This is a genomic window from Pseudomonas sp. NFPP25 (assembly GCF_900116505.1).
In the GTDB taxonomy this organism is placed as follows: Bacteria; Pseudomonadota; Gammaproteobacteria; order Pseudomonadales; family Pseudomonadaceae; genus Aquipseudomonas; species Aquipseudomonas protegens.
Genome location: NZ_FPBG01000009.1, coordinates 43,775 through 100,789 on the forward strand (window position 1 = coordinate 43,775; position 57,015 = coordinate 100,789).

Genomic DNA, 57,015 nt, shown 5'->3' on the forward strand with positions numbered 1-57,015 from the left:
GGGCGTGGATTGTCTGGAAGGGCGCCTGCTGCCTGGGTAGGAGCTGGCTTGCCAGCGAAGAGGCCGCTGGATGTGGCTCAGGGCTTCGGGCCCTTTCGCCGGCAGCCGGCTCCTACGGGGGGAGGTCAGTGCCGGATGAGCTTGTTGCGCAGGGCCTGGGCGGCCTGGGGTTCCAGCTCCAGCCACAGGTGCTGGGTGCCGCCGATGTCGGCGGCCGCCGGCAGGCCGTCGCGGAACACCAGGCGGTTGCCGCTCAGGGCCGGGACCTTGGGCCCGGGCAGCAGGGTCCCGGCAAGGTTCAGCGGGTCGACGCCGCACACCGCGATCAGGCTGCCGTCATGGGGCCGGCGGCGCACTTCGCGCAGTAGCGGGATGGCTTCCGGCAGGGCGAACTGCTCGCCGGCCAGGCCGCTGACGAAGCGCCCGCCGCGAATTTCTCCGCGGGCTTCCAGGCGATGGAAGGTACGCAGCAAATCGCGCCAGTTGGGCAGCCAGTCGGCCTCGCGCTCCAGCAGGCGCCAGAACACCACGCCATAGCGGCGTAGCAGGGTCATGGCCACGTGCTCCAGGGTGGCGGCGCTATCCTCGCTGGCGGCGCGGCGCAACAAGGCCCAGCGCCCCGCGTCGTCCATTCCTCCGACGAAGGCGCCGCGACCCCGTCGGCTGCTGCGGTTCTGGCGCTTGCTGGCCGGGGTGATCAGGGCCCGCAGGCCGGCGAAGCTGTCGGCGTTCACCCATCCGGCGCCTACCAGTTCCTGCAGCACGGTTTCCAGTTCGCTGCGCAGCAGGTGGGCTTCTTGCAGCAGTTCATCGAAAAACAGTGCGCCCAGCTGGCTCAGTACGGCGTGAACCTTCTGCGCCTTGGGTGACAGGTCACTGCTGTCGATGGGGCAGGTCAGGGCGTTCCAGAGCGCCACGCGGGCCCGGGGCAGCAACACGATGGGAGTGCTGCGCAGGGCGCTGGCGGCGATCTTGCCGCTGCTGTTGATCCGGCTCCAGACCACCTTGCCGCTGCGGCACAGGTCATCCAGCCAACTGGCGGAGTAATCCTTCAGGCGCGCCGGCAGCAGGTCGCTGTCCCAGGCCGAGGCCGCTGCGGGGTAGCCTTCGAACTGCGCGACCACCTCGGCCAGCATGGCGCTGCCCTGGCCCTGGGTACCCGGCGACAGGTGCTGCCAGTCGAACAGAAAGCGCATGAAATCCTGCAAGGCCACCGGTTCGATTTCCCGGCGCAGGCGCTTCACCGTGTAGCGGTGGATCCGCGCCAGCAGGTGACGTTCGCACCATTGTTCTTCATCGCCGCCAGGGCTGAAGCGCCCCCGCAGCACATAACCTTCGCTCTCCAGCTGGATCAGCGCCTGGTGGATGCTGGAAGCGGGCAGGCCCAGGGGCGCGGCGATCTGCGCCAGGGTCAGGGGAGCGAAGCCGCTGAGGCGGGCGCGAATCAGCTCCACCAGGGCCGGCTGTGCCTCCCAGGCCTGGTCGAAACCGGGCACCGGTTGCAGCGCGGGTTGCAAGGCGGCCTGAGGGTACAGCGCCCGCAGACAGCAGATGCGCTCCAGGGCCAGCCACAAGCCGCCGCCCGGGCCGGCCTGCAAGCGGCAGGCGCGGCCCTGGCTGGAAAGGGCTTGCAGCCACTCGGGCCAGTGGAGGTTGGCCTGGGCCTCGGCTTCGCTGATACAGGCCAGGCTCATCAGCGCTTCGTGCATTTCATCGGCACTGGCCGGGGCTGGCCAGGCTTCGGCGGCCACCGCGGCAATCGCTTCGGCATCCAGGGCGCCCAGGTCGTCGGTGGCTTGCGGGTCGCTCCAGCGCCGGGCCAGCACCGCCTGGGTACGGCGTTCCTCCAGGGGCGCGTCATCGAGAAAGGTGTAGGGCTTGGCGCTGAGGATTTCCGCCGCCAGGGGCGAGGGCGCCGGCAGTTCGCGGCTGAGCAGGCGCACCTGGCCCTGTTCCATGCGCCGCAGCAGGTTCAACCAGCCTTCGCTGTCCATGGCTTCGTGCAGGCAGTCGTCGAGGGTCTGCTCCACCAGCGGATGGTCGGGAATCTCGCGCTCGCCGGCCAGGTTTTCCAGGCAGGCGATCTGGTCGGGAAACACGCTGGCGATCAGGTCTTCGCTTTTCATGCGCTGGATCTGCGGCGGCACTTTGCGCCCGCCGCTGTAGCGCGGCAGGGCTAGCGCCACTCCGGCGTTCCAGCGCCAGCGCACGCCGAACAGCGGTGCGTCCAGCAGCGCCTGGACCAGGATGTGTTCGGCGCTGTTGCTGTGCAGGTAACGCCAGACCTCGTCCAGGGCGAAGCTGTGGCTGGTGGACAGGGAAAGGACGATCGCGTCCTCGCTGGCGGCAGCCTGCAATTCGAAATTGAAGGTGCGGCAGAAGCGCTTGCGCAGGGCCAGGCCCCAGGCGCGGTTGATGCGGCTGCCGAAGGGACTGTGGATCACCAGTTGGGTGCCGCCGGACTCGTCGAAGAAGCGCTCCATGATCAGCGTGTCCTGGGACGGCAGCGCGCCCAGAGCCAGGCGCGCCGGTGCCAGGTAATCCACCAGTTGCTCGGCGCTGGCCAGGTTCAGGCCCAGTTCGTGGTGCAACCAGTGGATGGCCGCTTGCAACTGGCCGGGCGTGGCGCCGAGCAACTCGTCGAGTTGGGCCAGCAGGCGCGCCACGGCACTGGAGAGTTCGGCGCTGCGCCCGGGGGCTTCGCCGAGCCAGAAGGGAATGTTCGGCGGCTGGCCCTGGGCATCCTCGACCCGCACCTTGCCGGTTTCCACCCGCAGGATACGGTAGGAGGTGTTGCCCAGCTGGAACACGTCGCCGGCAATGCTTTCCACGGCGAAGTCTTCGTTGACGCTGCCAATGTTCAGCCCCTGGGGCTCCAGTAGCACGCTGTAGTCGGCGTTGTCGGGGATGGTCCCGCCGCTGGTCAGCGCGGTCAGTTGGGCGCCTCGGCGCCCGCGCAGGGTGCGGGCCAGGGCGTCGCGGTGCAGGTAGGCGCTGCGCAGGCCCTGGCGCCCGTTGAAGCCCTCGGCGAGCATCTGCAACAGCGCCTGGTAGTGGGCCTGATCCAGGTCGGCGTAGGGCGCGGCCTGGCGCAGCATGTCCAGCAGCGCGGCTTCCGACCACTCCTGGCAGCTGACTTCAGCGACGATCTGCTGGGCCAGCACATCCAGGGGGGCATGGGGAATCAGTAGAGTGTCCAGTTCGCCCCGGCGCACGCAGTCGAGCAGGGCGGCGCATTCGATCAGGTCGTCGCGGGTCAGGGCGAACAACCGGCCCTTGGGCGTGCCGCCCACCTGGTGACCGGAGCGGCCGACCCGCTGCAGAAAGGCCGAGATCGAGCGCGGCGAGCCGATCTGGCACACCAGGTCGACATCACCGATATCGATCCCCAGCTCCAGGGAAGCGGTAGCGATCAGCACTTGCAGGTCGCCGGCCTTGAGCCGCTGCTCGGCTTCCAGGCGCTGCTCCTTGGCCAGGCTGCCGTGGTGCGCGGCCACCGCCTGCTTGCCCAGGCGCTCGCTGAGGTGGCGGGCCAGGCGCTCGGCCAGGCGCCGGGTGTTGACGAATATCAGCGTGGTGCGGTGTTCCCTGGCCAGGTTGGCGAGGCGCTCGTACACCAGCTCCCAGACGTCATTGGCCATGACCGCCGACAGCGGCACCGGCGGCACTTCGATGTCCAGGTCCCGGGGCCGGGCGTGGCCGATATCGACGATTTCGCAAGGGCGGCCGTGGCCCACCAGAAAGCGCGACACGGCTTCGATGGGCTTCTGCGTGGCGGATAGGCCGATGCGCAGCAAGGGTTCGGCGCACAAGGCCTGCAAGCGTTCCAGGCTCAGGGCCAGGTGGCTGCCGCGCTTGCTGCCGGCCAGGGCGTGGATTTCGTCGACGATCACGCTGCGGGTGCTGGTCAGCATCCTGCGGCCGGAATCCGAGCCCAGCAGCACGTAGAGGGATTCCGGGGTGGTGACGAGGATCTGCGGCGCGCTCTTGCGCATGGCGTTGCGGTCTTTCTGCGGGGTATCGCCGGTGCGCACCGCGGTGCTGATGGACAGTTCCGGCAGGCCCATGCGGCGCAGTTGCTCGGTGATGCCCGCCAGTGGCTGCTGCAGGTTGATCTGAATGTCATTGCTCAAGGCCTTGAGTGGCGACACATACACCACCAGGGTGGCGTCCGGCAGCTGGCCACCGCCGGCCAGCCCCTGGCGCACCAGGTCATCGATCACCGCGAGAAAGGCGGTCAGGGTCTTGCCGGAGCCGGTGGGCGCGGCGATCAGGGTCGAGCGGCGCTGGGCGATCAGCGGCCAGGCGCGGGCCTGGGCCGGGGTCACAGCGGCAAAGGTATGCTTGAACCAGGCGCTGACAGCGGGGTGGAAGCCGTCCAGCACCGGATTCACGGATTGGGCAAGGTTCATGGATGGATTTATGCGGCCGCATCCGGCAACTTGCAAGCACCGTTGATTCCATGGGGCCTCGACACTTTCTGAGTGACGCTTGCGCCACAAACCCGCAAAATGCAACGATTCCGGCAATTATCGACGGCCAGCCCCACGAGACTGGCCGACTCCAACCATCGTTCTGAACAGACTGGGCCTGCTGACTCTATGCGAATGCGCCTTATGTTACTGGGCGGCGGAAATGCCCTTGGGCAGGCGCTGATTCGCCTGGGTGCGGAGGAAGACATCGGTTTCCTCGCCCCCCGTCCGCCGCAAGACGGCTGGGATGCCGCGAGCCTTACGCAACTGCTCGACGACACCCGCCCGGATGCCTTGATCAACCTGGCTTACTACTTCGACTGGTTTCAGGCGGAGAGCGTGAGCGAGGCGCGCTTGAGCGGCCAGGAACGGGCGGTCGAGCGTCTGGCAGAGCTGTGCCAGCATCACAACATCATCCTCTTGCAGCCTTCGAGCTATCGGGTGTTCGACGGCTCCCGGGCGACTGCCTACAGCGAAAAGGACGAGCCGGTGCCCCTGGGCCTGCGCGGCCAGGCTCTGTGGCGGATCGAGCAAAGCGTTCGCGCTACCTGCCCGCAGCACGTGCTGCTGCGTTTCGGCTGGCTGCTGGATGACAGCCCGGACGGCATTCTCGGGCGTTTCCTGGCCCGGGCCGAATCCCCGGACGAACTGTTGATGGCCGACGACCGGCGGGGTAATCCGACCCCGGTGGACGATGCCGCGCGGGTGATCATCTCGGTGCTCAAGCAGCTCGATTGCGCCGCGCCGCTTTGGGGCACTTACCACTACGCCGGCCAGGAAGCCACCACGCCCCTGGCCCTGGGGCAGGCGGTACTGACCGAAGCCCGGCAATTGCACCCGCTGGCCATCGAGGCGCCGACCGCCCAGGCCCATGCCGCCAGCGCCGATGCCGCCGAGGAACCGCAGCACGCAGTACTGGCCTGCAAGAAAATCCTTCATACCTTCGGGATCAAGCCGCGCGCCTGGCGTGCCGCGCTCCCGGCTTTACTGGATAGGTTTTATCGTCATGGCTGAGGGCCTCGTATTGATCACCGGCGGTGCCGGTTTCATTGGCTCGCACCTGGCCGATGCCCTGCTCGCCAAGGGCTACGCGGTGCGGGTGCTGGACGACTTGTCCACCGGCAAACCGAGCAACCTGCCGCTGGCTGATCCGCGAGTCGAGCTGATCGAAGGCAATGTGGCCGATGCGTCGCTGGTCAGCCAGGCCATGCAAGGCTGCTGCGCTGTGGCGCACCTGGCAGCGGTGGCTTCGGTGCAGGCCTCGGTGGACGACCCGGTGCAGACCCACCAGAGCAATTTCATCGGCACCCTGAATGTCTGTGAGGCCATGCGTGAGCACGGCGTCAAGCGAGTGCTGTTCGCTTCCAGCGCCGCGGTGTATGGCAACAACGGGGAAGGCCAGTCCATTGACGAGGACACGGCCAAGGCGCCGCTGACCCCTTATGCCTCGGACAAGCTGGCCAGCGAGTACTACCTGGATTTCTACCGGCGCCAGCACGGGCTGGAACCGGCGATCTTTCGCTTCTTCAACATCTTCGGCCCGCGCCAGGATCCGTCTTCGCCCTATTCCGGAGTGATCAGCATCTTCAGCGAACGCGCCCAGCAAGGCTTGCCGATCACCGTGTTCGGCGATGGCGAGCAGACCCGGGATTTCGTCTACGTCGGCGATCTGGTTCAGGTGCTGGTGCAGGCCATCGAGGCGCCGCAGTTGGAAGTGGGAGCGGTCAACGTTGGCTTGAACCAGGCCACGACCCTCAAGCAGATGCTTGCGGCCCTGGCCGAGGTGGTGGGTGCCTTGCCTCCCATCAGCTACGGCCCGGCCCGTGCCGGTGATATTCGTCACTCCCGTGCCGGCAATCAGCGACTGCTGCAGCGTTTTACCTTCCCCGAACCCACGCCGATGAGTGTTGGCCTGGCTCGCCTGATGGGCCGCTGAATGAAATTGCGGACATGAAAAAGGCGCCTGCAAGGCGCCTTTTTCATGTCTGGCGGGCTTAGAACTTGTAGCCCAGGCCAACCATGTAGACCATCGGGTCGACGTCGACATTGACCTTGGCACGGGTGCCTGGAGCCACGCCGTTGTTGTCCACATAGGCGCGGGTGTCGATATCGATGTAACGCACTTGGGCGTTGATCATGATGTTGTCGGTCAGCATGTAGTCGGCGCCGACCTGCCAGGCCAGGCCCCAGGAGTTCTTGGCGCGGAAGTTGTCGAAACCGGCGGTCTGGGCGCGGCTGCCGACGTGCTCGTCGTAGATCCAGGTGTAGTTGATACCGGCACCGACATAGGGCTGGAACGCCGATTTGTTATCCAACGGGTAGTACACCACGCTCAGGGTTGGCGGCAGGTGCTTGAGGGTACCGAGCTTGCCGTTGGCCGGAGCCAGGGCAGTGTTCTTGATCTTCACATCGTGTTCGAACGGGGTGGCGGCCAGCAGTTCGATACCGATGTTGTTGGTCAGCATGTAGGCGAAGTTCAAGCCCAGCTGAGTGTCGCTGCTCATGGTCGCCTTGCCGCCGAGGTTGGTGCCGGCCAGAGGACCGCGATCGACTTTGACGTCGGAGCTGTTGGCTTTTGGATTGACGGTAATCGCACCGGCACGAACGATGATGTCACCGGCTTCGTGGGCGTTGGCAATCGGGGCGGCGAGTGCGAGCGCGATCAGGGAGGCGCTAAGCAGAGACTTGTGCATGGGAGCTCCAAAGGACGATTCAGATTGGCTATGTCCAATGGTAAGGATCGTCAAGTTGACCGCCTTGACTCAGCTCAATGAAATGGCAAACCCCGGTTGGCGGGGTGAACTATTCTTTTGCCCCGCACTCTTTTGACGTTCCCCGGGCATCGCCCGCCCGCACTCTTTTACTCTGGCAACTCGTAGACGTAGATCTTCTGCGCCGCCATCTGGTAGCCGGCATCCGCCAGCTCGCTGGTGGAGGGCTTGACCTGCATATCGCCTTCGATCCAGTACGGCTGGTACAGCTCATCGAGTTTCACCCCGACTTCGCTGGTGACGTGGACGATCTGGTTCGATGGCGGTGGCGGTACGTGGATGCAGGCGCCGAAGTAGGGCACCAGCAGGAAGTCTGTGGTGCGTCCTTCCTCGCTCACTTCCAGGGGCACGATGTAGCCGGGCAGACGCACCGATTGGCCGTCGAGGCTCTTCACCACCGGGGCATTGGGCAGGTCTTGCTTGGCAGCGGGGGCCGATTCGGCGGACAGCGCATCGCTCATCTGCGACAGGTCGTGCAGCGGCTTCATGTTCGGCACTTCCGGCGGCGCGTCCGGCGGGATCATTTCCGACCAGGTCAGGTCCTTCGGAGCCCCCGCCGCCCACAGCGGCGAGCTGAACAGCAGCGACAGGGCAAGCAGAGAGCGCAGCAAGCGTTGGGTCTTCATAAACCAGGGCTCATAAACGAATCGACAGGCCATCGGCCAGGGATTGCCGGTAGGCGCGCCAGGCCGGCACGCAGCCCATCAGCAGCGCGGCGATCAGAATACCGCCCAGCAGCGTCCACTCATACTGGCTGGGCCAGGACAGTGGCAGGTACAGGCCGTAATTCGACTGCACGTAGCCCTGGGCCAGGGCGATGCCCAGGTACAGCAGGCCAAGCCCGGCCAGCACCCCGAACAGCGCCAGGGCGAAGGCTTCGAAGATCAGCAGGGTCGCAATGTGCCAGGGGCGCGCGCCCACCGAGCGCAGGATGGCCATCTCCCGTCGGCGTTCATTGAGGCTGGTGAGGATCGCCGTGAGCATGCCGATCAGGCCGGTCAGGACCACGAACAGCGACACCACGAACAAGGCTTTCTCGGCGGTGCCCATCAGGCTCCAGAGTTCCTGCAGGGCCACGCCGGGCAGGATCGCCAGCATCGGCTCGCCGCGGAATTCGTTGATCTCCCGTTGCAGGGCGAAGGTCGAGATCTTGCTGTTGAGGCCCAGCATGAAGGCGGTGATGGCCTGGGGCGTCAGGTCCATGTTGCGCGCCTGGTCGGCGCTGATGCGCCCCTCGCCACGGGCCGGCACGCCGTTGTGCCAGTCGATGTGGATCGCCTCCATGCCGCCCAGGCTGATGTGCAGGGTGCGGTCCACCGGAGTGCCGGTGCGCTTGAGGATGCCGACCACGGTGAAGGGCTTGTCGTCGTGCTTGACCAGGCTGATGGCCGCCACGCCATGGGCCAGTACCAGCTTGTCCCCCAGCTTGTAGTGCAAGGCATCGGCGACTTCGGCCCCCAGCACCACTTCGAAGGGGTCGCTGGCGAAGGCCCGGCCCACCGCCAGTTGCAGGTTCTGCTGGTGGCCGTACTGGTAGTGCTGGAAGTAGGCGTCGGTGGTGCCCATCACCCGGTAGCCGCGGTGGGAGTCGCCCAGGGAAATCGGGATCGCCCACTTTACCTTGGGGTTGCTGGCGAAGTGCTCGAAGCTGTCCCAGCGGATGTTGTTGGTGGCGTTGCCGATGCGGAATACCGAGTACAGCAGCAGGTTCACCGAACCGGAACGGGCGCCGACGATCAGGTCGGTGCCGCTGATGGTGCTGGCGAAACTGGCCCGGGCTTCGGTGCGCACCCGCTCCACCGCCAGCAGCAGGCAGACCGAGAGGGCAATGGCGAAGGCGGTGAGGATCGCGGTGAAGCGACGGTTAGCCAGGCTGGCCATGGCTAGACGGAACAGATACATCTCAGACCTCTGCGGGCTTGGCGGCGCGATTGAGTTCGGCCAGCGACAGGTTGCGATCGAACAGCGCTGCCAGGCTCTGGTCGTGGCTGACGAACAGCAGGCTGGCCCCGGCTTCGCGGCATTCGGCGAACAGCAATTGGAGGAAGGCTTCCCGGGCGTCGTGGTCCAGCGCCGAAGTCGGTTCGTCGGCAATCACCAGTTCCGGCTGGCCGATCAGCGCCCGGGCCGCAGCGACCCGCTGCTGCTGGCCGATGGATAGCGAATCGGCGCGGCGGCCGAGCAGCTCCGCGTCCTTCAGCCCCAGGTGGGCCAGCAGGGTGGCTGCGGCCTGGTCGACGCTGCCATGGCGCTGTGCGGCGCGGCCGGCCCGTAGCTTGGAGAAGTGGCAGGGCAGCTCGACGTTCTCGCGTACCGAGAGAAACGGCAGCAGGTTGAACTGCTGGAAGATGTAGCCGGTGTGATCGACGCGAAAGCGGTCGCGGGCGCCGGCCGAAAGCTCGGTCAGCTCCTGGCCCAGCAGGCGAATGCTGCCCTGGTTGGGTTTCTGCACGCCGCCCAGCAGGCCCAGCAGGGTGGTCTTGCCGCTGCCGCTGGGGCCCTTGAGGAACAGGGTTTCGCCGACTTCCAGGCGAAAGTCCGGGATGTCCAGTAACGGTGGATGACCGGGCCAGTTGAAGCCCAGGTTGGACAGTTCGATAAGTGCTTGGGTCATGTCGGGTCGATCATCGGATGAGTGTTGTAGCCGCCGAAGGCAGCGGCTACAGGGTTGGCGCTCAGAACTTCAGGGTTGCCGCCGTGGCGCTGACTTCGACGCCCTGCTGGCCATTCGGCGAAATGAGTTGTACCTGAACTTTCTGGGTGGCGGGGAAGGTCTTGAAGACCTGCCCCAGATCGAGGGTCTTCAGGGCATCCGGCTTGGCGCAGGTGAACTGGTAGTGGGCGTGGATCTCGCTGTGCTCATGGTGATGCTCGTGGCCAGCGGTGTCCTTGGCATCTTCGTCGTGGTCGTCGTCATCGTGATCATCGGCATCGGGCTGGTCGCCGAACAGCGGGCTCTCCAGCTCCTGCTTGGCCACCACGCACGCCGCTGCCTTGGGCAGGCTGAACAGCACCAGCGGCTGTTCCAGCTGGGTGCGGGCGGCAGCCACCTTGGCCTTGTCGGCGTCGGTGCTCGGAGCGTGTTCGAAGCCCACCAGGTTCATTGCCGGGCTCTCCAGCTCCAGTTCCAGGGTCTGGCCGTCGAGCACTGCGTTCAAACGGCCGACTCCATGTTCGTGGGCGCCGAGGCTGCCATGTTCATGCTCGTGATCATGGGCTTGCGCGGCCTGGGCGGCGGCCAGCGGCAACAGGGCGAACGGCAGGGCGAGTAGCAGACGGCGCATAGCAAGTCTCCGGAGCGAAGATGAAATAAATGTTATGTGATCTTATAACAATCGGCCGCTGAGTTTGACCGGCCGCTTGGCGTTGCGCAAGACGCGTGGGAGCATGCTCGTCAGAAAAATTCAGGAGCACGGCAATGTTGCGGATTCGTGGAAGCATCGGCGACTGGCCGGTGGATTTGACCCTGGAACTGGACGAAGGCGACTGGGCGCAACTGGGTGCTCAGTTGCAGGCGGCCAAGCCCGAGAGCGTCGCGGTGGCGGCGAAGCCGGCCAGCCAGGACGATGCCCTGTGGCAGACCACCAAGGAGTTGCTGCGCAAGGCCGGGCAGCTCAGCGGGCCGGAGTTGCTGGAGCAACTGGAAGGGCTGGCCGGTAGCGCGGCGGCAGGCAAGCGCTTGTTGGTGCGCTTGCGCCACTGCGCCGAGGTCAAGGTGGTGAGCGGCGCCGATACGCCGATCTACAGCTGGGTGCAATGACCCTGCAGGAGCCCGCTTGCTGGCGAACGCGTTCGGCCTGTCAGAACGCTTTCGCTGGCAAGCCAGCTCCTGCACCAGCCGGCTCAGTACAGGGCGGCGAACAGCTTGCGGCGGTAGGCGGTCACCAGCGGGTGGTCGTTGCCCAGCAGGTCGAAGACTTGCAGCAGGGTCTTGTGGGCGATGCCTTCGTTGTAGCTGCGGTTGCGCATGAACAGCTTGAGCAGGGCTTCCAGCGCCGCTTCATATTGCTGGCGCGCCAGTTGTTGGATCGCCAGTTGGTACAGCGCTTCATCGTCCTGCGGGTCCTTGGCCAGGCGCGCCTTGAGCTCGGCGGCGTCCGGCAGGTCCGCGGCCTGCTTGAGGAAGGTGATCTGCGCCTTGGCTCCGGCCAGGGCCGCCTTGTGCTCATCGCTCTTGACCGCGTCGAGCACGGTCTGGGCTTCACCCAGCTCGCCACGCTCGGCCAGGCAGCGGGCGTAGAGGATCAGCGCCTTGGCGTTGCTGTTGTCTTCGCCCAGCAGCACCTTGAGCAGGGCCTCGGCATCGCCGATACGACCTTCGGCAAACAGGGCTTCGGCCTGTTCCAGCGGATCGGCGGCCGGCGGTGGCGGCATCTGCACATGGGGTTCGAGCATGGCCCGCACCGCGGATTCCGGTTGCGCACCGGCAAAGCCGTCTACGGGCTGGCCGTCCTTGAACAGCACCACGGTGGGCAGGCTGCGGATGCCGAAGCGGGCGACGATGTCCTGCTCGATGTCGCAGTTGACCTTGGCCAGCAGCAGTTCGCCCTGATAGCTCTCGGCAATTTGCTGCAGCATCGGCATCAGCGCCTTGCAGGGCGCACACCACTCGGCCCAGAAGTCCACCAGGACCGGCTTGTGAAAGGAGTTCTCGATCACCGACTGGTCGAAATCAGCGGTGCGGGCGTCGAAGATGTAGGGCGTTTCCTGACTCATGGGGTATCTCGAATAAGCGGGAATGGAACCACTATAAAGGCTGGCCGGGAGGCTGAAAATCGCTATCGCCGCTGTGCGTGATAGAGGCTCACGTTGCGAAATTCCCAGGGTTCGGCCAGGTCGGGCAGGGTGAGGGCATTGAGCATTTCCAGGCGCTGATAGAGCGGGTGCTGGAAGTCCCGTACGCGGGAATCCGCCACCAGGGCCTGGCGGCCACGGCTGAGGAACTGGTCCAGCAGCGGCAGGTTGGCCCGGTCGTAGAGCACGTCCGCCACCAGGATCAGGTCGAAGCGGTCGGCCTCGGCGAAGAAATCCATGGAATAGCTCAGCTCGACGCCATTGAGTCGGGCATTCGCCCGGCAGGCGGCAATGGCCAGCGGGTCAAGGTCACAGGCCACCACTTCCCGGGCCCCGGCCTTGGCCGCGGCAATCGCCGCCACGCCGGAACCGGCACCGAAATCCAGCACCCGCTTGCCCGCGACCCAATGCGGCTGCTGGGCCAGGTAGCGCGCCAGGGCCAGGCCGCTGGCCCAGCAGAAGCTCCAGTAGGGCGGCTCGTGGAGGATGCGCCGGGTTTCTTCCGGGGTGAAGGCGCGGTCCATGTTGTCGGCGTCGATCAGCCAGAGTTTCAGCGTGGTATCGGGCAGCTCGCAGGCTACCAGTCGCGCGTCCCCCAGCAGTTCGCTGAGGGCAGCTTGCAGGTCGAGCGGGACATTCATGGGGCTTTGATAAATTGCAGTTGGCCCAGGGCCTGGCTGGTGGGTTGGTCGATGCGTTGGGCCGGCAGGTGCAGGATCAATTGGCCGGACTGGCTGGCGCGGCCGCGCAGTTCGACCCGGGCGCCGGCCGGAAAGGCTTCGGTGGCAAAGCGCAGGCGGAACGGCAGGGCCTGGCTGGTGCCGCTCAGGTTGCTGCTGGCCAGCAGGCGTTGCGGACGGCCGCGCTCATCGATCACCAGCAGGGCCAGCTCGACATCGGCGCCGGCCGGTACGCCCTCGAGGGTGCCACTCAACTCGCGCTGGTAGGCCGGCAAGGGGCCTGGATCGGCCGGTTCCTGATTTTTTTTCACCGCCTGCTGCTGTGAAGTGGAGGGGGCCGCGGTTTTTGGCGCATCGCTGCTGCAAGCGACCAACAGGCTGACAAGACTGAGCAGAACGAGCGGTCTGAGCGGCATCTGAAGCTCCAACAAGGCGAATTTCCGTGTGCGAAACATAATAGTCGGTCTGTATACCGTAAAGGCTATGGCTTGTCTTGCCAGTGGGATGCGCTACCATGGCCCTCCCTTTTTTTGTTGCCTGCCACCATGCACTGTCCCTTCTGCGGTGCCAACGACACCAAGGTCATCGACTCGCGTCTGGTCGCCGAGGGCGAACAGGTGCGCCGCCGGCGTGAATGCCTGGCCTGTGGTGAACGTTTCACCACCTTCGAAACCGCCGAACTGGTGATGCCGCGCCTGATCAAGACTGACGGCAGCCGTCAGCCCTTCGACGAAGAAAAACTGCGCGCCGGTATGCAGCGCGCCCTGGAAAAACGCCCGGTGAGTGTCGAGCGTCTGGAGGCGGCGCTGGTGCACATCAAGCACAAGCTGCGGGCCACCGGCGAGCGCGAGGTCAAGTCGCTGGTCGTGGGTGAGCTGGTGATGACCGAGCTGCAGAAGCTCGATGAAGTCGCCTACATCCGCTTCGCCTCGGTCTATCGCCGTTTCCAGGACCTCAACGAATTCCGCGAAGAGATCGACCGTCTCGCCCGTGAGCCGGCCAAGCAATGAGCCAGCCTGCCGAGCAAGCGGTCCTCGACGCCCACTACATGGCCCGTGCTCTGGAACTGGCGCGCAAGGGCCGCTACTCCACCCATCCCAACCCGCGTGTCGGCTGCGTCATCGTGCGCGACGGCCAGGTGGTGGGCGAGGGCTGGCACGTGCGGGCCGGCGAGCCCCATGCCGAGGTGCATGCCCTGCGCGCGGCCGGTGAACTGGCCCGTGGCGCCACCGCCTATGTGACCCTCGAACCCTGCAGCCATCACGGGCGTACGCCGCCCTGCGCCGACGCCCTGGTGAATGCCGGTGTGGCACGGGTGGTCGCGGCCATGCAGGACCCCAACCCGGAAGTGGCCGGCCGTGGCTTGCAGCGCCTGGCCCAGGCCGGCATCGACACCCATGGCGGTGTGCTGGAAGGCGAGGCGCGGGCGATCAATAAAGGCTTTCTGAAACGCATGGAGCACGGCTTGCCTTATGTGCGGGTCAAGCTGGCCATGAGCCTGGATGGCCGCACCGCCATGGCCAGTGGCGAGAGCCAGTGGATCACTGGCCCTGCGGCGCGCTCTGCAGTGCAGCGCCTGCGGGCCGAGTCCAGCGTGGTACTGACCGGCGCCGACACGGTGCTGGCGGACGACGCGCGGCTGACCGTGCGCGCCGCCGAACTGGGCCTGGATGCCGAGCAGACCGCCCTGGCCATGAGCCGGCCGCCGCTGCGGGTGCTGATCGACGGCCGCCTGCGGGTGCCTCTGGATGCGCCATTCTTCAAGGCAGGCCCAGCGTTGGTTGCCACTTGTGCGGCGGTGGAAGAGCAATACGCCAACGGCCCGGAATGCCTGATTGTTCCCGGCCCCGATGGCCAGGTGGATCTGCGTCGCCTGCTGTTGGAGCTGGCGGCCCGTGGGGTCAACGAAGTGCTGGTGGAAGCCGGCCCACGCCTGGCCGGGGCCTTTGCCCAGCAGGGCCTGGTGGACGAGTACCAGATATTCGTCGCCGGCAAGTTCCTCGGCTCCTCTGCGCGGCCGTTGCTGGACTGGCCGCTGGCGCAGATGAGCCAGGCGCCATTGCTGAAGATCATAGAAATGCGTGCGGTGGGCGATGACTGGCGAGTCACTGCCATCCCGGCCCCGCCAGCGAGCGTATAATTCCCGACTTTCGCCTACCCGGCGGCCCTGTTCTCGAGGAGGACTCCATGTTCACCGGCATCATCGAATCCATCGGCAGCATTCGCGCATTGACCCCAAAAGGCGGAGATGTGCGGGTCTATGTAGAAACCGGCAAGCTTGATCTGGCCGACGTCAAATTGGGCGACAGCATCGCGGTGAACGGCGTCTGCCTGACCGCTGTTGAACTGCCTGGCGATGGTTTCTGGGCCGATGTCAGCCGTGAAACCCTGGACTGCACCGCTTTTCATCAGTTGAAGGCCGGCAGCCGGGTGAACCTGGAGAAAGCCCTGACCCCGACCACCCGCCTGGGCGGTCACCTGGTCAGTGGCCATGTCGACGGCGTCGGTGAAGTGGTGGCGCGGGAAGAAAATGCCCGGGCCATCCAGTTCCGCATCCGCGCACCGAAAGAGCTGGCCAAGTACATCGCCCATAAAGGCTCGATCACCGTCGACGGCACCAGCCTGACGGTCAACGCGGTCAATGGCGCCGAGTTCGAGCTGACCATCGTTCCCCACACCCTGGCGGAAACCATCATGGCCGACTACCGGCCGGGTCGGCAGGTCAACCTTGAGGTGGACCTGCTGGCGCGCTACCTGGAGCGCCTGCTGCTGGGCGACAAGGCGGCCGAGGCCACGGGCGGCACCATTACCGAAAGTTTTCTGGCCGCTAACGGCTATCTCAAATCCTGACTCAAGGGGGTGCCGAGTGGCGCTCAACAGCATCGAAGAACTGGTTGAAGACATCCGCCAAGGCAAGATGGTCATCCTCATGGATGACGAAGACCGCGAGAACGAAGGCGACCTGATCATGGCCGCCGAGTGCTGCAAGGCCGAACACATCAACTTCATGGCCAAGCACGCCCGCGGCCTGATCTGCATGCCCATGAGCCGCGAGCGCTGCGAGCTGCTCAAGCTGCCGCTGATGGCGCCGCGCAACGGTTCGGGGTTTGGCACCAAGTTCACCGTCTCCATCGAGGCCACCGAAGGCGTGACCACCGGCATCTCCGCCGCTGACCGCGCCCGTACCGTGCAGGCTGCCGCTGCCAAGGACGCCAAGGCCGAGGACATCGTCAGCCCGGGCCACATCTTCCCGCTGATGGCCCAGCCCGGCGGCACCCTGGCCCGCGCTGGCCACACCGAGGCCGCCTGCGACCTGGCGCGCATGGCCGGTTTCGAGCCCAGCGGGGTGATCTGCGAAGTGATGAACGACGACGGCACCATGTCCCGTCGCACCGAACTGGAAGCCTTCGCCGCCGAGCACAACATCAAGATCGGCACCATTGCCGACCTGATCCACTACCGGATGATCCACGAACGTACCGTTCAGCGGATTGCCGAGCAGCCGCTGGATAGCGAACTGGGCCAGTTCAACCTGGTGACCTATCGTGATTCCGTGGAAGGCGACGTGCACATGGCCCTGACCCTGGGCGAGATCTGCGCTGAAGAGCCGACCCTGGTACGGGTGCACAACATGGATCCGCTGCGCGACCTGCTGATGGTCAAGCAACCGGGCCGCTGGAGCCTGCGGGCGGCCATGGCCACGGTGGCCGAGGCCGGCAGTGGCGTGGTGCTGTTGCTCGGGCACCCGCTGGATGGCGACGTGCTGCTGGCGCATATCCGTGAAACCGCGGAGCACCAGCCGGCGAAGAAGCCCACCACCTACAGCATCGTCGGTGCCGGTTCGCAGATCCTGCGCGACCTGGGCGTACGCAAAATGCGCCTGATGAGTGCGCCGATGAAGTTTAATGCGATATCCGGTTTCGACCTGGAAGTTGTAGAATACGTGCCCTCCGAATAAAAGCCGCCTGTTTCCGGCAGCCTATTCGCGGTTCAAATATCACTGAAGAGCGTGTACTAGACACGCTCTGGCTCTTTAAGAGATTTGTCGAATGACCCTGAAGACCATCGAAGGTACCTTCATCGCCCCTAAAGGCCGCTATGCCCTGGTGGTCGGCCGTTTCAACAGCTTCGTCGTCGAAAGCCTGGTCAGCGGCGCGGTTGACGCCCTGGTTCGCCACGGCGTGAGCGAAAGCGACATCACCATCATCCGTGCTCCTGGCGCCTTCGAAATTCCGTTGGTTGCACAGAAAGTGGCACAAAAGGGTGAGTTCGCGGCAATCGTCGCCCTGGGCGCGGTCATTCGTGGCGGTACTCCGCACTTCGAATACGTGGCTGGCGAGTGCACCAAGGGCCTGGCCCAGGTGTCCATGGAGTTCGGCGTGCCAGTGGCCTTCGGCGTGCTGACCGTTGACTCGATCGAACAAGCCATCGAGCGTTCCGGCACCAAGGCCGGCAACAAAGGTGCTGAAGCTGCCCTGTCCGCCCTGGAAATGGTCAGCCTGCTGGCGCAGTTGGAGGCCAAGTGATTAGCGACGATAGCGATCGTTTCAACCCGCGCGATCCCAAGCCTGCCAATGCCGGCAAGCCATCCAAGAGCGCCAAGCGTCGCGAAGCCCGTCAGCTCGCGACCCAGGCGCTGTACCAATGGCACATGGCCAAGCATTCGCTGAACGAGATCGAAGCGCAGTTCCGGGTCGACAACGATTTCACTGACATCGATGGCGCCTACTTCCGTGAGATCCTGCACGGGGTTCCGGCCAACAAGAACGAGATCGACACCGCGCTCGTGCCTTGCCTGGACCTGGCCATCGATGAGCTGGACCCTGTGGAACTGGCGGTTCTGCGCCTGTCCACCTGGGAACTGCTCAAGCGCGTCGACGTGCCGTACCGCGTTGTGATCAACGAAGGTATCGAACTGGCCAAGGTCTTCGGTTCCACCGATGGCCACAAGTTCGTCAATGGCGTACTCGACAAGCTGGCCCCACGCCTGCGCGAAGCTGAAGTGAAGGCGTTCAAGCGCTGAACCGCGCTTGCAGCTGCCATGGGCGAGTTTGAGCTGATCCGCAACTTCTTCGCTGCCGCGCCTTGTGCGCAGGGCGGCGAGGGTGTTGCCCTGGGGATCGGCGACGACTGCGCCTTGCTGGCAGTTGCCCCTGGCGAGCAGTTGGCGATTTCCACCGACACCCTGGTGGCCGGTGTGCATTTCGCCGATCCCTGCGAGCCCTTTCTTCTTGGCCAACGCTCCCTGGCGGTGGCTGTCAGCGACCTGGCCGCCATGGGCGCCACGCCACTGGCCTTTACCCTTGCCCTGACCCTGCCGACGGTAAGCACCGATTGGCTGCAGGCCTATGCCCAAGGCTTGAATGCCATGGCGCAGAACTGCGGGGTGCGCCTGATCGGTGGCGATACCACCCGCGGCCCCTTGACCCTGACCCTGACGGTATTCGGCCGGGTACCTGCCGGCCTGGCCCTGACCCGCAGCGGTGCTCGGGCAGGCGATCTGCTGTGCGTCGGCGGTGACCTGGGCAACGCCGCCGGCGCCTTGCCGCTGGTTCTGGGCCAGCGCAGCGCCGAGCCGGCGCTGGCTGAGCCACTGCTGGCCCATTACTGGTCGCCGCAACCGCAACTGGCCCTGGGCCAGGCGCTGCGGGGCAAGGCCACGGCGGCGCTGGACATCTCCGATGGCTTGCTGGCCGACTGCGGCCATATCGCCACGGCCTCGGCGGTTGGTTTGCAGGTCGAGGTCGAGAAGCTGCCGCTGTCGCCGGCGCTGCTGGGCTTTCTCGGCCAGCAGGGCGCTCGCGCCGCGGCCCTGAGTGGCGGTGACGACTACGTCCTGGCCTTCACCCTGCCACCGGCCGAACTGGCGCCGCTACTGACGGCCGGCTGGCCAGTGCGGGTGGTCGGGCGAGTGGTGGCCGGGCAGGGGGTGACCCTGCTGGATGCCGATGGGCAGGACATCACCCCCGGCACCCGGGGTTATCAACACTTTCCGGAGACACAGTGACAGATCATCCCAAACAGGTCCCGGCGGAGTTCGTACCACCGTCGGTGTGGCGCAACCCCTGGCATTTCCTGGCCTTCGGCTTTGGTTCCGGCACTTTGCCCAAGGCGCCGGGCACCTGGGGTTCGCTGGTTGCGCTACCCTTTATCCCGCTGTGGCAGATGTTGCCGGACTGGGGCTACTGGCTGATGCTCGGCATCACCATGCTGTTCGGCTTCTGGCTGTGCGGCAAGGTGGCCGACGATCTGCGGGTGCATGACCACGAAGGCATCGTCTGGGATGAAATGGTCGGCATGTGGATCACCCTGTGGCTGGTGCCCGAAGGCTGGTACTGGCTGCTGGCAGGTTTCCTGATGTTCCGCTTCTTCGACATTCTCAAGCCCTGGCCGATTCGCTGGATCGACCGGCATGTGCATGGCGGCGTCGGCATCATGCTCGACGACGTCCTCGCCGGGGTGTTTGCCTGGCTGGCGATGCAAGGGCTGGTGTGGTGCTTCAGCTGAGGAAATAGGCATGGGTGTGTGCCGCGCGCTGCTGGTATTGCTGGTTGCCTTGAGCTGTTGCAGCGTCCGGGCCGCGGAGCCGCAGGCGCAGCCCAGGCACATTCGCATCGCCAGCGAGGTCTGGAGCGATTACACCGAAGCCAACGGCGAGGGGCTGGGCTGGGACATCCTGCGCGAAGTCTTCGAGCCGCTGGGTGTGACCATCGAACGTTGCAGCGTGCCCTATACCCGTTCGGTCGGGCTGGTACAGCGCGGCGAAGTGGACGCCCACATGGGTGCCTACCGCGATGAGTCGCCGGGTGTGCTTTACCCCCACTGGAACTACGACACCGATCACATCTACGCCCTGGGACTGGCCAGCAACCCCGAGTTGAGCCTGGCGACTATCGCCAGTTACCGACTGGTCTGGGTGCGCGGCTACAAGTACCAGGACTACCTGCCCAATATCCGTCGCTACAACGAGATCCGCCGGCGCATCGGCATCCTGCCGATGCTGCTGTACAGCCGCGCCGACTATTACATCGATGCCCAGACCGAGATCGACTACGTGCTGGGGCAGGCCTCCGATCCGAGCCAGTTCAAGCGTACCCACCTGACCGAGCTGCCGCTGTACCTGGGGTTCGCCAGCAACCCGCGCGGGCGGGAAATGCGCGAACTGTACGACCAGCGCATGGCACAGCTGGTGAGCACCGGGCGTTTGCGGCCGATCTTCGAACGCTGGAAACAGCCTTATCCCTTTGACGGGAGCCCTTAGCCGGCGGTGCGTTGATCAAACTTATCGATCTTTATCTCCGATAATTCAGCCTAAGCGTCCAGTGGAGGCTGCTGTTACAATGCCGCCTCTGCGAATCTCCAGTCCTCATACAGATCAGGAGCACAACAGTGCCCGTCGTTTTTGTTGCTGCTTGCAAGCTGCCTACGCCTTTTGCGCAATTCACCATGCATGGTTTTCTCGATGAAGCTACCGGCCGCGAGCATGTGGTGCTCAGCCTGGGCGATATCGCCGACGGCGCTCCGGTTCTCGGCCGCCTGCACTCCGAGTGCCTGACCGGCGATGCACTGTTCAGCCAGCGTTGCGACTGCGGCTCGCAACTGGAAGCCGCCCTGCAGGCCATCGCCCGCGAAGGTCGTGGGGTGTTGCTGTACTTGCGCCAGGAAGGCCGGGGTATCGGCCTCTTGAACAAGATCCGCGCCTACGAACTGCAGGACGGTGGCGCCGACACCGTGGAGGCCAACGAACGCCTGGGCTTTGCCGCCGACCAGCGCGACTACGCCATGTGCCTGCCGATGCTGGAGCACCTGGGGGTCAAGTCCCTGCGCCTGATGACCAACAACCCGCGCAAGGTCAAGGCCTTGACCGAGATGGGGATCCAGGTCGCCGAGCGCGTACCGCTGCACACCGGCCATAACCCGCACAACAAACTCTACCTGGCGACCAAGGCCAGCAAGCTCGACCACATGATGGGCAACGAGCACCAGGGCGAGGTCGACCGCGCGTGACCCGGGGCCAAGTCAAGCGGCGCCTGACCGTCAGTTGGTGGCAATACCTGGCCCTGGGCCTGTTGCCGTTGTTCGTGATCAACGCGCTGTTCGGCCAGGGCGAGCCCATCCTGCCGGTGCTGGCGATGCCGTTCTTCATTGCCGGGGTGGCATCGATGTTCGTCAGCCTGCGCTTCTTCGGCGGCTACAAGCACGCCCTGATCGCCACCCAGAAAGCCCTGGACACTCCCGAGGAACCGGCGGCCTGGATCAACCTTGCGGCCAGCCGGCGGGTGGCGTTCCTGGCGGCGTCGCTGCCGGCCTGGATCGGCACCCTGGCGGTGTTCGTCGGCCTGGAAGCGGTGCCGCTGATGCTTCTGGCGGTGTCCACGGCGGTGCTGTTCTACCTCTATCGCATTCCGCGTCAACTGGGCTGATGCTGCGCTGGCTGGCGGTCCTGTGCCTGCTGGCCAGTGTTCCGGCGCTGGCGGCGCAGCGGGTGGTGAGTCTTGCGCCATCGCTCTCGGAAATCGTTGTAGAGCTGGGGGCTGCCGAGCTGCTGGTGGGCGTGCTGGATGCCGGTGAACGGCCCGCGCCGCTCAAGGACCTGCCTTCGGTGGGGCGCTACGGCCAGCTGGATATCGAGCGCTTGCTGAGTCTCAAGCCTGATCTGCTGTTGCTCTGGCCGGGCAGTGTCGGCCCGGCCCAGCGCGATCAACTGGCGCGCCTGGGGATCCCCACCCTGGTTGCCGAACCCCATGACTTCCCGCAACTGACCGCGCAGATTGCCGAGATCGGCGAGCGCCTGGGTCGCCCGGCGGCCGGCCGCGAGCTGGCCGCCGAGTTGAACGGGCAACTGGCTGCATTGCGCGTCCGCTATCACCGCGAACCGCCGTTGCCGGTGTTCTATCAGGTCTGGGACCAGCCGCTGTATACCGTGGGTGGTGGGCAGATCATCAGCGAAGCCTTGAGTGTCTGCGGCGCGCGCAATGTGTTTGCCGACCAGCAACTGCCGGCGCCCCAGGTCAGTATCGAGTCGGTGTTGCAGCGCAATCCGCAGGCGATCCTCGCCACCGCCCAGGGACAACTGGATGCCTGGAAGGACTGGCCGGAGGTCGCGGCGGTGCGGCAAGGGCGGTTGCTGCTGGTAAGGGACAAGGGCCTGGAGCGGCCCAGCGGGCAGATGATTGCCGCGACGGCCAGGCTCTGTGCCTTGATCGCACCTGAGCGCTGAGCCCCTTCACCGGCAGGCCTTGCCCTAGGGGCCTGTAGGAGCCGGCTTGCCGGCGAAGGCAGCGGATCTTACAGCTCAGGCGTCCAGGTCACGCCGAGCATCCAGGTACGGCTTTCGCTGCGGTAGCCATAGTCGTTGCCGTTGTACTCGTAGAGCGCGCGGCTATAGGACTTGTCGACGATGTTGTCGAGTTTCAGGTCCAGCTTCACTTCCTGATTGATCGCCCAACTGCTTCGCAGTCCGAGCAGGCCGTAGCCGCCAATCGGGACCTGCTTTTTCGTGCTCAAGTCCTCACGGCTCTTGCTCACCAGTTGCCAGCTGGCACCTAGCGCCAATTGGTCGAACTGCCGGTCTAGATCCAGATTCAAGGTGCGGCGGGCACGGCGCGGCAGTTGATGGCCATCCTTGCGATTGCGCGGATCAATGATCGCGGTGCCGATGCTGGTCTGCCAGCCGAACAGTTCCTGTTTCAGGGCCGCTTCGAAACCGTTGATTCTCGCTGCGCCAACGTTTTCCGGGCGTTGGGCTATGCGGTCATAAATGATTGCGTCCTTGATATCGGTGCGGAAGATCGAGGTCTCCAGGCGAGTGCTTTGCGTCAGTTGGTTACGCCACTGCAATTCATAGCTCTTGGAGTGTTCCGGCTTGAGGTCGGGGTTGCTGAAGCCGGGGTAATACAGGTCGCTGAAGTTGGGCGCTCGGAAACCTTCGCTATAGGAGAGCAGCAAGTCATTGTCCGGGTTGAGCGGCAGGGTAAAGGTGCCGCTCCAGGTGTTCTGGCTGCCATATTGCTGGTTCTGGTCGCGGCGCAGACCCAGCTCGGTGGAGAAACTGTCACCGCGAAAGCGGTGCTGAATGAAGGCCGCCCGGTTCCAGCGGCTGTCTTCGGCAAATCGCGCCGGGCTGGTATTGAGCCGGTCTTCGTACCAGTCAGCGCCGAGGATCAGGCTGTTGTGTTCGTCCAGGCGCAGATCGTTCTGCCAGTTCAGCGAGTCCCGGTAGGTATTGAATACGTTTCGTTCGTCACTGAGTTTGTCGCGCTTGAGGTCGCGGTTCTCGCTATGCCCCAGCTCTACTCGCGACGTCCAGTAATCATTGATGTGCGCATCGAGATAGCCGCTGACGCTGCTGACACTGAAGTCGGTGTAAGGATCCTGGGCGAAGACGTCGTAGCTTGAGTCGTAGCGCCCGAAGGGGTTGTCATAGCGCGTGCGACCACGGTTATCCAGCAGGTTGAGGCCTACCTCCAGGTCATCGTTCAGCGCATGGCTGAGGGTGAAGCTCAACGACTTGTTGCGGTAACCATCATGGTCGGCATCGCTGGGGAACGATTCCTGGGTCCAGTCGATCCCGGCGGTTTCATCCAGGTTGGCGCCGAGGCTGAAGCGTGTCTGTTGATCTCCACCGGACAGTCCCAGGCTGCGCTCCCAGGTCTGGTTGCTGCCAGCGGCGACGCGCATGCGCCCATGGAGCCCCGAGTCCGCTCCGCGCCGGGTGAAGATCTGGATCACCCCGCCAATGGCGTCGCTGCCATAGATCACTGAGCGCGAGCCACGCAGTACTTCCACCCTTTCTATCTGCTCGATACTGATGAACTGCAGGTTACTGTCGCCGCTCGATGAGCTGCTGATGCGCTGGCCGTCCACCAGCACCAGGCTCTGGGCCGAGTTGGTGCCGCGAATGAAAATGTTCGGCAGGTTGCCGCGCCCGCCGCCCTGGGCTACCTGCACCCCCGGCACCCGCTGCAGCAGGTCGGTGAGGCTGCCGGGTTGCAGGCGGTCGATGTCTTCCCGGGTGAATACGGTGTTGGCGGCGCTGCTGTCATTGCGCGCTTCCACCTGGCGGTTGGCGCTGATCAGCATTTCGGGCAGTTTCAGGGCCTGATCGCGGTCGGGGGTGTCGGCAAAGAGTTCGGCGCAGGGCAAAAGGCAAAGCGGCAGGGCCAGGCGAGAGAGTTTCATGGCTATTCCGTTGGCGCGGCTCGGCCTTCGCCGCAAAGTGGGAGAGGCTGCACAGTGAAGGCCAAAAAGCGACGCCCGCATGGCGGGCGTGCAACAGCGGCTACAGCTGGCCGTTGTGGATCAAGCCAGGCCCAGCAGCGCCAGGCGCTGGCGCACCGAGGCCTCGATGCCGGCTTCGTCGAGGCCGCACTCGGCGAGCATCTGCGCCGGTTTGGCGTGCTCGACGTAGGCGTCCGGCAAGCCCAGGTGGAGGATCGGCTTGAGGATGTTTTCCCGTGCCAGGTATTCGCTGACCGCACCGCCGGCGCCACCCATGATGGCGTTTTCCTCGATGGTCACCAGCAGTTCGTGGCTGCTGGCGATCTCGCGTACCAGGGCTTCATCCAGTGGCTTGACGAAGCGCATGTCGACCACCGTGGCGTCGAGGTTCTCGGCCACTTGCAGGGCTTCGGCCAGTTGCACGCCGAACACCAGCAGGGCCACTTGCCTGCCCTGGCGGCGGATCACGCCCTTGCCGATCTCGATCGGTTCCAGGCTCTTGTCGATCGGTGCGTTGGGGCCGGTGCCGCGCGGGTAGCGCACGGCCGCAGGGCCGTTGTACAGGTGCCCGGTGCTGAGCATCATGCGCAGCTCGTTCTCGTCGCTCGGGGTCATCACCAGCATGCCGGGGATGCAGCGCAGGTAGGAGAGGTCGAAGCTGCCGGCGTGGGTCGGGCCGTCTTCGCCCACCAGGCCGGCGCGGTCGATGGCGAACAGCACGTCGAGGTTCTGTACCGCCACATCGTGGATCAGCTGGTCATAGCCGCGCTGGAGGAAGGTCGAATAGATCGCCACCACCGGCTTGGCGCCCTCGCAGGCCATGCCGGCCGCCAGGGTCACGGCGTGCTGCTCGGCAATTGCCACGTCGAAGTAGCGCAGCGGGAAACGCTCGCTGAAGGCCACCAGGTCCGAACCTTCCTTCATCGCCGGGGTGATGCCCACCAGGCGCGGGTCGGCGGCGGCCATGTCGCACAGCCATTCGCCGAACACACCTGAATACTTCGGCCCGCCGGCCTTTTTTGGCGCGGCCGCCGGGGCGTCCAGGGGTTCCAGCTTGGTGATGGCGTGGTAGCCGATCGGGTCGACCTCCGCCGGGGCGAAGCCCTTGCCCTTCTTGGTCACCACATGCAGGAACTGCGGGCCCTTGAGGTCGCGCATGTTGCGCAGGGTGGCGATCAGGGTCGGCAGGTCATGGCCGTCGATGGGGCCGATGTAGTTCCAGCCCAGTTCTTCGAACAGGGTGCCGGGGACCAGCATGCCCTTGGCGTATTCTTCGGTGCGGCGAGCGATTTCCCAGGCCCCGGGCAGGCGCGACAGCACTTTCTTGCTGCCTTCGCGCATGCTGGCGTAGGTGCGGCTGGAGAGAATCTTGGCCAGGTAGTTGGACAGCCCGCCGACATTGCGCGAGATCGACATGTCGTTGTCGTTGAGGATCACCAGCATGTTGGCGTCCACTTCCGGCGCGTGGTTCAGGGCCTCGAAGGCCATGCCCGCGGTCAGGGCGCCGTCGCCGATCACGGCGATGGCCTTGCGCTCGCTGTTCTGCAGGCGGGCGGCGATGGCCATGCCCAGGGCAGCGCTGATGGAGGTACTGGAGTGGCCGACGCCGAAGGTGTCGTACTCGCTCTCGGAGCGCCGCGGGAAGGCGGCCAGGCCGTCTTTCTGGCGCAGGCTGGCCATCTGCTCACGGCGCCCGGTGAGGATCTTGTGCGGATACGCCTGGTGACCCACGTCCCACACCAGCCGGTCGTCCGGGGTGTCGAACACGTAATGCAACGCGATGGTCAGCTCGATGACCCCGAGGCCGGCACCGAAGTGCCCGCCGGTCTGGCCGACCGTGTAGAGCAATTCCAGGCGCAACTCATCGGCCAGGGTTTCCAGCTCGGCTTCGCCTAACCGGCGCAGGCCGTCCGGCGTCTGGGCGCGGTCGAGCAGCGGCGTGGTCGGGCGTTTGCGGGGAATCTCATGAAACGTCGTGGGCATCAGGCGAATCGTTATAGGTATAGAAAGAGGCGGCAGTTTACCTTATGCATCGCAAGCTGCCCACGCAGAGCGCCGAACTTGGCCGATATGCGGTCCTGCTGCGGACCGCCGATCAGCTGCGGCGTTCGACGATATAGCGCGCCAGCTCGCGCAGCGGCTCGGCCGCTGCGTCAAACGGACGCAGGGCATGCAGCGCCTGGTCGCGCAGTTCCAGGGCGTACTCCTTGGCTGCGGCCAGGCCCAGCAAGGCCGGGTAGGTCGGCTTGTCCCGGGCGATATCGGCGCCCTGGCGCTTGCCCAGGGTGGCGGTATCGCTTTCGACATCGAGAATGTCGTCCTGCACCTGGAACGCCAGGCCAATGGCCTGAGCGTAGGTTTGCAGGGCCTTGAGCTCGTCCTTTTCGGCCCGGCCGCTGGCCAGGGCGCCAAGGATCACGCTGGCTTCGATCAGTGCCCCGGTCTTGTGCCGATGCATGTATTCCAGGGCCTGCTGGTCCAGCTTGAGCCCCACGGAGCCGAGGTCGATGGCCTGGCCGCCGACCATGCCCGCCGGGCCCGCGGCCTGGGCCAGGGTGGTGACCATGCGCAGGCGGATCTCGGCGCTGGCGTCGCTCAGGGCCGGGTCCAGCAGGGCGCTGAAGGCCAGGCTCTGCAGGCCGTCGCCGGCGAGGATCGCGCAGGCTTCATCGAAAGCCTTGTGGGTAGTGGGCTGGCCGCGGCGCAGGTCGTCATCGTCCATGGCCGGCAGGTCGTCGTGCACCAGGGAATAGGCGTGGATCAGCTCCACCGCGCAGGCGGCGCCGTTGGCTTGCTCGGGCTTGCCGCCCAGGGCCTCGCAGGCGGCGTAGGCCAGCAGCGGGCGCACGCGCTTGCCGCCATTCATCACGCTGTAGCGCATGGCTTCATAGAGGCGGGCAAGTTCGGGGCTAGGGGCGGTGAACAGGGTGTGCATTGCAGCGTCGACGCGGGCCTGGCTGGAGGCCTGATAGGTGGTAATCATTCCGGCTGTTCCGCATCGAAGGGCTGTTCCGCAAGCTCGCCATCGCGCTCCAGGAGGATCTGCACCTTCTGCTCGGCCTGGGCCAGGGCCGCCTGGCAATCGCGGGTCAGGCCGATGCCTTGCTCGAAGGCGGTCAACGAGTCTTCCAGCGACAGCTCGCCGTTCTCCAGACGCTCGACCAGGGTTTGCAGGTCGGCGAGGGATTGTTCGAAATCTAAGGCAGCTTTTTTGCGGGCCATGGCGGCTATCCCGGTTGACGTTAAACCGGCGCGACACTAGCAGACAGCGGGGTTTCGGGCAAATGAGAAGCGCCCGCTGGCGGGCTTCGGGCGGGGGCGTTGGGGTAGGGGGGGCGGGGGTTTTCACGACGCGCGTTGCTCCCGGGAGTGAAGGGGGTGATGGCGCTGTAATGGCACTTGCTGCGGGGGTTTCAGGGCATTGCCGATTCCCTCGCAAATTCCTTTTTCGGCAATTGTGCAACAGGCGCCAAGTCGCTAATCTGCGGCCTTTCCAACGCCCTTTGTTGCCGGGCACTCTTTCTGAATATTTGCAGCCGCGCCGAGGATCTGGCGCCAGGGTTTTCCCATGCATGGCAGGACGCATTACATGCGCGCTCTATCCTCCCTTCTGCTGACCTTGCTGCTGGCCGGGCCGGCATTCGCCGAGCCTTCTGCCGAGCTGCAGGAACCCCTGGCCGGCTGGCGTTATTCCGGCCTGCTGGACCGCACCGAGCAGGATCGCGTGGCCTATCCGACGCCGCCCATCGACCGCGGCATCCAGCGCAACCGCACCCTGATCGAAGGCCAGCTCAAGGCCATTGGCCATTTGCGCCAGCCCCACAGCCTGTCGGTCAACGGCAACCCGTTGAATCTCTACACCGACGAGCAGGGCCGTTTTGCCCGGCCCTATGCGTTCGGTGCCGGCTCCAACAGCGTCGAAGTGCGCAGTTCCGAGGGCAAACCCCTCAAGCGCGTGCAGTTCTATGAAGCCAACCTGAACAAGACTCCACCGCGCATTCGCGTAGTGCTGGGCTGGGACGATCCCAAGGCCGAGCTGGACATGCACATCATTACCCCGGACGGTCAGCACGCCTTCTTCGGCCACCCCGGCCTGACCAATGGCGGCGGCCTGGACCCGGACGGCGTCGATGGCCCGGGCCCGGAAATGTTCACCATGACCGCACCGCTGCGGGGCACCTACCTGATCTACGTGAACTACTGGGGCAACTTCGGCAGCGGCGGATACAACTTCGACGAAGGCAGCAATCAGAACGAGGTGATCACCTCGCAGATCAACCTGATCCTTAACGAAAACACCGTCGATGAGAAACGCGAGACCTTTATCGTGCCCATGCGGGCCATCGGCGACCTGTTGCTGGTCAAGTCTTTCAACTATTGAACATCCCGCACCACGGATGAATTGGGCTTTGTGAATCATGAGCGAAAACACAGCATCCCCGGCAGCCGGCGTGCCCGGTACTGAACAACCCGCCAGCAAGCGGCGCTGGCCGGTCCTGGTCATGGGCCTGTGCCTGGTGGCGGCCGCGGTCACCGGCGTGGGCTGCAAGCCCAAGACTCCGGTGGCGGAGCTGGCCGGCGACAAGCTGGGCCTGAGCCGCCCCGATGGGCTGCTGGAAACCCATTCCCTGGCGCAGTTGCCCAAGGACCTGCTGGCGGTGCCTTTCCTCAAGGAAACCCTGACCGAGGATTTCGTCTTCTATTACCAGACCCACGCCGACCGCCTGGGCCTGATCGGTAGCCTGCGGCGGATCATCTACGAGCATGACCTGAAGCTGCAGGACAACCTGATCGAGCAGTTGTTCGACCAGCCGGCCGACGTGGCGCTGTGGCGCGGCGCCGACGGGCGTCTCAAGGACTTCCTGCTGGTGATGGACCGCGGCGGCCTGGCCAAGCTGCTGGAGCCCCTGGCCAAGGTGGCCCTGGATGACACCCAGTTGAGCAAGCTGGCGGACCTGAAGGTCGGTGGCGATGCGGTGACCCTGTACCAGTTGAATTACAACGCCAGCCGGTCCCTGGCATTCGCCTCCCACGGCGACAAGCTGGTGGTGCTGTCCAACCCCGCCAAGCTGTACGACCCCGCCACCGGCGCCGACGACGAGCATGGTGCGGTGTCCACCACCGCTCTGGAGGCCCTGCTCAACGGCGACAAACTGTTCCCCGAGGCCTTTGGCCTGGAAGCGCGCAAGCCTGAAGTGCAGCAGCGGCTGGCAGTCAATTCCAGCGTTTTGGCCATGGGTTACCAGCGCTTTATCCCCAACTTCGCCGGCCTGCGCTTCGACATGGACGACAAGGGCTGGCACAGCTACCTGGCCATGCAAGAGCAGGACAACCAGCCGGCGTTCGACTTCAAGCCGATCTGGCAGGCCATGCCCATGGGCGCCAGCGCCTGCGTAGCCTTGCCCCTGGCGGCGGAGCAGCAGAAGCCGTTGCTGGTCAAGCTGGGGGCCGAAGAAGCGGTGGCCACCACCCTGACCGAGCACATGGCCGGGACCGCCGGCCTGTGCTGGTACGCCGACTCGCGGCTGTACACACCGCTGCTGGTGGCCAGCCTCAAGGACAAGGACAATGCCAAGCTCGATGCGGACCTGGGCAAGCTGTTCGGCTCCATGGTCGGCACCCGGGAAAGCAAGGTGGCGGAGCGCATCTTCCCGGTGGTCGAGCAGCAGAACGGCGACGTGCACCAGTGGCAGCGCCAGGTCAGTTCCAACTTCGGCCAGTACCCGGCCAAGGAAGCCAAGGACCCGCAAACCATCACCGGTCGCGCCTTCATGCAGGTCAGCCTGGCCCGCCATGGCTCGACCCTGGTGTTCTCCCTGGATGACAAGCTGGTGAACAAGGCCCTGGGCACCCTGGACAAGCGCTTCCCGCCCCTGGCGGACGTGGTGCCCAAGGATGCACTGATGCCGGTGTACCTGGGCCCGCAGTCCCTGGCCCAGTTGATCCAGCAGGAAACCTTCGACAGCCTGCCCCAGGACATGGAGCCGGTGTTCAACAACGCCGCGCAAACCTACCTGGTGCCCAAGCTGCGTACCCTCGGCGGTTATGGCAAGTACGCCCTGACCCTGCCCGACGGCAGCGAGCCCGACGGTCACTGGCAATGGCTGCCTCTGCAATGGCGTGCCCTGTGAGTGCACTGCGCAAAGGTCTGAGCAGCCTTGGCCTGTTGGCCTTGTTGCTGAGCAGCGCCGTGGGCGCGACCCAGGCTCCGCCGCTGGACGTGCAGCAGTCCCAGGTGTTCCGTGCCTGGTTCGTGCGCATCGCCCAGGAGCAGTTGAGCCAGGGCCCGAGCCCGCGCTGGTACCAGCAGGACTGCGCGGGCCTGGTGCGTTTTGCTGCCAACGAAGCGCTCAAGGTCCACGACAACAAATGGCTGCGGGCCAACGGCATGTCCAATCGCTACCTGCCGCCGGAGCTGCAACTGAGCGAAGGCCAGCGCGGCCTGGCCCAGCAGTGGCAGCAGGGCGGCGGCCAGACCGGGCCCTACGTCAATGCCATCAAGCTGATCCAGTTCAACAGCCATCTGGTGAGCCGTGACTTGGGGCAGGCGCGCCCCGGTGACCTGTTGTTCTTCGACCAGGGCGACGACCAGCACCTGATGATCTGGATGGGCCGCAACATCGCCTATCACACCGGCACCACCACTCCCACCGACAACGGCATGCGCTCGGCTAGCGTGCAGCAACTGATGACATGGAAGGACACTCGATGGATACCCGACTCAGCCAACCCCAACTTCATCGGCATCTATCGACTGAACTTCCTCACCCAATGAGCGAATCCCGTATGTCCCGTTTTCTGTTTCGCCTGACCCTGGCCTTGACCCTGCTCACCCCCGTGGCCCTGGTCAACGCCGAAGACTCGGTGCCGCCCAGCGACTATGCGGCGGTCTCCGGCGAGAGTTTCTTCCTCCTGGCCGACAGCAGTTTCGCCAGCGACGAACAGGCCATGGTGCGCCTCGAAGCCCCGGGCCGTGACTACCGGCGCTTTCGCATGGAGCCCTATGGCGGCGCGGACATCCGGGTGTACCGGATCGACCAGCCGCTGGACTTTCTCAAGCGCCAGAAGAACCTGCACCGGGTGGTCAGCGACGGCCAGTTCAAGGGCGAGGGCCTGTCCAACACCCTGGCCTACCTGTGGGACAACTGGTACCGCAAATCCCGCCGGGTGATGCAGCGCGCCTTCTCCTACGAGTCACGCAAGCAGGTCACCGAAGAGGTGCCGGAACTGAAGGTGGGCAACTCCATGCTGGCGCCGACGCCGTATGACGCCCAGCCGCAATTCGCCCTGATCCCGGGGCTGCCCCTGGTGACCCAGTTCCGTTATCCGCTGTGGCAGGCCAAGCCGATCCAGCCGCCGGCCGGGGTAAACCTGTCCGGTTCCTCCAGCCAGTTCATCAACGTCGCCCCGGGCAACGTCTACATCCCGCTGGGGCAGCTCAAGCCCGGCCTGTACCTGGTGGAGGCCCTGGTGGGCAAGTACCGCGCCACCACCATGGTCTTTGTTTCCAACACCGTGGCGGTGAGCAAGATCGCCGGCGACGAACTGCTGGTCTGGGCTGCGGGCAAGCATGAAGGCAACTCGGTGCCCAAGGTCAATGTGCTGTGGACCGACGGCCTCGGCGTGATGAACAGCGGCGCCACCGACGAACAGGGCCTGGTGCGCCTCAAGCACGTCAGCCCCGAGCGCTCCTACGTGATCGGCGAAGACCAGGAAGGCGGCGTGTTCGTCTCCGAGAACTTCTATTACGACAGCGAAATCTACGACACCAAACTGTATGCCTTCACCGACCGGCCGCTGTATCGCCCGGGGGACTGGGTATCGCTGAAGATCGTCGGTCGCGAGTTCAAGAACGCCCGGGACTCGGTACAGCCGGGTGCCGGCACGGTGAACGTCAGCGTGCTGGATGCCGCCGGCACCGCCCTGCAGAACATGACCCTGAACCTGGATTCCAAGTCCGGCGCCCAGGGCCGCTTCCAACTGCCGGAAAATGCCGTGGCCGGTGGTTATGAACTGCGTTTTGGCTACAAGGGCCAGGTCTACAGCAGTGCCTTCCGCGTGGCCGAGTACATCAAGCCGCACTTTGAGGTTTCCCTGGCCCTGGCCAAGCCGGACTTCAAGACCGGCGAGCCGGTGAAGGGCAACCTGGTGCTGCTCTACCCCGACGGCAAGCCGGTGGCCAACGCTCGCCTGCAACTGAGCCTGCGGGCCCAGCAGCTGTCCATGGTGGACAACGAACTGCAGTACATGGGCCAGTTCCCGGTGGAGTTGACCAGCGCCGAACTGACCACCGATTCCAAGGGCAGTGCGACCCTCGACCTGCCGGCGGCGGACAAGCCCAGCCGCTACATGCTCACCGTATTCGCCAGTGATGGCGCTGCGTATCGGGTCAAGACCACCAAGGAAATCCTCATCGAGCGTGGCGCGGCGAGCTTCAGCCTCAGCGCGCCGCAGCGTTTCAGCGCGGCCGGCGACAAGGTGCAGTTCAGCTACGCCAACCAGAACACCAGCGAGCAGAGCAAGAACGTCAAGCCGAGCCGCTACGGCTGGGTGCGCATGGAGGACCAGTCCACCGGCGAGGGCAAGCTGGCTGCCGCCGACAGCGGTTTCGCCCTGGCCTTCGAGCGCCCCGGTACCTACAACCTGACCCTGCGCGACGAGCACGATCGTGTACTGGGCGGCACCAGCCACTCGGTCACTGGCGAGGGCGTGAAAGCGGTGCCGGGCACCGTGGAAATCGTCCTCGACAAGCCCGAGTACAAGGCTGGTGACGAAGCCCTGGCGCTGATCACCTTCCCGGAGCCGATCAACGACGCCCTGCTGTCCCTGGAGCGGGACAAGGTCGAGGCCACGGCGCTGCTGTCCAAGGGCGGCGATTGGCTCAAGGTGGAAAAACTCAGCCCCACCCAATACCGCGCCCGGGTGCCGGTGAAGGACGGCTTTGCGCCGAACCTGACCTTTTCCGTGCTCTACACCAAGGGCGGCGAGTACAGCTTCCAGAACGCCGGGATCAAGGTGCTGACGCCGCAGATCGATGTGGCCATCCATACCGACAAGGACAAATACCAGCCGGGTGACATGGTCACCGTCGACCTGTCTACCCAGTTCGCCGGCAAGCCGGTGCCCGCACACCTGACGGTCAGCGTGGTGGACGAAATGGTCTACGCCCTGCAACCGGAAGTGGCGCCGAGCATCGACCAGTTCTTCTACCACCCGCGGCGCAACAATGTGCGCACCAGCGCCAGCCTGTCGTTCATCAGCTACGACGTGGCCCTGCCGGGCAGTCCCACCGCCCCGGGCAAGGCCAACCGCAGCGAACGCGGGGTCAAGGTACTGGAGCGTCCGCGGCGCGAAGATGTCGACACCGCTGCCTGGCAGCCGGAGCTGGTCACCGACGGCAGCGGCAAGGCGCGTTTCACCTTCCGCATGCCGGATTCCCTGACCCGCTGGCGCATCACTGCCCGGGCCATCGCCGATGATGGCCAAGTGGGGCAGAAAAAGCAGTTCGTGCGTTCCGACAAGGCCCTGTACCTGAAGTGGAGCGGTCCGACCCGCTTCCGCACGGGTGACAAGCCGGACCTGGGGGTATTCGCCTTCAGCCAGTCCGAACAACCCACCAAGGCCGAACTGGTGATCCATTACGCCGGTGAGTCCCAGCGCCTGCCGCTGACCCTCAACAGCGGCATCAACTATGTGGCGCTGCCGGCCATTGCTCCGGGCAATGGCGAGTGGAGCGCCGAGCTGGTGCAGGGCGGCAAGACCGTGGATGCCCTGGCGGTGCGCCTGGTGAGCAGTGCGGCCGGCTGGCAGAGCGTGCAGACCCAGAGCCTGGACGTGGTCACCATCAGCACGCCGCTGGGCCTGCCGGCCGATGCTGCGGACATTCGCCTGCGCCTGGACGACAGCCCGCAAGCGCTGTTCCGTTCGGCCCTGGATGACCTGCTGGAATACCCGTATGGCGGCGTCGAACAGACCGCCAGCCAGTTGCTGCCGCTGAGCGTTGCCTACCCGGCGCTGGCCAGCAATCCGCAGATCCGCGACCGGCTGCGGCTAATGATGCAGAACAGCCGTCTGCGCCTGGTGCACATGGCCGGGCCGGAAGCGGCATTCACCTGGTGGGGCGAAGATGCCGAGCCGGATGCCTTCCTCACCGCCTACGCCTATTACGCCGACTGGAATGCGAGCAAGGTGCTGGACCTGAACCTGCCGCCGGAGCACTGGCAGCGGGTGCTGGAGGTCTACGCCAAGCAGGCTGGCAATACGCCGTTGCTGCAACGGGCGCTGATCCTGTCGTTCGCCCGTGAAATGAAACTGCCGATCAACACCCTGGTCAGCGGCCTGATGGACGACCTGGCCAAGGCCGGTAGCGGCCCGGCAGCCAGCATGCAGGACAACGGCAGCGACAGCCTGGTGATGGACGATCCGGATTCGGCCCTCGGCCTGGCCAGCGCCCGGGTGCTGGCCGCGGCCCTGGCGCGGGATGCCAAGGTCACGCCACCCGCGGCGTTCGTCGCCCAACTGGAAGCGGCGCAGCAGCAATTGGATATCAGCTCCCAGCCGTTCACCCAGGCCCTGAGCCTGTCGCTCAAACCGTTCGACCAAGGCGCGGCGCGTGCCTTGCTGCAACGCCTGCTGCCGTCGCAATCGACCCTGGAACGGGCCCTGGCCCTGACCTGGTTGCAGCGCAGCATCGCCCAGTCGACCCCGGCGGTGGCCTTGAACCCGGGGCAGGGCTGGCAACAGCGCCAAAGCGCCAGCGGTGAAAGCTACTGGCAGTGGCAAGGGGCGCAGGTGCCGACGGTACTGGCCCTGGGCTCTGTGCCGGAACGTCCGCTGCGGGCGTCGGTGAGCTACCTGAGCAAGCTGGACATGGGCACGCCGTCGCCGGTGAACATCACCCGCCGCCTGTTGCGCCTGGTGCCGGGGGACGAAGCCTTCACCTTCAAGCTGGAACCGGTGGGCAACAAGCCGATCGCCAGTGACGGCCTGTACCTGGACGAAGTGATCATCGCCAACGAAGGCAACCGGCCGCTGCTGTACGGCATGCTGGAAGTGCCGCTGCCGCCGGGCGCCGATGTCGAGCGCACCACCTGGGGCATCAAGCTGGCCGGCCCGGCCGGTACGGAGGCGGCGTCCCTGGAGAAGGCTCGCTCCGAACCGGGGCAGATGAGCTACGCGGTGCCGCTGGATGCGTTGAACGACGGCAGCGAAGTGCGCCTGCGCCATCTGGTTCGCTTCTCCCAGAAAGGCCAGTTCAATCTGCCGCCGGCACGTTTCTACCAGGTGTACGCACCGGAGCATCAGGCTCAGGAACGCACCCCGGCCCTGGGTCAGGTCACGGTCAAATAACATGGTGCGGTGCTGGGCCTGGCTATGTCTGTGTTTGCTTCCTGGGTGGGTGACGGCCCAGGACGAGCCCCTGCGCCTGGCCTGGAAAAACGCCCCGGACAGTGAGTTGGTGAGCCTGAGCAAGACCCAGGTTCTGTCTCGCGAGCCGTTGCCCAAGGATCTGCAAGCGCCCCTGGGCAGTGTCTGGAAACTCTTTGTCTACGCCTGGCTGGTGGACACCGGCGCCCAGGAGCCGGCCTATGCCTGCCAGGGCAAGTCCAAGGAAGAGGTCTACTGCTGTGCGGTGGGTGCCAGCATCGCCCGTGATCAGGCGCTGGTACGTTCCTGCGGTTTGTATTTCGAGCCCCAGCGCTTGCAACTGTCCGCCGCTGACTGGCGCCATTACTGGCGGGCCCGCAACGCTCCCGACTGGTTGCAGGACCTCAACCAGCTGCAGCCCCAGACCCGGGTCCCGGTGGCGGAGCTGCTGCAGGTGCTGGCGCTGTTGCCGGCCCGGGACACGGCCCGGCGCGTGCTGCTGGATGTGGTGCTCAATGCCGCCGACGGCGCAGTAGTGGGCGCCTTGGGCGGGCGCTTGCGGGTCAAGACCTGGAGCTGGCTGGCGGATCAGGACCCGCAGTCGCGCCAGGGTGGTTTTGCCGGCTGGCTGGTGGATGGCACACCGCTGTGGGTGGGCGGGCGTGGCACCAGCCAACGGGTGTTGAAGGACTACGCCCAGGCCCTGAACCAGGAACTGCCGGACAACCCGCCTGTGGATAAAGGCCGCTGTGTGGAGGTCAGCCTGTTTTCCCGCTACCCGCTCAAAAGCGTCAGCCAGGGCGGCCAGCCGGCTAAACCGGGTGCCTTGCAAGGGGATTACCGGGTGGAGTTTGCCAACGGCAACCAGCTGGATATCCACAGCGCCGGCGAGCTGTTCCTGCAGCAAGACCCTGCGGCCCAGCGACTGGTGGCGCGCCTGGACCGTGAGGAATATGTCGCTCGGGTACTGCAGCGCGAAGCCACCAGTGAGCCAGTGGAGGCCGCCAAGGCGCTGGCCGTGGCCATCCGTACCTACCTGTTGCAGAACGCCGGGCGCAGCGGCGAATGCCTGAGCATCGACGACAGCAGCAACCGCCAGCGGGTCGCGCCGCGCCCGGCCACTGCCCAGGCCCGGGCCATTGCCGCCTGGACCAGCGACCTGGTGCTGGCCGGCACTCAAGTCACCTATCACTCGGACCTGAAGGCGCCGGACAAACTGTCCTGGCAGCAGGCCGTGGAGCAGGCCCGGTCCGGGCAACGCTACGACGCCATCCTGCTGCACGCCTATCCCCGGGCCAGCCTCAGCCGCTGGGATAACCCCGTGGCCTCCTGCGAACCCTTGCCGGCGGCCCAGGAGTGGCTGCTGCAGCAGCGCCGGCGCTGGCGCCAACCGCTGGAGCAAGAGATCGGCTACAACGAAATCAGCCAGTTCGCCGTGTGCCGCCTGAGTTTCGGCCGGCCCTACGTCGACCGTGAACGGCAACGCATTTATGTGCGGGGCGTGCTCTCGCTGCAAGATCGCCTCGACCTGACTCACGAATACCTGCACCTGGCCTTTGAAGCTCATCCCAACGGCCAGGATGAAACCTACATCGAAGGGCTCGCCCGTCATCTTTTATTGGAATAGGCCATGAAACTTCCTGCTCCCCCGGTCCTCCTGTTCCTTTGTGGAATGTTCAGCCTGCCCATGGCCCTGGCCGACAGCGGCATCCAGCTCGACACCCCCAAGGGCGGCTGGCGCACTCGAGCCATGGATGGTGAACAGTACATTCAGGAGGTCAACTACCCGGCCTCCTCGGTGAATACCCCCCAGGGCCAGGCCGATACCGCGCGTATTCGCGGGCAGATCAAGGGTGCGCCCAAGGCGAACAAAGAGCCCGGCAAGCTGATCGTCAATGGCGTCAGCATGCCGCTCAAGTTCGATGAGCAAGGCAGCTTCGACCGGCCGTACGCCTTCCCCAACGGCAGCAACAGCGTCGAAGTGCGCAGCCCGGATGGCCAGCAGCGCAAGCGCGTGCAGTTTCTCAACACCGGCGGTGGCGTGACCCCGCCCAAGTTGCGCGTGCTGCTGTCCTGGGACAGCGACAATACCGACCTCGACCTGCACCTGGTAACCCCGGACGGCGCGCACATCTGGTACGGCGACCGCGTGGCTCCCAACGGCGCGACCCTGGATGTGGACGTGACCACGGGCTACGGCCCGGAGATCTTCTCCATGCCGGCGCCGCTCAAGGGCCAGTACCTGGTCTATGTGAACTACTACGGTGGCGGTTATCGCAGTGACGACGATGAAGACGGCGGCCAGGAAAATGCCGTGCAGCCCCTGACCACCGCCCAGGTCACAGTGATTACCGAGGAAGGCACGCCGGATGAAAAGAGCGAGACCTTTGTGGTGCCGATGCGCGCCCCCGGGGAACTGACCCTGGTGCGCAGTTTCAGTTATCCATGACCGGGCTCAACGGATGCGCTTTCCCGGCCATCCGTTCATTGCCCTGAGACAATACGGGCCCCCGGTGTTTGCCTTGCAATGAATCACCATTCATTGGCAGGGAAATGCAGAACATGGGTGCTTTTCAATCGTGGTTGAAGTGCTGTGTAGTGGCCGGAAGCTGTGCCTCCAGCCTGGTGTTGGCCGCGGGCGCCGACGGTTTGCAGCGGGTCAAGGTAGACCTGGTGGCGCCGCCCCAGGTGCATGCTCATGAGCAGGCTGTCAGCGGGCCGCCGAAGGTTGTGCAGTTCCGCATGAGCGTGGAAGAGAAAAAGATGGTGGTGGACGATCAGGGCACCACCCTGCAGGCCATGACCTTCAACGGCTCCATGCCGGGGCCGACCCTGGTGGTGCACGAGGGCGACTACGTCGAGCTGACCCTGAGCAATCCGGCCAGCAACACCATGCCCCACAACATCGACTTTCATGCGGCCACCGGTGCCCTGGGCGGTGCGGCGCTGACCCAGGTGCTGCCGGGGCAGGAAGTGGTGCTGCGTTTCAAGGCTGACCGCAGCGGGACCTTCGTCTATCACTGCGCGCCGCCGGGCATGGTGCCCTGGCACGTGGTTTCGGGCATGAGCGGGACCTTGATGGTGCTGCCGCGCGAAGGCTTGCAGGACCCTGCCGGCAAGCCCTTGCACTATGACCGGGCCTACACCATCGGCGAGTTCGACCTGTACATCCCCAAGGACAAGGACGGGCATTACAAGAGCTACCCGGACCTGGCCTCCAGCTACCAGGACACCCGTGAAGTGATGCGTACCCTGACCCCGAGCCACGTGGTGTTCAACGGCCGTGTCGGCGCCTTGACCGGAGCCAACGCCCTGACCGCCAAGGTCGGCGAAAGCGTGCTGTTCATCCACTCCCAGGCCAACCGCGACAGCCGTCCGCACCTGATCGGCGGCCATGGCGACTGGGTCTGGACCACCGGCAAGTTCGCCAACGCCCCGCAACGCAACCTGGAGACCTGGTTCATCCCCGGCGGTTCGGCCCTGGCGGCGCTCTACACCTTCAAGCAGCCGGGCACCTACGTGTACCTCAACCACAACCTGATCGAGGCCATGGAGTTGGGGGCCCTGGCTCAGGTCAAGGTCGAGGGGCAGTGGGACGATGACCTGATGACTCAGGTAAAGGCCCCCGGGCCCATGACTCCGGCCAAGTGATAGCAGCCGGGGCTCAAGCCCCGGCACCTGGCATCAGAGGTTCAGGGCGAACTTCAGGTAGCCCGGATACACCTGGCGCCAGTCGTCCTGGAAGGTATGGCCTTGCTCATGCTCATGGCTCTGGACCTGGTTGCCGGGTTCCAGGGCCTGTTGCGTGGCGGCGGTGAGCTTCTGGTTGCTCTCGTGCTCCTTGGCGCCATGGACGATGACGATGCGCTTGTCCCGGGCCTTGGTTTCGCCGAAGGGAATCCGGTAGCCGCCGGGTGACAGCAGCAGCGCGCCGCTGTAATGCTGTGGGTACTCGGCGATCAGGTGCGAGGCGTGCTCGGCACCTTGGGAGAAACCCATCAGGACGATGCGCGAGCGATCGATACGGGTCTGCTTTTCCAGTTTCTTCAGCGCTGCGCTGACCGCTTCTTCGGTCGGTGCTACCGAATGCTGCTGCCACATGAATTGGTGCTCGTCGCGCTTGAGAGTGCCGTTGATGCCCACCAGCACGGCTTTTTCCCCCACAAGGTCCGTGCGCATGTCGATGCCGTCGCTGCCTTCGGTACCGAACCCCGACAGCCAGACCACTACCGGCCAGCCCTCGCTCGGGGCCTTGCCCTGGGGAATGCTGAAGGCCGCAAGGCCCGCATCCCTGGCCTTGGCCGGGTAGTTCTTCTCGGCGGCCTGCAGCAGCTTCTTGTAGGCCGGGTCCTGCTGCAACGACTCCAGTTCGTCGTCTTCCTTGAGCAGCACCAGCTGCCAGAAGCCACGCTCGCGGGCCTGGTCGAGGTATTCGGCGGCGCGCTTGTTCTTGTCCATGGCCGCCAGGCTGCCGGCGGCCTGGTAGGAGGCGTAGGCATTCTTCGGATCGAGGCGGGCAGCGGTCAGGTAATAGGCGAGGGCGCCGGCGTAGTTGTCGTGCTGGCTCTTCTCATTGTCCCCGGCCTCGATGAAATCCGCTGGCGTGGCTTCGTCCAGGTACAGGTTGGCCATGCCGGCCAGGCCTTGCCAGCGCCCCTTGGCGACGTCCTGTTGCGCATCGGCATGGGCCCAGGAACTGCTGAGGCTGAGAACGCTGAACAGCGAGAGAAATGACAGGGGCAGGCGTACTGCGGCCGGCAACGACATGACTGAGAGTCCTTTTTCAGTGAAGGAGGTCCCGGGCCGTTGCCCGAAACGGCGCGCAGCTTAGCATGGCGGATCGCCCGGATGGACGACCCGCGCTGTGGCCGGAGTCAGCGCCGAAGCGGTAGGTCAATCGCTCTGGTCGGCGGTGGAAATCACTTCATCGATCTTCCAGCAGCCCTTGTCCTTGATCATCCGCACATCGACGATCTGGGTGGTGTCCGGGGTGTTGCCCAACGTCACTTGCTCCTTGGCGCTGGAGCCCTGGACTTGTGGTTCGCTGACCTTGATCTGGGTCAGCCACTCATCCATGTAGTCCTGGGCCTTGAGGAAGTAGTCCTCTTCCAGGCCGTCGGGGCTGGCCATCTGTTTCTTGATCTTGGTGATCAGCGAGTCGGAGACGTACTTCTTCATTTCCGCCACATTGTCGGTCAACGGATCCTTGTCTTCGCTGAAGGTTTGCAGGTACCAGCTATAAAACGCCTGGGTTGCGGGCTTTGGCGAACTGGCGCAGTCGGCCAGGGCGACCGACTGATGCATCGCGACCGCTGCCAGCAGCGAGCAGAACAGCATTCTCATGGGGGACCCCTTACGGATGGCGATAGATTTTGTAGGCAGGTTTCTGCACCCGGTAGGAATGCCCCGGGTAGAAACCGTGCAGTTGCTTGAAGTCTGACACCCAGAGTGTGCCGTTGAACATCGCCATGTGACCGTGGGGGTGCCCGGGAATGGGCTGGATGATCACCACATCGCCCGCTGCGGGCGTCTGGCCGGCCGGCTGTTCGATGAAACCGGCAGAAGTTAATGATGAGCCGAAGTCCTTGGCCGAGTGCTTCCTGTGCAGAATCACCCCACCGCCACCGGCTTCGATCGCCTGGCGAGTATAGGCCGCACAGCGCCCCGTACTACCGGCGTGAGCGTGAGCGTTCAAGTGACTGATAGCGGCTTCTTTATTCCACATTCCTTGTCATCCGAGAGTCCTGGAGAGCGGCGAGTTTATTCTTGCCCAAGGGCGCCGGAAATACTGGCTAAGTGCCTTATTTGCCGCCTTTGGGGGGCGTATCACAGTTATCCCGCTGATTGGCAAAACCACGCAGGAGCCAGGCGGCCTGGCCGTTCAGTCCGGCTGCAACTCCAGGGCGCTGCGCGATACCGTGTGCACTCGGTTGCGCCCCTGGTGCTTGGCGCCATACAGGGCTTCGTCGGCCAGGGACAACAGGCGCGGCAGGTCGTAGCCCCGGGTTTCACTGCTGACCACACCGATGCTGACGCTGAGCAGCCCGGGTTCCAGCAGAGGCAAGCGGGCAAAAGCCTGGCGAACCCGCTCGGCTACCGTTACTGCGGCCTGCTCATCGGTCGCGGCCAGGAGGCAGGCGAACTCTTCACCGCCAATGCGGGCAAATACGTCTTTTGTACCCAGGGTTTCTGCAAGCACCTGGCTGAATGCGACCAGCACCTGGTCGCCGGTCTGATGACCGTAGGCGTCGTCCAGGCGCTTGAAATGGTCCAGGTCGCACAGCAGCAAGGCCATTGGTGAGCACCGGCGCTGGCATTCGATCAGCATCCGCTCGCCATTGACCATGAACGCCCGGCGGTTGCCGATACCGGTCAGGGCGTCGCAGAAGGCCGCCGCCTTGAAGCGCAGTTCGACTCGTTCCTTGACCATGCACAGGGTCACGTAGGCAATGCCGATCACATACAGCATCGATTCGAACAGCATGAATGGAGAAGAGTGGCACCCCGGCAACAAGGCTCTTCAGCGCCTGATCAAGGGGGATGTCCTGGTCGACAAAGGTACGCTCGGCATAAAACGCGGTATGCAGCACCGTCAAGATCAAGATCAAGATCAAGATCAAGATCAAGGCTGGCAGGTAGGTAACTTCGAGACAATGTCGGTTGCGCCAGAACTCCAATATTGTTAGCAAGCCATGTCTGGCGACGATAGCTGAATACACCGAAACCCATATTGTTATGGAAGCATAAAAAGAGGGGATCAGGCACAGAGCAAGCCATGACGCTGCTCTAGCCAGTATTTTCGGTTTGCAGGAAGTGCGGCCGTGAGTATGCGTATTTCGCTTCGGTTCAATGCTGCAAGCAGCAAAAGAACCATGTTGCCAAGCACCTCAGGTACGAACTCTGCTTCCAGATTATGCAGGCTTACCTGCGCCAGACCCAAGGCGGCCAGAAGCATCATGCTGCTCAGGTCGGACAATGGGCGCTCTCGAGTTTCGCGGAGCCAGGTGTGAATGGTCGATAGCCCGGTCAGGACGAAAATGAAAGTCGAAACCACGAGCAGGGTGGGGATGTGGAGCGTCAATACAATGGCCTCTGCTCAAAGTTATATCAGGATTTAGTCCAAGACTAAGCAGTAAACAGAGTAAGCGATAAAACGAGGATTAATGGGCAGTTGTGTCGTCCGTTGGAGGTAACTAAGAAGTCGGTCTGAGTGTCTCAATGGTAGAATGGCGCCAGCCGCTATCCATCATTCATGAAACAGCTCGGTCGGGCAAGCTGAGTCAATCAATTTAGTTGTTGGATAGTTGGAATTAAAGGAGGGTTAAACTTTCGGAGTGGGGGCTATTAGTATTGTAGTGTAACATTGTTCGTGCGCGTTATATGTCAAAAAAGTCCAGAAGGTCAGATCGGGTAGAGCCAAGGGAAGGTTATAACTATATGAGGCGGGGCTTGCCTGGAAAGGAGCCAGAAGTCTCAGGAGGTTATTAGTATTATACCTGAAACTGTCTGGTTATTTTTTAGCCAGCTCTCGATAAATTTTGACGTATTCGTTAACCATCACCTCTGCGGTAAAGTGCTTCCAGTATCGCTCTTCGGCTTTCTTGCCTAGTTTTTCTGCCTCTGCTGGATTATCCCAAAGGTAACGCATGGCTTGACGTAGCGCATCTGGGTCGCTGGGTGGAACAACTAGCCCCGTTTCGTTGGCTATATTTATAAAGGTCGTACCGGTACCGATCTCACTGGAAATCATCGGTTTTCCGAACATGGCACCTTCAAGAAGTGAAATGCCGAAAGCTTCGGATCGTAAGTGCGAGGGGAACACTACCGCATAGCAAAGCTCAAGAAGGGAAACTTTGTCCTCCTCGGGGAGTTGCCCAAGGAAGAATATATTATTCAAGCCCAGCCTAGCTGCTCGTGCCTTGATCTGATCTTCAATTGGGCCTGCTCCAACTATGACTATAGGGTAAGAAGTACCCTGTGCAGCTTCCATTAGAATATGAAGCCCTTTGTAATAGCGAATCATTCCTACAAAAAGAAAGAATTTTTTTCCAAGTTTATTCCGCCAGAACGTTAGACGCTCTACGTTTGGAACTGGATAGCTGGATTTATCTAGGCCGATCGGAATAATTCTAACTTTATCCACGTATCCAGTAAGCACTTCGCTGGTGGCTAAATAGTTTGGCGAGGTGGCTACAATGCAATCCATGCTGTTAAGAAATAATCTTTTAATGGGGCGATAGATTTTAAGCAGATTTTTCTGGCGGATGATGTCGGAGTGATAAGTGACTACCGTAGGCTTTTTTATACGCAGGGTTAAATGCACAATATCCATGAATGGCCACGGAAAGTGGAAGTGAATAACATCTGCTTCTTTGGCCAGTTGTGCAAAACGCCGGAACGCTGAAATAGAGAACCCAGTCGATGCGATTTGGAAGTCTAGTCTTGCCCTGTGTGAAAAATAACCGTCAATTTCGATTGTGCGAGGGGCGATGTTAGGAGTAAGTGACAATACGTCTGTATGAACCCCGAGTCTAGTGGCGCCTCTGGCGATTTGACTAATCACCTGCTCGACACCACCTATTGAATCAGGGAACGATGTCTTATAGAAATGAAGAATCCTCATGCCTGTCTGGACCTTTAACTAACCGACTATTGATTTGAACCAAACAGAGTAAGGCTGAGCCAGCCACCACTTTAAAGGTAGGCTGCCGTGATACTTACGCACCACCGCCATCGCTTCCTTGTAGTGGCGCCTTCTCAAGGTTTTGGTCTTGGTTGCTGCGTGTTCACGATTGACTGCCACGTAGTTATCAACGAATCGCATGGCCCCCAGTTGTTTGTACAGCCTCCACCACAAGTCATAGTCCATAGCCATGTGCAACTTTCCATCTACGCCTCCTACCAAGTCCCATGCTGTCCGACGGATCAAGGTTGCGGGTTGAGAGATGATGCAACGCAAGGCCAGCCTGCGCTCCTGGAAGGGTTCCACCCACACAGGTGTGCATTTTCCGTTTTTCTGAATCACATTCCAGGCCCTACCGTAAACGGCTGGTACATCTTGGCAGGCTTGCAACTCTTTCACGAGTGTCGCCAACCCATCTGGTAGGAACCAGTCGTCGCTATTTAGCCAGCAAACATAGGGTGCTTTTCCTTGCGAAATACCCTCATTGATTGCCGCGGCTTGACCGTCATCCGCATGGCTGCGCCATCCACATAAGCGGTGTTCCCATTTACGAATAACCTCCACGGAGTTATCAGTTGAGCCGCCATCTAGGACAAAAACCTCAACAGGAATATCCTGCTGAAAAATTGATGCTAAAGCGTCGTCAAGAAACTCACCTTGATTATAAGAGGGTACGGCAATTGTTATCAAAGGTTCGGTCATTAATTTACTCCGCCACATTGGACAGGAAGTCCTCGTAGGCACGTGCGATACCATCCTGCAGTGAAGTTTTTGCGCTCCATCCCAAGTTGCGCATACGGTCTATGTTTAAGAGCTTTCTCGGCGTTCCGTCTGGTTTGTCACTATCAAAGACTATATCGCCTTCGAAACCAATAACACTCATCACAGTTATGATCAGATCGTGGATAGTTATGTCCTTGCCGGTTCCGACATTGAATAGCCCGCCATCTGTAGGTGTCTCCATCAGGAGAACGCTGGCATCGGCGAGATCGTCGACAAACAGGAATTCACGTTTGGACCTGCCCGACCCCCAAACGACAAGATGGCTTTCCCCATTGACCTTAGCCTCATGTGCCTTACGAATTAACGCAGGCAACACGTGGCTATTGTTTAAGTCGTAATTGTCATTGGGACCATAGAGGTTAGTCGGCATAATTGACGCATATTGAGTGCCGTACTGGTGGTTGTAGCTTTCACACAGTTTTAGGCCTGCTATCTTTGCGACAGCATATGCTTCATTTGTCTGCTCTAAGGGCCCTGTGAGCAAGTACTCCTCCTTGATAGGTTGGGGGCACTCACGAGGATAAATGCAACTGGATCCAAGATAAAGTAAGCGCTGGACATCTGCCTTCCAAGCTGAATGTATAACATTTGTCTGGATCATCAGGTTCTGATATATAAAATCAGCAGGGTAAGTTTGGTTTGCATGAATCCCGCCCACTTTTCCTGCGGCCAAAAAAATGTAATCCGGCTTTTCGACTCGTATGAAGTCTTCGACTGCAGGCTGATTGGTTAAGTCCAGTTCAGTATGAGTTCGAAATACCAGATTGACATAACCTTCCTCATGAAGGCGGCGCTTAATGGCCGAACCTACCATCCCCTGATGGCCGGCAATGTATATCTTGGAGGTTTTATCCATTGCTTATTTACTCGTGGCGATTGTAGGATGAGTATCCGTGCTTAGTCACCAGTTCATCACGCTCTGCGATTTTCATGTCTTCCAGCATCATTTCCGAAACCAGTTCCTTGAACGTGATTTTTGGAGTCCAATTGAGAATTTTTCTTGCTTTTGATGCATCACCGAGCAAAGTTTCGACTTCCGTCGGACGGAAGTAGCGAGGGTCAATTGAAACTATGCAGTTGCCTTTTTCGTCGAAACCTTTTTCGTCAACGCCTTGGCCTTTCCAAGTAATAGTAATGCCGATTTTTTCAGCTGCCAGTTCTACGAATTCACGGACACTGTATTGAACTCCAGTTGCGATGACGAAGTCTTCCGGTGTCTCTTGTTGCAGCATCAGCCATTGCATCTCGACATAGTCTTTTGCATGGCCCCAGTCGCGTTTAGCATCAATGTTACCCAGGTACAGGCAGTCTTGAAGCCCAAGTTTAATTCGAGCTAGTGCGCGGGTTATCTTGCGAGTAACGAAGGTTTCACCACGAATAGGGCTTTCGTGGTTGAAAAGGATACCGTTACAGGCGTACATGCCATAGGCTTCACGATAGTTGACGGTAATCCAATATGCATAAAGCTTGGCAACCGCATAAGGCGATCGCGGGTAGAACGGTGTGGATTCCTTTTGAGGGATCTCTTGCACTAAGCCATAGAGTTCAGAAGTAGATGCTTGATAGAAACGGGTCTTTTTTTCTAGGCCCAAGATCCGAATGGCTTCTAGAATACGTAGAGCGCCTAATGCGTCTGAGTTAGCAGTGTATTCAGGCTCTTCAAAGGATACAGCCACATGCGACTGTGCTGCCAGGTTGTAGATTTCATCCGGCTGTACTTGCTGGATAATACGAATCAGGCTCGACGAGTCGGTCATGTCGCCGTAGTGCAGGATAAAACGTTGATCGGGCTCGTGCGGATCTTGGTAAAGATGGTCGATACGATCAGTGTTGATCAGTGAGCTACGACGCTTGATGCCATGGACCTCATAATTTTTGCTTAAAAGAAGCTCCGCGAGGTAGGCCCCATCTTGTCCTGTTACTCCGGTAATTAATGCTGTCTTTTTCATGCTCTTCACTTAAAGTTAGGTAGTGTTCGGGTGTTTAAGTTTTGATCAGGCTGGTGTATTACTGAATGCCCAAAAAAACTATTTAAATCGTCATTGCTTGGCTGGCTGCGGAACCGCTATTCAAGCCTAGTCCCTTTTTGTAGTAGGTTCTTAATGTAAGTCGTTTTATCATTTGTCCCCCCCTCCTCCTTGATCGCAAAATAATTGGTTGTCCAGAGACAGTGACGGAACCTATCTCTGGACTGGTTGGTCGTTATTGCTCAAGATCTTTTAGCGCTTTTTCCAGCCTTTCAGTTCGGTCGATCAGTACTTGGCGAGTGTTGACCAAGTCTTCGGTGCGCTCTAAGAGATCTTGGCTGGTTTGCTCTAGAAGTGCTGTGCGCTCGATGAGCAGCTGTCTGGTATTGATCAGGTCCTGATCAAGTTCAGAGAACTCTTTTTTAGTTTGCTCGAGTAGCCGTGTGCGCTCTACCAGTGTCTGGCGAACAATAATAAGCTGCTCGTTTACATTGTTGTATTCAGTTTGGTGGCAGTTCTCGAGCGAAAGATAATCTATGTCGTAGTTTAAATTTAATAGATAAATCCCGTTTGCGCATTTTGCAATATTGTTCCAAGCAACTGTGTACTCGCGAACACCATCTCCATTATTAAAACGGTTAGGAGCAGTTTTTTTGATCAGTACATCTTCAAGAGAGGCTTCGAGTAGTACTTGGCCAAAGAGCAGCCCTTTCTGCCAATATTGGCGAGCCTCTTCCTGCTGTTCACGTGCGAGTGAGATCCTACCTGCTAGGTAGTGTGCTTCTGTTACTTTAGTAGCGAGGTGGATACCAAACTTTCGAATGTCAATCTTGGTGCAGGCTATAAAAGCTTCTTTCGCCTCAAGCATTTGGCCGGTAGCTTGCAGTAACTTTCCTTTAATCATGAGGAGAGAAACTTTCCAGCGCACCCCCATAAGGTCCTTGGAAGAAAGTTCTGTAAATTGATCTATTTTTGCAAGAACCTCCGCTACTGCGCCAACTTCCATCAGATGAGCTTCAAAAATGGAATAGGCTTTAACACATAGCGCGGCTGCGTAGTCATTGGACTTCCGGTCCATGGTGCGCAATACCTGCTCTGCGAGCGTCGCTAAGGTTTGAGGGTTTTTCAGGCGATAGCTGACATTAACCATGGCATAGATGAGCCATGGGTTTTCAAAATACGCCGAGTAGCGAATTGAAGGATGTCCTGAGTCTGCAATGTTTGCGAAAACTCTTTCTTCATATGGAAACGTGGATCCCAGTGGTGATTTCATGGCAGTCATCAACCACCACTCGCACTCTACCGGAGAGTCTTCGGATAGTGGTACTTGTCTGAGGGACCGACTACGACGCTCCCAGACATTATCTTGCCCCGCGAGCTTAACTTGGCTTGCAGTTTGTGCGTATGCGTCTTCAAGCAAGAAGTGGTTAGAAAGCTCGGATTTTAAGCGCTTCCAGTCGTACACATGAAGATGAAAGGGATTCGGATCGGTGCCTGTCTCATCACTCCAATCGTTGGGGACGCTCACAATGACCCGGCCACCAGGCGTCAGTACCCGATAGAACTCTTGGAGTAGCTCTGCTGGTTTCTCGACGTGTTCGAGCGTCTCGAAGGAAATTACAACATCAAAAGAACCATCTTGGTATTGCGATAGTGCTTCAGGGAGCATGCCCGATTGGTATTTGGCTCTATCGCTATTGAATGAAAAAGATTTTGTCGCGTAGTCGATTGCGTAATCGCTACCATCGATACCTACGACAGATGCCGCCTCAGTCAAGTGACGGACAATATACCCACCGTATCCGAGGCCGCATGCGGCATCCAGCACGCGATCTCCTGGCTTAATATAGTTGCATGCCCATTGATAACGGATGATATGGGCATCCGAGCGCTCTCCAGTGTCGCGCGTCATATCCATATGCAGGCCACGCTCTGCATCTAGAGACTCAAGTGTATAGTCGGTCAGTGCCTCGGCCGGAATTTTTTCGAGAAGGATGTAGATCTGCCAACTATCGTTGTTGAGCGCCTCGTACTCATTCAATCGATAATAGTTAGGGTGCTTTCTAAACCCAGCTTCAAAGCACTTTGACTCCCACCAAGCACGGCCTTCGACAGTCAAATGCCAATGTCCATCTCGGTCTTGGGTTGTTGCCAATTGCAGAAATACGTATCTGCCCGCAACTCTAAAAATTTCCTGAAGCGCCTGTGGCACATCTGTTTTTTCCAGATGCTCCATGCAGTCTGTTGAAACGATGGTATGGAAAGCGCCGTCAGTAAATGGAAGTGAAAGGATGGAGCCCTGCTGGAAACGTCCCGGCAATCGTTTATTGCAGCGTTCAACCACTACAGTGCTGACATCTAGGCCTTTAGCATCAATTCCTCTGCGCAGTAGGGCGCCGACCAGCAAGCCTTCGCCTGATCCAAGGTCAAGGACGCTGCCGAGGCCGCAGGTATTCACGATATGATTGGCAATGATTTCAACGTCACCGCTGGATTCGCCAACCCTGTCCTCTCGCGACCAATAGTCGTCGTACTCAGCTCTATAATCAGTCATTGATAAGCCTTCTGATTCAGTGTCATTACCATTTCGCATTCATTTTAAGGTCGGACACACCACCGAAAAAATATTTATCCATCATCATCATGACTTGGAAAAATGCTGCCTCGTCAACCCAGTGCAACATTCGTTGGGATTGGTAATCTGGGGTGTTTTCATGGGAGATAGCGGCTTGAATTTCATAAAGGTTCGCTCCCAGGTTGCACGGCGCCTCTAAAATCACTTCAAATTGTTCGCCTGGCTTGATGTGTCTATTCCAAAACAGATTTCTGTCACTGCCTGAGGCAATGGCCGCCATGTCTTGGTTCAATGTTCCCCATGAATATATCTTTACGCCCTCTTTGTTGCGTATACGTACTGCGACGTTCAAATTGCTGATCTTGATACTGGATTGACAGGTAATTTTTATTTTTAAGTCCTGCCCGGGATAAAAGATATTACAGGCCTGATTTTCAGCACTGAGTGTATGAACGCTCAGTATCTTCACACCACCGTCGCCAAATGACATTTTCTCTGAACGTGAGGCGTTCTCATCAACGACAATATTTTCCTCGGCCTCCTTACTTTTGGAGGCCGCAATCTCATTGGCGAGAGAGGACAGGTAAGTGGTTTCTTCCTCGTGCAATAGCCGTCGGTACTCTAGTACCACATCGGAGGACAGTCCCCAGGCCCTGGAGCGACCATCTTTTAGCAGGAGCGCACGATTCGTCAGTGTTCTTACACTTTCCTGCTCATGGGAGACGAAAAGAACAGTAGTGCCGTTCGAGACAAGTCTTTCTATTCGTTGAAAGCAACGCTTTTGAAATAATGCGTCGCCAACCGCCAAGGCTTCATCGACAATCAGAATGTCAGGTTCTACTTGAACTTGAACAGCAAAGGCTAGCCGCACCAGCATGCCGCTGGAATAGGTTTTGACGGGTTGGTCTAAGTGCTCACCTATGTCGGCGAACGCAGCAATGCTATCGAATCGCGCGTCGATTTCTTGGTGACTGATTCCAAGCAATGCACCATTTAGATACACGTTCTCACGGCCTGTGAAGTCCGGATCAAAACCAGAGCCAAGCTCCAATAGCGCAGCGATTCGTCCCTGCGTGGTGACCTTTCCGGTAGAGGCTGAAAGTGTCCCTGTTATTATTTGTAATAAAGTACTTTTGCCACTTCCATTTCTGCCGATAATCCCAACGGATTCGCCTTTTTTTACCTCAAAGCTGATATCTCGGAGGGCCCAAAACTCGCTGAAGTATTGTTTTTCTGTCAGTCCGAAAAGCTTTTGAAATTTCGGATAGAGAGCTTGCTTGAGACGATCTCTTGGTTGTTCGTAAATTTGGTAACATTTACTCAGATTTTCTACCTTGATCGCAATTTCAGAGGACATCAGCGAAACCTTTTCGTGTTTTTTGAAAGCAGATAAAACCGGTCCACCCAATTAGTATGGATCCAAGAAAATAAACTGCCAAAATTGAAAAGTTCGGGGATATACCAAAAAACAAAACGTTTCGTGTTTGCTCAATAATAGGAGTAAGTGGATTAGCCATGAAAAATGGTCGATATTCTTCAGGTAGTACATCGATGGAGTAGAATATCGGTGACAAAAACATCATTAGCGTTGTGATTGTACCGATGAAATGCGCGATATCTCGTAGGTAAACGCCAAGTGATGCCAAGGTCCAAGTGATGCCCATTATGAACATGGCCAAGGGCAATAGTATAAGTGGGAATAACAATACCGTTGCGTTTGGTACTCCGAAGAGAATGGAGTATGCGATCAGCCAAACTCCCAGGCTGACAATGGCATGAAACATTGCTGACCCCAAGACAACCCATGGCAGTATCTCAAGAGGGAAGATGACTTTCTTGACATAATTGATATGTGACGTAATCAGTGTAGGAGACTTGTTCACACATTCAGCGAAGAGGTTATATATGATGAGTCCGGCGAACAATACAAGTGAAAACTCGGTTTTTGATTCGCTTCCACCACTCCAGCGCGCCTTGAATATCACGCTGAAAACAAAAGTGTAGACGACCAACATCAAGATCGGATTAAAAAAAGACCAAAGTATTCCCATGATCGAACCACGATAGCGACCTACCACCTCGCGTTGTATCAATGTGCGTACCAAGCTCCGGTTTCGCCAGAGGCTGATCAGCATTTCTGCTGGTGAGATAGAAAATTTTCGCATCAGTTCGATTTCTCCAGCGTCCTCAGGACGGCTGCTTCGGTTTGACCTTCTGGCGATCGTTAAGGCTGACTTTGCTACTGTGGCCCGGGAGTCCTGTGTTTCGGGCTACGTAGGCTAATGCAGACTTCACCACGAATGGGCCACTATCCACAGTCAGTGTTGCCGGCATCTCATTTTTTAAAGCCTGGAGCTTACATTTTTCGTATAAGTGACCAGTATTCATAGCAAGCTCATTCCAGTTCTACATGCAGGTTTATAAGCATGGGGTCAGAAAATTAATGCTCTGTACTTTGTAGTCAAAAAGCCGCTATTTTTAAACAGGCGGCTATTTTGAACTATAAGGTTTGATACTACAGAGCTAGTTTTCTTTTTAGCACTTTGAATCTGGATTTAAGTCCATGCTTTCGAATGGCCGAAATTTGAGACTTTATCCAGTTACGGTTTAATAGCTTTTTCATCAAATGCAGGCTAGTAGCTTCAATTACAGTCGCAACATGTACCGGCTGGCGCGGACGAGGGCCAAAACCTGTCGCGAGATTTAGAGCTTCAGGTGCGAAGTGGTAAATAATTTCGCTCTCGGCTGCATCATCCCAAGTCCGCTCCGGAAAGTCTTGGGTCACGTTGATTGAAATGGATGCTGGCATTTGCTGCATAATCGTGTGTTGACCAACCATCGCTGCCAATGGGCGGCCATCCAAGTGGCGCAGAGCAATTCCAATATCATGAGGTATGGCGTTTGTACGGAATATAAAACGTCCGTATCCTGTAGGTCCTGCTCGATTCACATGCCCAAAGTCAATTAGCTCATGTACGGTGTGTATGGGGGTATCGCCGTCAATGAGTAGCGCTGCTGTTGCAGCACACTGAGTTTTTTGGTCCCGCTGTAGAGCACCACACAGAACGGCTAGATGGTTTGAGAAAAGTCTTTCATTAGGTGCCACAAGCATAAAGGCATCGGAGTCTTGGCTTGATTCAAGAAGGCCATTGATGATTTCGCCCAAACGTGTCCGCGATTTGATTTCAGGATGAATTCCGGACTTGAAGAACTCTACCTGAACAAGATCAATAGGGGTTGCTGAAGTGGCCAGAGCGGCACTTATCTCGCGCTGAAAGGCGACTGCATCTTTTTTGTCTACGACCAGAGCCGAAGAGAAATTGGAGTATTCTTGTGCCTGAATACTTTTTACGTGCTCCTGGAGTGTCGAGGGGGAGTACTCGGGCATCAGAAGATTTACGCGAACTTTAACCGACAGGCTACCCTGCGGATTTTGTTTTTCTTGCAAATCGTTTTTGCGCTGGGTAAAACCAGAGTACAAGTCGCTCAGATTTTTAATAAGTGTAAAGTGATCGCTGAAAATTTTCTGAGCTTTTTCAATCTTCGCCAACGCTTGGGTCGGGTTCTTCTGGGCCCATTCAAGATGGCTGACGATATCAGAGTACATCTGTTCGGCAGTTGTACGGCTGTCTACATAGAGCAGCGAGTCGCCAAAGAATTTCTTGGCAAATGGATTTTCGTCGCAAATGATCAGTGCGCCAGCAGCAATGCTTTCAAACAAACGATTGGACATCAACTCCGACTCTTTGTGAGCCTGAGAAGAAAGCACCAATGCAATGCCTGCCTTTGATATTTCATCGATCATGGAGGTGCCATCAAAAGGAACCTCTTTGATATAACTCTCATAGCCAGCCCAGACTTTCACTCCTTGGAATATGGTTGGACCATAAATTCTCAAGAGGCCGCTTGGGTCCAGGCGTTTGAGTACCTCCTGGTGGCGCGATTTTCCACCGCTGATAGCTTCCCAGTTAATACCTGCATAGAAAAGCTTTCCATCACCCAGGGAGGGGGGGTGGATAATATCGGCAGTTGAATGATACAACTTGAACTGAACTGGCAAATGAGAGTGTGTTGAGCGAATCATTCTGCCCACGTGGTTATCTGCTGCGTCTGAACTGCAGCTGACGAAGTCATCATGGGTTGTAAGGTTTCTGGAGGTACGCTCGTATCCCCACTCATGATAAAATCTGAGTGGATTCCACAGTGCAACTATAGAAAAAGCATCGTACTGTTTTGGGGTGTCATAGTGCAGGTGAAGTACAAAGTCCACATTGTCCTTTGACGCCTTGGCCTCCGGATGTGAAAGGAAGCTACCGTCGGCGTGAACTTCTACGCACTCTATACCCAGAGTATTTGCGGCAATCTTCAGGCGTGCAATGCATTCATCTTCCGCAGTCTTAATATCGGGCCAGAGCTTTACAATAGCAAAGCGACCAATTAAATTTTCAGGAAGTACAAAAGGCTTAGTTGTCATGAACTCAGTATCTACTCAAAAAGTCAGCGTACGCGCTTTGCATTCCATCGCGCTCATTAATATTAGGACGCCATCCGAGGTCATGAATGCGAGAGCTATCGAGTAGTTTGCGCATCGTACCGTTTGGTTTGGATGTGTCGTATGAAATGTTTCCTTTGAAACCGACAATTTCAGATGCGATATTAGCTATTTCTGATATCGTTAAATCGTGTCCACAACCTACATTGTACAAGTCGTGTGCTGCACGGGCCCTCATGACAAACTCAAGAGCACTTGCGAGGTCATCTACGTGTAGCAGTTCCCGACGTGGGGTACCGTCACCCCATACTACAAAGTCCTTGCTTCCCGAAAGCTTCGCTTCATGTATCCGTCGTAAAATTCCTGCAACAACATGGCCATGCTCTGGATGATAGTTGTCGCCAGGTCCATACAGGTTTGGTGGAATTACCGAAATGAAATCGCAACCGTGTTGACGATTGTATGCTCGACACATTTCGATTCCTGCAATTTTGCTAATAGCATATGCTCGAATATTGTGATCGAACATGCCGGTCAGCAAAGCGTCTTCGGATATAGGGTTTTTGGCCTGGCTTGGATACGTGCAGTTGGAAGCGACGAAAACAAGTTTTTTGACACCGGTTTTATGCGCCGCGTCGATTACACTTGTTTGAATAAGCAGATTTTCACGAAGGAAGTCTGAGGGTAGGGTAGCGTTTGCATAGATTCCGCCCACCTTGGCGGCTATATGAAAAACCAGCTCCGGTTTGTTGGCTTCTGCCCACTCTAGAACCGCAGCTTGGTTTGTAAGGTCCAACTCTGCTCTTGAAGTCAGCAGTAGTGTTGCATCTTTTTCTTGTAAATTTCTAACCATCGCAGCACCTAGCATGCCTCGATGTCCGGTGACCCATACTTTTTTTCCGGCAAAAAAAGAAGTATCGGAAGTGGCTGGGTTAGTGTCTTCTGAGTGCATGGAATTTATCCAGAACATTAAGTTAGTCGGCTCGCCCATAATTATCTTCGAAGCGAACAATGTCGTCTTCGCCAAGATAGTTTCCACTTTGGACTTCAATCATTACACAGGGGGTTTTTCCCGGATTGGTAAGACGATGCTTGTGGCCCGCGGGTATGAAAGTTGACTCATTGGTGTTGATGAGTATTTCTCGATCTCCATTTATCACCGTTGCCTGCCCGCTTACGACAACCCAATGTTCGCTACGGTGATGGTGCATCTGCAAGCTAAGGCTCGCTCCAGGTTTAACTTCAATGCGCTTTATCTTGAACCCTTCGCCTTCCTCCAGGACTGTATAGGTGCCCCATGGTCTGTATGCAGTGCGGTGCAGTTTGTGGACGTCATGTCCTTTGTTTTTTAAGTCTGAATAAATATGCTTAACGTTCTGAGTGCAGAGTTTATCCACTACTAATAGAGCGTCGGCAGTATCGATGATGATTAGGTTGCTTGCTCCGACAACGCCCACCATACGGTTTACGCTTTGGATGGTGCAGTTCGTTGTCTCATGTAATGAAACCTCACCAGTAATTCTATTGCCATCGGCGTCAGGGCTGATAAGGTCGCCCAGGGCTGACCAAGAGCCAATGTCACTCCAGCCAATGTCACATGGAACGACAGCAACATGCTCTGATTTCTCCATGACTGCGTAGTCAATGGAGTTTTCTGGAATGGCGGAGAAATCACTGGAGCTAAGCTCTACCTGTACAAAGCCTTTGCCGCTGGCGGTGCGAGATTGTGCAATACAGTTTTTGGTCGCATTAAGAATGTCCGGGCAGTGCTCATTCATGGCCTGCAACATTGTTTTAACGCTAAAGCAGAACATGCCGGAGTTCCAGTAGAAGCTCCCCGAAGCGAGATACTGCTTTGCCTTATCCAGTGAGGGTTTTTCAACGAACTGAATGACGCGATTTTCTTCTGCTTCTATATACCCATAACCCGTTTCTGGGGCATCAGGCTGAATACCGAAGGTGACCAACTTACCGCTTTCAGCGAGCTTGCAAGCATGGCCCACCGCTTCAGCAAACGCTGATTGGTCAGAGATCAGGTGATCGGCCGCCAGCACGAGCATTAAGGCGTCGTGGCCGTGGCTGCTGGCGACTTGCAGTGTCGCGGCTGCAATGGCCGCCGCGGTATTGCGCCCCGCGGGCTCGAGAATGAATGAGGTCGCAACGCCTGCCGAATTCACTTCGCGGTATTCATCTTCTGTTTTGAAGAAAAGCTCACGGTTGGTGACGGTGAGTACTTCTGGAACACCTGTCAGATCTGCTCCGCGTAAAAAAGCTTTTTGCAGCAAGCTCTGACCGTCGGCGAGTCGAATAAATGGTTTTGGGTGCAGCTCGCGAGAAACAGGCCAAAGTCTTGATCCTGCGCCACCGCAGAGGATCGTTGGGATAAGTATGCGCTGTTGCGACATGTTAGAAACCGCCGGCGAATTGGAGGCCGTTACATCAGGTTGCAGCTTCATGTTTGAAGCTGTATCGCCGAAAGAGGCTTCAGAGGAATAAATACCGCCCGCGGCAATTGCGACCTTCTCGCGTCCATCCATCGATTTGTCTCCATGAAATAAATCCGGTGCAAAACACTAATAAAGCCTGTCTCTTGAGCTGGCTGGTGCATAAGTGTGTGGCGTGGGAGCATATCCGAACTCCCTGAGATAATGAAATTGCGTGGTCTATCTACTCCAGTGCTTTACGGCGGGAAGGATGCCCTAGGAGCATCTTCTGGCATCTCGTTCGATCGAGCGCGCATTGTGAGGAAATTCTCGTATCGGCCACTACAATTGTCTGTCTCTCCCAAGGAGGGGAGGGAACGGTCAATCGGAGATTTGTTTCAAGCTTTTCGAGTCGATTAGTTCGCAGCCTTGACGTGATGGCTTAGAGCCTTCTCTAGAGACAGCATCATGGGCACTTTGCCATCGCTCGTTTTACCTTCAACCAGTGACAGCATAGCAAGGCTGTGTTTGCCTGCTTTCTAGTCTGTCGTGTTGATTTCCGATGGCCGGCCTTGGGTGGATCTGGAGGCTTGCCACAATTTGAGCGCCGAGCAATGGCAAATTCTCCAAAAAATCCAACATTATGCAAGCCCCAATTTAGTCTCTCTAGTGACTGAGGCATTTGATGAAAATGCCGCAGTCAGGCTTCATGCACAAAGTTCTTGGTAATTCTCTAAATACTCCAGTTTTTTGATAAATGGCAGTCTTCATTGCTCGTTATAGGCTTT

51 protein-coding genes are annotated in these 57,015 nt (G+C 60.3%); 23 read left to right on the plus strand and 28 right to left on the minus strand.

Translation table 11 applies throughout. The features are described from left to right. Positions 1–125: 125 nt before the first annotated feature. Positions 126–4,412 (minus strand): DEAD/DEAH box helicase, encoded by a 4,287-nt coding sequence (locus BM382_RS29200; RefSeq protein WP_072444878.1) that lies wholly within the window; start codon positions 4,410–4,412, stop codon positions 126–128. 189 nt (positions 4,413–4,601) lie between these two features. Between BM382_RS29200 and BM382_RS29205 the strand changes: the two genes are divergently transcribed. Continuing rightward, positions 4,602–5,486, plus strand: a complete 885-nt coding sequence (locus tag BM382_RS29205) for a sugar nucleotide-binding protein (protein ID WP_036995925.1) — start codon at positions 4,602–4,604, stop codon at positions 5,484–5,486. Beyond that, a complete protein-coding gene (locus BM382_RS29210) occupies positions 5,479–6,408 on the plus strand; it encodes an NAD-dependent epimerase/dehydratase family protein (protein ID WP_072444880.1) in 930 nt (309 codons plus the stop codon). The genes BM382_RS29205 and BM382_RS29210 overlap by 8 nt, the downstream gene beginning before the upstream one ends. Positions 6,409–6,466: 58 nt before the next feature. On the opposite strand, the gene BM382_RS29215 is transcribed toward BM382_RS29210, so the two are convergent. The 5 genes from BM382_RS29215 to BM382_RS29235 all read right to left on the minus strand — a co-directional run bounded on the left by BM382_RS29215 (position 6,467) and on the right by BM382_RS29235 (position 10,527). After that, positions 6,467–7,165, minus strand: a complete 699-nt coding sequence (locus BM382_RS29215; RefSeq protein WP_072444882.1) for an OmpW/AlkL family protein — start codon at positions 7,163–7,165, stop codon at positions 6,467–6,469. 167 nt (positions 7,166–7,332) lie between these two features. Then, the gene (locus tag BM382_RS29220) at positions 7,333–7,854 is read right to left on the minus strand and encodes a DUF3299 domain-containing protein (RefSeq protein WP_026019988.1); all 522 of its coding nucleotides are present in this window, start codon (positions 7,852–7,854) and stop codon (positions 7,333–7,335) included. Positions 7,855–7,879: 25 nt separating this feature from the next. Beyond that, positions 7,880–9,145 carry an ABC transporter permease gene (locus tag BM382_RS29225; protein WP_072444884.1) on the minus strand — a complete coding sequence of 422 codons (1,266 nt, stop codon included), beginning with the start codon at positions 9,143–9,145 and terminating at the stop codon, positions 7,880–7,882. Between the two features lies 1 nt (position 9,146). Beyond that, positions 9,147–9,857, minus strand: a complete 711-nt coding sequence (locus BM382_RS29230; protein ID WP_072444886.1) for an ABC transporter ATP-binding protein — start codon at positions 9,855–9,857, stop codon at positions 9,147–9,149. Between the two features lie 61 nt (positions 9,858–9,918). Next, entirely contained in the window at positions 9,919–10,527 is a 609-nt protein-coding gene (locus BM382_RS29235; protein ID WP_072444888.1) for a DUF2796 domain-containing protein, read from the minus strand. A 134-nt stretch (positions 10,528–10,661) separates the two neighbouring features. On the opposite strand from BM382_RS29235, the gene BM382_RS29240 reads away from it, so the two are divergent. After that, positions 10,662–11,003 carry a hypothetical protein gene (locus tag BM382_RS29240; RefSeq protein ID WP_015637205.1) on the plus strand — a complete coding sequence of 114 codons (342 nt, stop codon included), beginning with the start codon at positions 10,662–10,664 and terminating at the stop codon, positions 11,001–11,003. An 83-nt stretch (positions 11,004–11,086) separates the two neighbouring features. On the opposite strand, the gene trxA is transcribed toward BM382_RS29240, so the two are convergent. The 3 genes from trxA to BM382_RS29255 all read right to left on the minus strand — a co-directional run bounded on the left by trxA (position 11,087) and on the right by BM382_RS29255 (position 13,133). Continuing rightward, on the minus strand, positions 11,087–11,959 hold the full coding sequence (trxA, locus tag BM382_RS29245) for a thioredoxin (RefSeq protein ID WP_011063742.1): 873 nt from the start codon (positions 11,957–11,959) through the stop codon (positions 11,087–11,089). 62 nt (positions 11,960–12,021) lie between these two features. After that, entirely contained in the window at positions 12,022–12,678 is a 657-nt protein-coding gene (locus tag BM382_RS29250) for a class I SAM-dependent methyltransferase (protein WP_072444890.1), read from the minus strand. Continuing rightward, positions 12,675–13,133, minus strand: coding sequence for a hypothetical protein (locus BM382_RS29255; RefSeq protein WP_072444892.1), 459 nt, complete (start codon positions 13,131–13,133; stop codon positions 12,675–12,677). The genes BM382_RS29250 and BM382_RS29255 overlap by 4 nt, the downstream gene beginning before the upstream one ends. Positions 13,134–13,262: 129 nt before the next feature. Between BM382_RS29255 and nrdR the strand changes: the two genes are divergently transcribed. The 12 genes from nrdR to BM382_RS29315 all read left to right on the plus strand — a co-directional run bounded on the left by nrdR (position 13,263) and on the right by BM382_RS29315 (position 21,937). Next, positions 13,263–13,727, plus strand: a complete 465-nt coding sequence (gene nrdR / locus BM382_RS29260; protein ID WP_019095943.1) for a transcriptional regulator NrdR — start codon at positions 13,263–13,265, stop codon at positions 13,725–13,727. Continuing rightward, a complete protein-coding gene (gene ribD, locus BM382_RS29265) occupies positions 13,724–14,857 on the plus strand; it encodes a bifunctional diaminohydroxyphosphoribosylaminopyrimidine deaminase/5-amino-6-(5-phosphoribosylamino)uracil reductase RibD (RefSeq protein ID WP_072444894.1) in 1,134 nt (377 codons plus the stop codon). The genes nrdR and ribD overlap by 4 nt, the downstream gene beginning before the upstream one ends. Positions 14,858–14,904: 47 nt before the next feature. Further along, complete coding sequence (locus BM382_RS29270) at positions 14,905–15,567, plus strand: riboflavin synthase (RefSeq protein ID WP_011063737.1); 663 nt, start codon at positions 14,905–14,907, stop codon at positions 15,565–15,567. 16 nt (positions 15,568–15,583) lie between these two features. After that, positions 15,584–16,675 carry a bifunctional 3,4-dihydroxy-2-butanone-4-phosphate synthase/GTP cyclohydrolase II gene (gene ribBA / locus BM382_RS29275; RefSeq protein ID WP_011063736.1) on the plus strand — a complete coding sequence of 364 codons (1,092 nt, stop codon included), beginning with the start codon at positions 15,584–15,586 and terminating at the stop codon, positions 16,673–16,675. 91 nt (positions 16,676–16,766) lie between these two features. Next, a complete protein-coding gene (ribE, locus tag BM382_RS29280; protein WP_011063735.1) occupies positions 16,767–17,243 on the plus strand; it encodes a 6,7-dimethyl-8-ribityllumazine synthase in 477 nt (158 codons plus the stop codon). After that, complete coding sequence (gene nusB, locus BM382_RS29285; RefSeq protein WP_011063734.1) at positions 17,240–17,740, plus strand: transcription antitermination factor NusB; 501 nt, start codon at positions 17,240–17,242, stop codon at positions 17,738–17,740. Before ribE ends, nusB begins: the two co-directional genes overlap by 4 nt. Positions 17,741–17,758: 18 nt before the next feature. Next, positions 17,759–18,724, plus strand: a complete 966-nt coding sequence (gene thiL / locus BM382_RS29290; RefSeq protein WP_011063733.1) for a thiamine-phosphate kinase — start codon at positions 17,759–17,761, stop codon at positions 18,722–18,724. Further along, positions 18,721–19,224: a phosphatidylglycerophosphatase A family protein gene (locus BM382_RS29295; protein WP_011063732.1), complete on the plus strand. Its 504-nt coding sequence runs from the start codon at positions 18,721–18,723 to the stop codon at positions 19,222–19,224. Before thiL ends, BM382_RS29295 begins: the two co-directional genes overlap by 4 nt. A gap of 10 nt (positions 19,225–19,234) precedes the next feature. Continuing rightward, entirely contained in the window at positions 19,235–19,978 is a 744-nt protein-coding gene (locus tag BM382_RS29300) for a substrate-binding periplasmic protein (RefSeq protein WP_015637198.1), read from the plus strand. Positions 19,979–20,106: 128 nt separating this feature from the next. After that, positions 20,107–20,724 (plus strand): GTP cyclohydrolase II, encoded by a 618-nt coding sequence (gene ribA / locus BM382_RS29305; RefSeq protein WP_011063730.1) that lies wholly within the window; start codon positions 20,107–20,109, stop codon positions 20,722–20,724. Next, entirely contained in the window at positions 20,721–21,140 is a 420-nt protein-coding gene (locus tag BM382_RS29310) for a hypothetical protein (protein WP_011063729.1), read from the plus strand. The genes ribA and BM382_RS29310 overlap by 4 nt, the downstream gene beginning before the upstream one ends. Beyond that, on the plus strand, positions 21,140–21,937 hold the full coding sequence (locus BM382_RS29315; protein WP_072444896.1) for a cobalamin-binding protein: 798 nt from the start codon (positions 21,140–21,142) through the stop codon (positions 21,935–21,937). Before BM382_RS29310 ends, BM382_RS29315 begins: the two co-directional genes overlap by 1 nt. A 68-nt stretch (positions 21,938–22,005) precedes the next feature. Here BM382_RS29315 and BM382_RS29320 read toward each other — a convergent pair whose 3' ends face one another. The 4 genes from BM382_RS29320 to BM382_RS29335 all read right to left on the minus strand — a co-directional run bounded on the left by BM382_RS29320 (position 22,006) and on the right by BM382_RS29335 (position 27,159). Further along, a complete protein-coding gene (locus BM382_RS29320; protein WP_072444897.1) occupies positions 22,006–23,898 on the minus strand; it encodes a TonB-dependent receptor plug domain-containing protein in 1,893 nt (630 codons plus the stop codon). Between the two features lie 120 nt (positions 23,899–24,018). Beyond that, complete coding sequence (gene dxs / locus BM382_RS29325) at positions 24,019–25,920, minus strand: 1-deoxy-D-xylulose-5-phosphate synthase (RefSeq protein WP_065363609.1); 1,902 nt, start codon at positions 25,918–25,920, stop codon at positions 24,019–24,021. A gap of 112 nt (positions 25,921–26,032) precedes the next feature. After that, positions 26,033–26,920, minus strand: coding sequence for a (2E,6E)-farnesyl diphosphate synthase (gene ispA, locus BM382_RS29330; protein ID WP_072444899.1), 888 nt, complete (start codon positions 26,918–26,920; stop codon positions 26,033–26,035). Next, positions 26,917–27,159, minus strand: coding sequence for an exodeoxyribonuclease VII small subunit (locus tag BM382_RS29335; RefSeq protein ID WP_011063724.1), 243 nt, complete (start codon positions 27,157–27,159; stop codon positions 26,917–26,919). Before BM382_RS29335 ends, ispA begins: the two co-directional genes overlap by 4 nt. A 367-nt stretch (positions 27,160–27,526) precedes the next feature. Between BM382_RS29335 and BM382_RS29340 the strand changes: the two genes are divergently transcribed. The 7 genes from BM382_RS29340 (at position 27,527) to nirK (ending at position 38,955) form a co-directional block, all read left to right on the plus strand. Next, positions 27,527–28,318 (plus strand): YfaP family protein, encoded by a 792-nt coding sequence (locus BM382_RS29340; protein ID WP_011063723.1) that lies wholly within the window; start codon positions 27,527–27,529, stop codon positions 28,316–28,318. 37 nt (positions 28,319–28,355) lie between these two features. Beyond that, entirely contained in the window at positions 28,356–30,068 is a 1,713-nt protein-coding gene (locus BM382_RS29345) for a DUF2138 domain-containing protein (RefSeq protein WP_041774503.1), read from the plus strand. Beyond that, on the plus strand, positions 30,053–30,712 hold the full coding sequence (locus tag BM382_RS29350; protein WP_015637191.1) for a DUF1175 domain-containing protein: 660 nt from the start codon (positions 30,053–30,055) through the stop codon (positions 30,710–30,712). The genes BM382_RS29345 and BM382_RS29350 overlap by 16 nt, the downstream gene beginning before the upstream one ends. Continuing rightward, a complete protein-coding gene (locus tag BM382_RS29355) occupies positions 30,709–35,286 on the plus strand; it encodes an alpha-2-macroglobulin family protein (RefSeq protein ID WP_072444901.1) in 4,578 nt (1,525 codons plus the stop codon). The genes BM382_RS29350 and BM382_RS29355 overlap by 4 nt, the downstream gene beginning before the upstream one ends. A gap of 1 nt (position 35,287) precedes the next feature. Further along, complete coding sequence (locus BM382_RS29360) at positions 35,288–36,931, plus strand: DUF2300 domain-containing protein (protein WP_065363611.1); 1,644 nt, start codon at positions 35,288–35,290, stop codon at positions 36,929–36,931. 3 nt (positions 36,932–36,934) lie between these two features. Continuing rightward, positions 36,935–37,753 (plus strand): YfaP family protein, encoded by an 819-nt coding sequence (locus BM382_RS29365; protein WP_015637188.1) that lies wholly within the window; start codon positions 36,935–36,937, stop codon positions 37,751–37,753. A gap of 113 nt (positions 37,754–37,866) precedes the next feature. Continuing rightward, on the plus strand, positions 37,867–38,955 hold the full coding sequence (gene nirK, locus BM382_RS29370; RefSeq protein ID WP_072445010.1) for a copper-containing nitrite reductase: 1,089 nt from the start codon (positions 37,867–37,869) through the stop codon (positions 38,953–38,955). A gap of 33 nt (positions 38,956–38,988) precedes the next feature. Here the strand turns inward: nirK and BM382_RS29375 are convergent, their stop codons facing one another. The 4 genes from BM382_RS29375 to BM382_RS32245 all read right to left on the minus strand — a co-directional run bounded on the left by BM382_RS29375 (position 38,989) and on the right by BM382_RS32245 (position 41,788). Further along, positions 38,989–40,071 (minus strand): dienelactone hydrolase family protein, encoded by a 1,083-nt coding sequence (locus BM382_RS29375; RefSeq protein WP_019092772.1) that lies wholly within the window; start codon positions 40,069–40,071, stop codon positions 38,989–38,991. A 126-nt stretch (positions 40,072–40,197) separates the two neighbouring features. Beyond that, positions 40,198–40,647 (minus strand): DUF3828 domain-containing protein, encoded by a 450-nt coding sequence (locus BM382_RS29380; RefSeq protein ID WP_011063716.1) that lies wholly within the window; start codon positions 40,645–40,647, stop codon positions 40,198–40,200. A 10-nt stretch (positions 40,648–40,657) separates the two neighbouring features. Further along, positions 40,658–41,029 carry a hypothetical protein gene (locus BM382_RS29385; RefSeq protein WP_011063715.1) on the minus strand — a complete coding sequence of 124 codons (372 nt, stop codon included), beginning with the start codon at positions 41,027–41,029 and terminating at the stop codon, positions 40,658–40,660. 156 nt (positions 41,030–41,185) lie between these two features. Further along, complete coding sequence (locus BM382_RS32245) at positions 41,186–41,788, minus strand: GGDEF domain-containing protein (RefSeq protein ID WP_345769786.1); 603 nt, start codon at positions 41,786–41,788, stop codon at positions 41,186–41,188. Between BM382_RS32245 and BM382_RS32250 the strand changes: the two genes are divergently transcribed. Continuing rightward, positions 41,787–41,990: a hypothetical protein gene (locus tag BM382_RS32250; protein WP_345769787.1), complete on the plus strand. Its 204-nt coding sequence runs from the start codon at positions 41,787–41,789 to the stop codon at positions 41,988–41,990. The genes BM382_RS32245 and BM382_RS32250 overlap by 2 nt on opposite strands. A 71-nt stretch (positions 41,991–42,061) precedes the next feature. On the opposite strand, the gene BM382_RS32255 is transcribed toward BM382_RS32250, so the two are convergent. The 11 genes from BM382_RS32255 to BM382_RS29440 form a co-directional block, all read right to left on the minus strand. Next, positions 42,062–42,385 carry a hypothetical protein gene (locus tag BM382_RS32255; protein WP_345769788.1) on the minus strand — a complete coding sequence of 108 codons (324 nt, stop codon included), beginning with the start codon at positions 42,383–42,385 and terminating at the stop codon, positions 42,062–42,064. A 429-nt stretch (positions 42,386–42,814) separates the two neighbouring features. Beyond that, positions 42,815–43,927 carry a glycosyltransferase family 4 protein gene (locus BM382_RS29395; RefSeq protein WP_072444903.1) on the minus strand — a complete coding sequence of 371 codons (1,113 nt, stop codon included), beginning with the start codon at positions 43,925–43,927 and terminating at the stop codon, positions 42,815–42,817. A gap of 18 nt (positions 43,928–43,945) precedes the next feature. Next, the gene (locus BM382_RS29400) at positions 43,946–44,689 is read right to left on the minus strand and encodes a glycosyltransferase family 2 protein (RefSeq protein ID WP_072445012.1); all 744 of its coding nucleotides are present in this window, start codon (positions 44,687–44,689) and stop codon (positions 43,946–43,948) included. Between the two features lie 4 nt (positions 44,690–44,693). Next, positions 44,694–45,626 (minus strand): GDP-L-fucose synthase family protein, encoded by a 933-nt coding sequence (locus BM382_RS29405; protein WP_072444905.1) that lies wholly within the window; start codon positions 45,624–45,626, stop codon positions 44,694–44,696. Positions 45,627–45,633: 7 nt separating this feature from the next. Then, positions 45,634–46,719: a GDP-mannose 4,6-dehydratase gene (gene gmd / locus BM382_RS29410; RefSeq protein WP_072444907.1), complete on the minus strand. Its 1,086-nt coding sequence runs from the start codon at positions 46,717–46,719 to the stop codon at positions 45,634–45,636. A gap of 253 nt (positions 46,720–46,972) precedes the next feature. Beyond that, on the minus strand, positions 46,973–49,291 hold the full coding sequence (locus BM382_RS29415) for a class I SAM-dependent methyltransferase (RefSeq protein WP_072444908.1): 2,319 nt from the start codon (positions 49,289–49,291) through the stop codon (positions 46,973–46,975). A gap of 25 nt (positions 49,292–49,316) precedes the next feature. After that, a complete protein-coding gene (locus tag BM382_RS29420) occupies positions 49,317–50,669 on the minus strand; it encodes an ABC transporter ATP-binding protein (protein WP_072444910.1) in 1,353 nt (450 codons plus the stop codon). Beyond that, positions 50,659–51,477 carry an ABC transporter permease gene (locus BM382_RS29425; protein WP_072444912.1) on the minus strand — a complete coding sequence of 273 codons (819 nt, stop codon included), beginning with the start codon at positions 51,475–51,477 and terminating at the stop codon, positions 50,659–50,661. The genes BM382_RS29420 and BM382_RS29425 overlap by 11 nt, the downstream gene beginning before the upstream one ends. 350 nt (positions 51,478–51,827) lie before the next feature. Further along, complete coding sequence (locus BM382_RS29430) at positions 51,828–53,786, minus strand: glycosyltransferase family protein (RefSeq protein ID WP_072444914.1); 1,959 nt, start codon at positions 53,784–53,786, stop codon at positions 51,828–51,830. Between the two features lie 4 nt (positions 53,787–53,790). After that, on the minus strand, positions 53,791–54,756 hold the full coding sequence (locus BM382_RS29435) for a GDP-L-fucose synthase family protein (RefSeq protein ID WP_072445014.1): 966 nt from the start codon (positions 54,754–54,756) through the stop codon (positions 53,791–53,793). A gap of 22 nt (positions 54,757–54,778) precedes the next feature. Beyond that, positions 54,779–56,209, minus strand: coding sequence for a mannose-1-phosphate guanylyltransferase/mannose-6-phosphate isomerase (locus tag BM382_RS29440; RefSeq protein ID WP_072445016.1), 1,431 nt, complete (start codon positions 56,207–56,209; stop codon positions 54,779–54,781). Positions 56,210–57,015 lie beyond the last annotated feature (806 nt).

What these genes read in the sequence shown, in the direction of transcription:
- nrdR (WP_019095943.1), top strand. Translation starts at nt 13,263, where the DNA reads ATGCACTGTCCCTTCTGCGGTGCCAACGACACCAAGGTCATCGACTCG.
- BM382_RS29440 (WP_072445016.1), bottom strand. Translation starts at nt 56,209, where the DNA reads ATGTCGCAACAGCGCATACTTATCCCAACGATCCTCTGCGGTGGCGCA.
- BM382_RS29425 (WP_072444912.1), bottom strand. Translation starts at nt 51,477, where the DNA reads ATGCGAAAATTTTCTATCTCACCAGCAGAAATGCTGATCAGCCTCTGG.
- BM382_RS29385 (WP_011063715.1), bottom strand. Translation starts at nt 41,029, where the DNA reads ATGTGGAATAAAGAAGCCGCTATCAGTCACTTGAACGCTCACGCTCAC.
- BM382_RS29225 (WP_072444884.1), bottom strand. Translation starts at nt 9,145, where the DNA reads ATGTATCTGTTCCGTCTAGCCATGGCCAGCCTGGCTAACCGTCGCTTC.
- BM382_RS29205 (WP_036995925.1), top strand. Translation starts at nt 4,602, where the DNA reads ATGCGAATGCGCCTTATGTTACTGGGCGGCGGAAATGCCCTTGGGCAG.
- BM382_RS29380 (WP_011063716.1), bottom strand. Translation starts at nt 40,647, where the DNA reads ATGAGAATGCTGTTCTGCTCGCTGCTGGCAGCGGTCGCGATGCATCAG.
- ispA (WP_072444899.1), bottom strand. Translation starts at nt 26,920, where the DNA reads ATGATTACCACCTATCAGGCCTCCAGCCAGGCCCGCGTCGACGCTGCA.
- BM382_RS29235 (WP_072444888.1), bottom strand. Translation starts at nt 10,527, where the DNA reads ATGCGCCGTCTGCTACTCGCCCTGCCGTTCGCCCTGTTGCCGCTGGCC.
- dxs (WP_065363609.1), bottom strand. Translation starts at nt 25,920, where the DNA reads ATGCCCACGACGTTTCATGAGATTCCCCGCAAACGCCCGACCACGCCG.
- BM382_RS29415 (WP_072444908.1), bottom strand. Translation starts at nt 49,291, where the DNA reads ATGACTGATTATAGAGCTGAGTACGACGACTATTGGTCGCGAGAGGAC.
- BM382_RS29395 (WP_072444903.1), bottom strand. Translation starts at nt 43,927, where the DNA reads ATGAGGATTCTTCATTTCTATAAGACATCGTTCCCTGATTCAATAGGT.
- BM382_RS29200 (WP_072444878.1), bottom strand. Translation starts at nt 4,412, where the DNA reads ATGAACCTTGCCCAATCCGTGAATCCGGTGCTGGACGGCTTCCACCCC.
- BM382_RS29405 (WP_072444905.1), bottom strand. Translation starts at nt 45,626, where the DNA reads ATGGATAAAACCTCCAAGATATACATTGCCGGCCATCAGGGGATGGTA.
- BM382_RS32250 (WP_345769787.1), top strand. Translation starts at nt 41,787, where the DNA reads ATGAATGGAGAAGAGTGGCACCCCGGCAACAAGGCTCTTCAGCGCCTG.
- BM382_RS29250 (WP_072444890.1), bottom strand. Translation starts at nt 12,678, where the DNA reads ATGAATGTCCCGCTCGACCTGCAAGCTGCCCTCAGCGAACTGCTGGGG.
- trxA (WP_011063742.1), bottom strand. Translation starts at nt 11,959, where the DNA reads ATGAGTCAGGAAACGCCCTACATCTTCGACGCCCGCACCGCTGATTTC.
- BM382_RS29335 (WP_011063724.1), bottom strand. Translation starts at nt 27,159, where the DNA reads ATGGCCCGCAAAAAAGCTGCCTTAGATTTCGAACAATCCCTCGCCGAC.
- BM382_RS29345 (WP_041774503.1), top strand. Translation starts at nt 28,356, where the DNA reads ATGAGCGAAAACACAGCATCCCCGGCAGCCGGCGTGCCCGGTACTGAA.
- ribD (WP_072444894.1), top strand. Translation starts at nt 13,724, where the DNA reads ATGAGCCAGCCTGCCGAGCAAGCGGTCCTCGACGCCCACTACATGGCC.
- thiL (WP_011063733.1), top strand. Translation starts at nt 17,759, where the DNA reads ATGGGCGAGTTTGAGCTGATCCGCAACTTCTTCGCTGCCGCGCCTTGT.
- gmd (WP_072444907.1), bottom strand. Translation starts at nt 46,719, where the DNA reads ATGAAAAAGACAGCATTAATTACCGGAGTAACAGGACAAGATGGGGCC.
- BM382_RS29255 (WP_072444892.1), bottom strand. Translation starts at nt 13,133, where the DNA reads ATGCCGCTCAGACCGCTCGTTCTGCTCAGTCTTGTCAGCCTGTTGGTC.
- BM382_RS29360 (WP_065363611.1), top strand. Translation starts at nt 35,288, where the DNA reads ATGGTGCGGTGCTGGGCCTGGCTATGTCTGTGTTTGCTTCCTGGGTGG.
- BM382_RS32245 (WP_345769786.1), bottom strand. Translation starts at nt 41,788, where the DNA reads ATGCTGTTCGAATCGATGCTGTATGTGATCGGCATTGCCTACGTGACC.
- BM382_RS29270 (WP_011063737.1), top strand. Translation starts at nt 14,905, where the DNA reads ATGTTCACCGGCATCATCGAATCCATCGGCAGCATTCGCGCATTGACC.
- BM382_RS29435 (WP_072445014.1), bottom strand. Translation starts at nt 54,756, where the DNA reads ATGCACTCAGAAGACACTAACCCAGCCACTTCCGATACTTCTTTTTTT.
- BM382_RS29340 (WP_011063723.1), top strand. Translation starts at nt 27,527, where the DNA reads ATGCGCGCTCTATCCTCCCTTCTGCTGACCTTGCTGCTGGCCGGGCCG.
- ribE (WP_011063735.1), top strand. Translation starts at nt 16,767, where the DNA reads ATGACCCTGAAGACCATCGAAGGTACCTTCATCGCCCCTAAAGGCCGC.
- nirK (WP_072445010.1), top strand. Translation starts at nt 37,867, where the DNA reads ATGGGTGCTTTTCAATCGTGGTTGAAGTGCTGTGTAGTGGCCGGAAGC.
- BM382_RS29315 (WP_072444896.1), top strand. Translation starts at nt 21,140, where the DNA reads ATGCTGCGCTGGCTGGCGGTCCTGTGCCTGCTGGCCAGTGTTCCGGCG.
- BM382_RS29320 (WP_072444897.1), bottom strand. Translation starts at nt 23,898, where the DNA reads ATGAAACTCTCTCGCCTGGCCCTGCCGCTTTGCCTTTTGCCCTGCGCC.
- BM382_RS29350 (WP_015637191.1), top strand. Translation starts at nt 30,053, where the DNA reads ATGGCGTGCCCTGTGAGTGCACTGCGCAAAGGTCTGAGCAGCCTTGGC.
- BM382_RS29430 (WP_072444914.1), bottom strand. Translation starts at nt 53,786, where the DNA reads ATGACAACTAAGCCTTTTGTACTTCCTGAAAATTTAATTGGTCGCTTT.
- BM382_RS29300 (WP_015637198.1), top strand. Translation starts at nt 19,235, where the DNA reads ATGGGTGTGTGCCGCGCGCTGCTGGTATTGCTGGTTGCCTTGAGCTGT.
- BM382_RS29215 (WP_072444882.1), bottom strand. Translation starts at nt 7,165, where the DNA reads ATGCACAAGTCTCTGCTTAGCGCCTCCCTGATCGCGCTCGCACTCGCC.
- BM382_RS29355 (WP_072444901.1), top strand. Translation starts at nt 30,709, where the DNA reads ATGAGCGAATCCCGTATGTCCCGTTTTCTGTTTCGCCTGACCCTGGCC.
- BM382_RS29240 (WP_015637205.1), top strand. Translation starts at nt 10,662, where the DNA reads ATGTTGCGGATTCGTGGAAGCATCGGCGACTGGCCGGTGGATTTGACC.
- BM382_RS29400 (WP_072445012.1), bottom strand. Translation starts at nt 44,689, where the DNA reads ATGACCGAACCTTTGATAACAATTGCCGTACCCTCTTATAATCAAGGT.
- BM382_RS29365 (WP_015637188.1), top strand. Translation starts at nt 36,935, where the DNA reads ATGAAACTTCCTGCTCCCCCGGTCCTCCTGTTCCTTTGTGGAATGTTC.
- BM382_RS29375 (WP_019092772.1), bottom strand. Translation starts at nt 40,071, where the DNA reads ATGTCGTTGCCGGCCGCAGTACGCCTGCCCCTGTCATTTCTCTCGCTG.
- BM382_RS29210 (WP_072444880.1), top strand. Translation starts at nt 5,479, where the DNA reads ATGGCTGAGGGCCTCGTATTGATCACCGGCGGTGCCGGTTTCATTGGC.
- BM382_RS29420 (WP_072444910.1), bottom strand. Translation starts at nt 50,669, where the DNA reads ATGTCCTCTGAAATTGCGATCAAGGTAGAAAATCTGAGTAAATGTTAC.
- BM382_RS29230 (WP_072444886.1), bottom strand. Translation starts at nt 9,857, where the DNA reads ATGACCCAAGCACTTATCGAACTGTCCAACCTGGGCTTCAACTGGCCC.